A 57,440-nucleotide genomic window follows, 5' to 3' on the forward strand; every position below is an offset into this window, starting at 1 on the left:
TCGTCTCGATTCCACTTTCCATTTTGATCACCTTATTATTAATGTCGCAGTTAAATTTAACGCTTAATACGATGACACTCGGTGGTATCTTTATCGCAGTAGGTCGCGTAGTCGATGATTCCATCGTAGTTATCGAGAACATATATGCTTCACTGGAAAAAGCCCAGGAACGCAAAGAATCCGTCATCGCCTTAGCGACAAAGCAAGTTTCGATGGCTATTACGTCCTCAACATTGGCAACTGTAGGGGTCTTTGCTCCACTAGCCTTGGTAACGGGTGTTGTAGGAGGGTTCTTTAGACCTTTTGCCTTAACAATTGCATGCGCACTTCTATCTTCCTTAATAGTAGCTTTAACGGTTATTCCGATGCTGGCTAAATTGCTCGTTCTTCGCAGCAAACCGGGTAAGGGTCATCATGACGAATCAAAGCCAACCAAATTAACAGCTTTCTACGAAAAGGCTTTGACGTGGAGTTTGAAAAATCGCATAAAAACATTGCTAATTTCAGGACTTTTGCTTGTAGTCACCATTGCGGCGACAGTACCTTTCCTATCGGTTTCGTTCTTGCCTAGCTCGAAGCCTTCGACAACGATGTACTTCCAGTTAAAAATGCCGTATGCAACTTCTTTTGAGGCTACAGATGCGAAAACGAAAGAAATTGAAGCTGTATTGCTAGATACGAAAGATTCCAATGGCGAACCTGTGTTCAAATTCGTTGAAGCTTTAGTGGGTTACGCAGGCAAAGATGATGAACGGACGCCTTATGCTTCACAGATTTTTGTCCAAGTGAATGATAAGGTCAATCCGAATCAAGTGAAAGACCAAATGAAAGCTTATATTCTCTCTGAACTGCCGAGCGGATCTGAAGTAGTGCCTAAATCCATGGAAGGTGATTTCGGTGTTTCGTCGACTGACTTTGCCTATACCCTGCAAGGGGAGGATCAGCTTCAATTAGAGAAAGCGGCCGGTTTGGTTAAAGAGAAGCTAAATACTTTTACAGAGCTTAGTGAAATTGGTGATAACCTGAGTGATGCCAAAACAGAAATAGAAATTGCTGTGGATCAGAAAAAAGCGAGAGCATACGGATTAAGCTCATCGACTGTACGTGATATTGCACGTGCATGGATTCAAAAGCAAAAACTAGGAGATATGAAATTCGATAATATCGTTTATACAACAACGGTATCGTTAGATAAGTCGGACAAAGATACACTAGAAAAACTAGGTAATATCCCTTTGACCGGATCGAATGGTTCAAAGGTTTTATTGAAGGAAGTAGCTAAGGTCACTGAAACGAAAGGTGCTGCTTCACTTGCACGTGAGAAACAGCAGCAGCTTGTGAAAGTGACTGCAAAAATCAATTCAGCAGATAAAACAGGCGTCAGTGCCAAGCTTAGCGCGGCTTTGAAAGATATACAGCTGCCTGAAGGCGTTACACCCAAAATCAGTGGTGTTTCGGATGATGTGAATGATAGCTTCAAGCAGTTATTCATCGCGATGGCTGCCGCCATATTCGTGGTTTACTTGATTATGGTTTTGGCCTTTGGAAACGCAAGTGCACCATTCGCGATCTTGTTCTCTCTACCGCTTGCTGTTATTGGGGGGCTTCTCGGACTTGTTATAGCCAGAGAGCCGTTAACCGTAACCTCGATGATTGGTTTCCTCATGCTTATTGGGATCGTAGTGACGAATGCGATTGTATTAATCGATCGTGCACAACAGCTGCGCGAAGATGGATACACGGTACGCCATGCTCTAATTGAAGCAGGGAAAGTAAGACTTCGTCCTATTATTATGACAGCTGGTGCTACGATTATGGCATTGGTACCTCTTGCGCTCGGTATTTCTGGCGAAGGCGGATTAATCGGTAAAGGGCTGGGTGTAGTCGTTATCGGCGGTTTGATTACCTCTACGCTATTGACACTAGTTGTCGTACCGATTGTATATGAGTTGATTGAAAGTATAAAGAACCGGATAGGTCGAATGTTCAATCGTAAAAAAGGAAATGAAAAAACAACAATAAGTACGTTAGAGGTATAAGGAGGCACATCGATGATTAACGATAGTTCGCGGAAACGAAAATTCAAATCCCGTTCGATGGGGGTGATTGTTTTATTGACCGCAGCGGCGGTCTTGGCATCAGCCTGTTCAGCTCCAGGCGCAAAAGGGGCTGCAACGGTACAGTTAGCACCAAAGGCAATTAAAACCGATGTCATAAAGAAGCAGAAAATTAGCAATCCAATCGAACAAGTTGCTGATGTAGCGGCAGGAACGACACTTGATGTCGTATCGAAAGCGAATGGTGAAGTTACCGAGGTACTGAAAAAACGAGGAGAGTATGTTGAGAAAGGTGAAGTCCTCTTCGTTATTGATAATAAAGATGCCTTATCTTCCAAAAGGAAAAGTGAGCTTTCTGTCAGAAGTGCTCAAGAATCCTTGCAGCAAGCAAAAGATAATAAAGTTAATAACCGGAAGGATCTGGCGGACAATGTAACTAGATCGCAAACGGCACTCAAGAATGCTGAGCAAGAATACAACAAAGTTCGTAATGAATATGATGCAGGCATTGCCGTTCAGCATCAGGTAGATCAATCCAAACAAGCGTTGGATAGCGCTAAGATGAATCTAGATGCTGCACAGTCAAAGCTTTCAGCTTTTGATAACTCCGATTCGATATCGACTATTCAAACGCAGGCAGAGTCCGCAAGTCTAGCCTTAGAAGATGCGAATCGTTCTTTAGAGAACTATCAGGTTAAGGCTCCAGGCAACGGCATTCTTACCGATTTCAACGTAGTGGTTGGGCAAACCGTAGCTGCGGCGGCAGGCAAAGTCGGGCAAGTCCAACAGATTGATCCGATCAAAATCAAAACCGAGCTTACGGAAACAAATTTCCTGCTTGTAAAAGGAAAACAAGAACTTATTTACTATAATCCGGATTCGCCTGATAAAAAAGGAACAGCTAAAATTAGCTACTTGGCACCTATTATGAGTGCTGCGACAAAAACGTACACGTTAGAGCTGGAAGTTCCCAATAGCGATCATCAACTGCAGCCAGGCAGCCGATTCATGGTTCAGCTAACGACTGAAACGGAAGAACAAGTGGTTGCTGTTCCTTCCTTAAGCGTCATTCGTGAAGAGTCCGATACCTTCGTCTTTGTTCAGCAAGGTGATCAATATCAGAAACGGAAAGTGAAATTGGGACGCATTAACGGAGAGTATCAGGAAGTGATTGATGGAGTCAAAGACGGCGAGAAATTAGTTACTGCCGGGCAGAACACTCTGAAAGACGGACAAAAAGTAGACACTGCAAGTGCTAGCGTACAACCTCAAGCGACAACAACTCCAGCAGCCAAATAGACATCAGCGAAACTTCACAATAAGGAGAGTACTTACATGAAAAACAAACCATGGAAATATAGTCTAACAGCTATCATGCTTGGAGCAATGATCGTTCAAGGAGGCACGGCCGTATGGGCGGCCGACCTGGCGGCGCCAAGTGTCTCTGCACCAACTGTCAATTATGGATTGACACCTGATATACGTGCCGCGATTAAGAGTGCAGCCGTGACGCCAACCGCGTCAGGTTCACAACTTGCGGTTACGGTTCGCTTATATAACGGAGGTGCCGTGCAGAACAGAGTTCCCGAACACGAGCTTCGTGTTCAAACCGCTAGCGGCGTTTCATATACATTGAAACCAAGTGCGGGCAATAAAGAAGCTCTGCAGCCTAAAGAAATTGGCGAGCTCGTGTACATGACTTCCGTTGATAGCAAGGAAATTGGTCAAATTGAGCAATTATCCTTCGTCAATGTGGATATCTACTCCTATCCAAAGGTGGAAACTACACTGCTCGCAATGCCAACGAAAACCGTGTGGTATGGCGGTACGGGAAACACTGCTCTGCAGAACCTCGAAAACTTAGCATGGGGTCAGGCATTCACCATTCCTGGGGTTAACTCAGGGCTGACGTATTCACCCGTCGAAGTTTCTATGCAAAATACGGCGTCAGGCCGCGTGGCTGTTGTGACGGTATTAGCTAATAATCCCGGAGCGGGGCGGGAAACCGTTCCTGCTTTCCGAATAGACGCACAGTCCGAGCTGAAGAGCTATGAAGGCAAACGTTCCGAAGTGGACCCGGTGACCTTGGAAGCAGGCGAAAAGAAATACATTCATTTCGCGATTCCCGTGGAAAATGGTGTGAGTTTGTCTAATCTTCTCGTTTTATCGACGGATACGTTTGTACCCAAAGGTGGAGGTCAAGCCACCACGGTAGCAACAGGCAAACTAGCTATTGCATGGCCGAAAGAGCAAGGGAATTCGGCTGCAGCGCCTTACACAATTGGTCAACCGATCGCATTTGATGCTTTGACCAAAGTTGTTGATAAGTCAACAGAAGTGTCGCTGATGGAGCTTCATCTGCATGAGAATCCAGGTGAAGGCTATCAAACAGCGGTTGCTAAGTTCAAATTAACGAATACGAGTACAACGCCTACAGCTACTCCTGCTTTTCTATCGGAATTGGTCAACGCACAGGGTGTTACTTATCAAGGTTCCCGTCAAACGAATGTAACGACGATGCTAAACCCTGGATTAAGTTACGTGGTTAGCTACTCATACATTGTGCCGCAAACCGAAGATAGCACAAGCTTCTCGTTAAAGCTGCTTGATTCCGTTGCTGCAGCACCTTTCACAACAACGATTGCAGCTCTGCAAACGGATGTACAGAAGGGAGAAACAGATTCTACGATATCCTTGTATCCGTTTGATCTGAAGTTCAATGATGTGTCAGTGACCACTCAGACGACTGCTCAATTGATGTATACGTACAAGTTCCGACTTGATCTCGACATTAAACAGAAAGAAAATGTCGTGGTTGATAACAATTTCTCGAAATTGAAATTTGAAATTGTGGATAGCGCCGGACGTGTTGTCGGTTCTAAGGACGCTTCTTTCACAGGTGTTAATAAACTAATCAGCGGGAAACAGATGCTGGACGCCACGAATATTACAACCGATCAATTCAGCTATCCTTTCACTGTTAACGTGTATGAAACAATCGAAACGCCAAATGGAACGGCTAAGCGCTTGTTGAAAGTAATCAAATAAGGGCCAGTTGAACGAAAAAAGAGAAGGCAAGGTTATTCTTGCTTTCTCTTTTTTACGTTTTCTTTCGAATCGCTAAAGACGAGCTTTAACGGACCTGGCATAGTCGGAAGGCGGCATGCCAACCGTTTTCTTGAAATCTCTTGAGAAATAGTGAATGCTGGCGTACCCCAACATAGCTGCAATCTCTGTAAAATTATATCGGCCATCTCTAATATAAGTTTTGGCTTGTTCAATTTTGAGAGATTTGAAAGCTTCCAAAACGCCTGTCTGCATCTGGGATTGGAACAGCTCCTTCAATCGGCTTTTGCCCAAGTGAAACGTTTGGCATAAATGGTCTTGGGTAAAAGACTGTGAAAGATTGGCTTTCAAATAGTCCATGATTTGCTGAACAATTCGTTGTTCGGCTTTTTCTTTTTGAAGGGATGATTGTTTGTTTTTCATCGAATCTTGCGTGGAAGCTTGCGCTTGATTCCGAATGAGTGTGATTAACAAAAGCTCTAAGTAGGATTTGATCATTTGTTCGCTGGCAAAAGGCGCATGCGGATTTCTTTCCAAGTGATGAACGGTTGGTTTATCAAAAGGGGGCAGGAACGCCTGAAACCCTTCTTGGATAATGAGGGATAGGATATTTCTTTCCCGGTCTCCTAAAGACAGAATCTTTTTCTCGAAAATAGTCATAGCTGGAGACGTGCATTCGAAGCAGATGACGATAAGGTTTGGCGGTGTATGCTCGTGCTTCACGCTAACCGTATGGAATTCCTCGGGTTTGTGAAAGATCATATTTCCTTGATGAAGGGTATGAATGTGATCATCGGCTCGAACTTCAACTTCCCCTTTGTCCACGTAGAGGATTTCCCAGAAGTCATGCTGTTCTCCGTCAAATACAAATCCTTTGGCATACTCAAAATAATGAAAGGAATAGAGGGTTTGTATGGTAAGTGATTCCTGTAGTTGTATACTTGGGAAATCCATGCTGCTCGTCCTCTCTCAGGGTGGATCTTGTTCCAATCTCCAATTTAATTCTCCATTTTAATCTCATTTTACCATATCCGTTTTTGCAAAAGTGCAAATAAATCGGCTTTTTGGATAAATCTTATCGAACGTAGCTCTTTTATAATATAGGGAAGAGACGGAGGAGATAACAATGAAAAAAGGGATCAATATTTGGTCATTCCCAGGCTCCATGAAGGTAGAACAATGCATATCTGTTGCCAAGAAAGCCGGATTCGACGGCATTGAGCTGGTGCTAAATGAGACTGGCCAACTAAGCTTGGAGAGTCCTGAAAGCGAAATCAAGGAATACCGTAAGATTGCGGATGATCAGGGCATTGCGCTTTCGAGTTTAGCCAGTGGACTATACTGGACATATTCTTTAACAAGTGGACATGCACAAACGCGTCTAAAAGCGAAAGATATCGTCAAGAAACAATTGGAGAACGCTGCTATTTTAGGTGTAGATACGATATTGGTTGTGCCAGGTGCTGTTGGCGTTGATTTCATTCCGGATTCGGAAGTGGTTCCGTATGACCAAGCCTATGACTACGCATTGGAAGCCTTTAATGAGCTTTCCGCTGTTGCCCAATCATTGAAGGTTTCCATTGGTATAGAAAATGTATGGAACAAATTTTTACTATCGCCGCTTGAAATGAGAGACTTTATCGATAAAATCAATTCGCCATATGTGGGCGCTTACTTTGACGTAGGGAATGTCTTATATGCCGGTTATCCAGAGCATTGGATTTCCATTTTAAATAAACGAATCAAAAAAGTGCATTTCAAAGATTACCGCCGTGCCGCAGGAGGTTTGCATGGTTTTGTTGACCTGCTAGCCGGTGATGTCAATTATCCAGAGGTTATGAAAGCCCTTCAAGCAATCGGGTATGACGATTATGTCATTGCCGAAATGATTCCAGGTTATACGCATCATGGCGAACAGATTATTTATAATACATCGGGTGCTATGGACGCCATCCTAGGGAGGAAGTAATCAACATGCTAAGAATCGGGTTAATTGGGTTAGGGTTTATGGGCAGGACTCATCTGGAGAATTACGTTCGCTTGGAGTCCGAAGGAGTTCCTATTCAAGTTGTAGCTTTGTGCGATATTGACAATGAGAAGCTCGAAGGCCGCGCGGCTGCAGGCAACATCGATACGGGTTCATCCGGCATTGACTTCGGCCGCTACAATAAATATACAAGTGTGACCGAAATGCTTGAGAAGGAACAGCTTGATTACGTGGATCTTGCACTTCCTACTTTTCTACACCGTGACATAGCGGTTCAATGTTTGAATCAAGGTCTTCATGTTTTGTGTGAAAAACCGATGGCGCTGAATGCTGCGGAATGCAATGATATGATTCAGGCAGCCGAGGCGAATGGCAAGCAGCTGATGATAGGTCAATGCTTGAGATTCTGGCCAGCTTATGTATACCTGAAGCAGGTTGTTGAGGAGAAAACGTTTGGAAATGCACTAGGTGGTTATTTCTACCGCGGGGGAGCAACTCCGACTTGGGGACCATGGCTTACACAGAAGGAGAAAAGCGGCGGAGCACTCCTAGATATGCACGTTCATGATATTGACATGATACATTGGTTGTTCGGGAAGCCTGAATCCGTATCATGTTTGGCACGGAATGTCGTTCCCGGCAGTGGATATGATGTGGTTTCTGCGAACTATCTGTATGAAGATGGCAAAGTCATCAATGCGCAAGCAGATTGGACGCTTGAAGGAGATTACGGCTTCGATATGCAGTTCCGAGTTAATTTTGAAAAAGGCAATGTCGTTTTCAAAGATAATTCCCTACAAGTCAATGTGAACGATGGAAAAGGCTTCAGTCCTGAACTATCGGCGGAAATGGGCTACTATAACGAACTTAAATATTTTATTGAGACGCTGCTTTCAGGTGAAAATATTTCAATTGCGACTCCAACCAGTACGATGGGCAGCATTGAAATTGCTGAGGCTGAAATCGAATCTGCGGACAACCGTGGAGCATGGGTTAAGGTGAAGTAGCTTGCAGTGTAGAAAAAACCTTGGAAATCGGAGCCGATTTCCAAGGTTTTTTTCTAGCTTTTATTTGCCAGCATGTTTATTTGCATCATCAATGCCGTTGTTACTGTTGTTTTTATTCTTGTTGCTGTTTTTACCTTTGTTTTGTGGATTGTTTTGACTTTTTTGTTGGTTCGACATTAGCCCACGTCCTTTGGTTGTATTTTAAAACCTTCATTATTGTGAGCAGTCCAACGCTTCTTATTCATTGATTTCAAGATGGGAGTAAGTAGCATTTGACTGCAATCGCTTACGTATCCTACACTAAAATCATTTGAAATGAGAAAGTGTAGGGATCGAAGGACATGGAATCGATAGCATCTTGGAAAAAGCTTGGACTATTCGCGGTCACATGGCCGATATTCGTTGACTCCGTGCTGCGGATGATGCTGGGAACGGCAGATGTGTTTATGCTCAGTCTGATCTCGGATAAAGTGACTGGAGCCGTTGGCTTAGCCAATGAAATCATCGTTTTCTGCATTCTGATGTTTGGCTTCGTTGGGATTGGAACGAGTGTTGCAGTCGCGCAAAATCTTGGCGCTGGCAGGGCGAATGAAGCGAGCCGCATTTCAGCTCTCGCGATTACGATAAATTTGATTTTTGGAATTTTGATTAGTATTGTGTTAGTTGCCTTTGGTGAGCCGCTGATGCGGCTAATGAATTTGGCGCCCGAGCAGGTACTGATCGCCAAAAGATATTTAAATATCATTGGCGCTTTTATATGGATTGAGGCGTTATCCTATGCCATCTCATCTGTGCTTCGCTCCAATGGTCAGACTAGAGACGTCATGTTTGTTACGTTGGGTGTGAACCTGATCCATGTAGCAGGCAACAGCCTTCTTATCTTTGGAAACCTTGGTTTTCCCGAATGGGGAGTAACTGGTGCCGCGGTATCCACGGTATTAAGCCGCCTTATTGGGCTTATTGTTCTGATTGTCATCTTATATCGCCGTATTCCCGTACCGATTCGTTTGAAGGACTATGTCACATTCGATAGACGTATTGTGAAGCAAATCTTGAGTATTGGCATCCCATCAGCCGGCGAGCACTTGTCATGGCAGTCTCAACATATGATGATTGTCAGTTTTATAAATATCATCGGTCAAGCGGCTTTGAGTACGCATATCTACTTGATGAATATCACCAACTATTTCATGGCGCTAGCTATGGCAATTGGAATGGGGACGGAAATCATTGTAGGTCATATGGTGGGTGCTGGGGCATTCAAGGCTGCCTATCATAAATTAATTCGAAGCTTGCGAATTAGTCTTCTAGTGACCTTTGTCGTTGTGGGAATTGCTTCTATTTTCCGCAAGGATCTGATAGGACTTTTCACCGACAATCCAGAAATTATTGCGATGGGTTCCAGCATTTTAATACTCTCTGTTATTTTAGAGCCTGGCCGGACATTCAATCTAGTTGTCATTAACTCCCTTCGGGCTGCTGGAGATGCTAGATTCCCCGTCTTAATGGGGATTCTATCCATGTGGGGGATCGCAGTGCCGCTTGCATATTGGCTTGGCATTGTCATGAAAATGGGTCTGCTAGGCGTTTGGGTAGCATTTGCGGCGGATGAATGGGTTAGAGGTCTACTCATGTATCTACGGTGGAAGAGCCGTGTATGGCAAAGTAAGGCCCTCGTGAAGCCAACTGTAGGAACAGTCGCCAAATAAGAATGCAATAGAATGCAAAGAAGCACAGGACCCTTAAGGGTTCTGTGCTTCTTTAGATAGAGTAGTGACATGGGCGTAGCAGCTGGCGACTGGTACAATCCTAGTATATTCAGTTTCTTGTAAAAGAATTGGATGTTTAACTGATATAGTAGAAATAATGCTAGTGTCCCATTCCAAAGATTATTTCTTGAAACCTGTATAAATGTAGATGGCATCTCTCAGAAACTCGGCCGTACCGGGCTGTTTTTCATCATAGTAAGCCTTAAACCGTTCGTCATCCACATACATTTGGGCTAGACCAGCATGCGCTTCTTTACTATATTCGTTCCAATAATAGCTTAGCCACTGCTTATGCAAACCCGCGGCGGCTTGAGCCAGATCACTGGAAGGATCCCCATGTTTGAAAGCTTCCGCCAATGCAGCAATGACTTCACTCTCCAATCGTGTTACCTCGTCATGCTGTTTTTGTGTCATGTTTTTGATTTTTTGGTTGGACTTATCTACGGTATCATCGGCATACTTCTCGCGGACTTCTTTCCCGTATTTATCCTCGTTATCATCGATCATCTTTTGCTTGAAGCCTTCAAATTTCTCGCTATCTGTCATGGTTATTCTCCCTTCGGTAAAAGCAATTGTTTTTTCAACATTTGCAATCAGGACATCTAATTGTTTTCTTTTGTCAAGGAGTTGTTCATGGTGTTCTTTCAGGGCAATGGCTCCATTAAAGGAAGGGGCAGTCACAATTTCTTTAATACTATCCAGACTGACGCCTAGTTCTCTGTAGAACAGAATTTGTTGTAATCTGTCCACTTCCGCTTGACCATAGATTCGGTATCCAGACGAATTGATTCTTGCCGGCTTAAGAAGGTCAATTTCATCATAATATCGAAGCGTTCTGGTGCTGACCCCGGCCAATTTACCCAGATGCTGCACGGTGTATTCCATCTGTTCACCTCCTGACTACATAACTGTACAGCTTTACGTAGCGTGAATGTCAAATGCTTTTTTGAAATTTATTTTTGCTGGTAATACAAGCCATATTCTAGGAATAGGATGATACAGGCCTTGAAGCATGTACATACAAACCAATGAATGGGTGAGGAAAATGTATACGATTCTTAGTTTTTTTCTCTTGGGATTATCGTTGTCGGCACCTATTGGTCCCATAAATGCAGCCATGCTCGACAAAGGGATTAAGCAAGGTTTTCTTCATGCTTGGGTAGTAGGAATTGGAGCGATGATTGCTGATGCGCTGTTAATGATTCTGATTTATTTTGGACTTGTTCATTTTCTGACAACACCTTTTATGAAAACGTTCCTCTGGTTATTTGGTTGTTTCATTTTGCTCTACTCGGGTATCGAAAGTTTGATTGGTGCAAGGAAAATAAAGGGAGAGGGTTATAGGAACGTAGAGAAGCTAACGAAATCGGTTTTCTCCGGTTTTATCATGGCTATTACGAGTCCTTTATCCATCCTCTTTTGGCTTGGTATCTATGGGTCGGTTTTAGCAGAAATGATCGCGGAATTCGATAGAAATCATGTATTATTATATACGGGGGCGATGTTCTCAGGGATTTGTTTGTGGGATGCTTTTATGGCGTCGTTAGCCAGTACATTTCGAAGATTTCTCACTTCACGCTCACTTATTATCATATCCATCGCATCAGGCTTATCCCTGATCGTCTTTGGGTTGCATTTTGGGATAAAAGCCTTCGAGGCCCTCTTTGGATAACGTTAGGTCGCTCCTTCGCGATTATCAGGTTTGGGCTTTGGCAGCTTCATTGCTTTGTAAGATGCTTCGTGGTCATTCTTATTCCATTTGATTCGCATGCCCAAAGTAAGCAAGCCTATGATCCCGACAAAGAGGAGACTAATCCAGAATCCGGGTCGGCTCGTTTCATGAAAGATTGTACCCGTGATAGCTGTAAGGATTAAAACCATGCCCAGATATCGTTTGATCCTTCCCCATTTGGTTAACTGTAATAAGCGACCAGATGATAGCAGGATGAAGAGCCAGTTCAAGAGCAGCATAATCCCGGCGGCTGTTGTTACATATTCAAAGAGCTCATCTGGCAGCAAGAGTGCCATCAGCACCGCTACAGTTATACCCCCACTCGTAAAACCGATGGCGAATAGAGGTATCCGTCTTTTCCCTGTGGTTGTTCTGGCAAATATCGAGGGGGCATCGTGATCTTGGGCTAACGTAATAAGGATCGTTGTCACCGCAAATAAAGAAGCAACCATGGTAGAAAATCCAGCAATAATGAGGATCGCATTAAACGCATGCGGGACAAAAGGGAGATTGTAACTTCCCAAAGCAACCTGAAACGGGCTTTCATTTCCCTGAATGGCATTTAAGGGGATTAAGGTTAAAGCAAGAATAAGAGAAGCGATATAAATCGTTGTTAAAAGAAGGAGCATGACATTTCCTGCTTTAGGCGCCTCTTCGGGTCGCTTCAATCTTGCAGCCATTAAGCCCATGATTTCAATACCGCCAAAGGCGTAAAATGCATAAATAAAAGAAGACCAAGCACCCATTAATCCAGCTGGCAAAAAGGTTTCTTTGGCCGCCCAGAATCTCGGTTGATGAGCTCCACCCGTGATGAATCCTAAGACAGCAGCCCCTGCTATTAGGAGAAACATGACGATGGCGGATACTTTGATGATGGCAAAAATATGCTCTGTACGCTCGAATGCTTTCGTCCCAAGCAAGATAACACCCAAGCCTATCAAGGCATAGACCGTTGCAAAAATCCACATGGGTATCGTTGGAAACCAGAATCGGGTAAAGAGGGACAAAGCTGTTAATTGACTGCCCATAATTAAGAGCTCAGAGCTCCAATAGACCCATCCGCTGCTGAAGCCTGCCCAGCGTCCAAATGCTTTTTTGGCATAGGCTCTAAAAGATCCTCGCTGCGGGTCCGCTTCCGTCATTCGGGCCAAAACATCAAAGACAATATAAGTGCCAAAGGCTGCGAGAATGAACATGATGATAACGGATCCACCGCCCATGCTGATAGCTATCCCGGAGCCTAAGAAGTAACCGGTACCAATCGTACAGGCAACGCCAAGCAAGGACAGCTGCCACCACTTCATTGTTCCTGACTTGTCACTCTTTGCTTTTGTGGACATATAGCCTCCTAATGCCGTTCGTCTAGAAATAACAGCTGTTAGTATAGCTTGTCTATTGGTAAAATATACTTAGAGATTAACCCATCTGAGCTACTAGAGTGCCGTCTCTTAATATGACCTCGTAGGAGTGAAGTTTAGCGCTCGGCACATTATGGCAACGCCCCGTATGTAATTCAAACGTCCATCCATGCAGCGGACACACAAGCTCTCCATCTTCAAGGTCAACCGTGTAGCCGGCATGAGGGCAAACACTGGACATTAGGGTGTATATCCCATCCATCTCCGTAAGGAAGTACAAGCTATCTTCAACTTGGACCTCTGCCGGAAATACTGTAAATTGTTCTTTTGTTCCAATTAGGATTTCTTTCATGGTTATTCTCCTTTTCAAACAGGTTAGTTTGATTATAAGGCACGACTGTTGTTCCACCAAGTGAAAAATGACAAAGGAGGATGATATTAATGAGCAAGAACAATCCCTTATTAGAAGCGTTTAATCAAACTATTTATCCAGTAGGCGGCCATAGTAAAAGAAACATTCAGGTTTTGAAAGAGGTATTGAATGAGATAGATGGGAATCTGGACAGTGATATTTATGGTTCAGGGAAACTTATCGAAAATTTTCAAGAAGAAATGGCGACGTATCTAGGTAAAGAAACAGCCGTATTTTTCCCTAGTGGAACCATGGCGCAGCAAATTGCTTTAAGAATTTGGTGTGATAGGAAGGGCATTAAGAAAGTGGCTTATCATCCTTTGAGTCATTTGGAAATTCATGAAGAAGACGGGTTAAAAGAATTGCATCATATTGAAACGATTTTGCTTGGAGATAAAGACAGACTCATTCGACTAGAAGATGTTCTCCACATGCAAGATGATATTGCTTGTTTATTAATAGAATTACCGCAACGTGAAATTGGCGGTCAGTTGCCGGACTACGAGGAGCTTGTTGCCATCTGTACTTATTGCCGTGAAAAAGGGATTAGATTGCATCTAGACGGAGCCAGACTGTACGAGATTCTACCTTATTATCAAAAGACAGCAGCAGAAATTTGTGAGCTTTTTGATAGTGTGTATATTTCTTTTTACAAAGGAATTGGCGGGATCGCTGGAGCCATACTAGCAGGGGATGAAGCTTTTACAAAAGAGTCCAAAGTGTGGAAAAGACGACACGGAGGCGATTTAATAAGCCTTTATCCGTATATCCTCAGCGCCAGCTATTATTTTAAACAGAGATTACCTAAAATGAATCAGTATTATGAAGAAGCCAAAATGCTTGCTGGTTTCTATAATCAATGCCATGGCATTGTTACTAAACCAATAGAACCTGCGACTAACATGTTTCATGTACATGTTGATTTGCCAAAAGAGAAGCTTGAACCTATATTAATAGCCTTGTATGAGGAGACGGGGATTGGCTTAATTCACTATGTAAAAGAGAGCAGTGAGACAAGTTGTTGTTATGAAGTAAGTATCGGTGATCGCTTTGCCCATATACCCAAAGATGAGCTTAGGAAAGCATTCCAGCTGCTGGATGTGAAAATGAGAGAAGCAGCCGCTTTGAGCGAATAATACAGGATAACGCAACAAATTGATTAATTTTTACACCCCTGATAACTTCCTGCAATTATACATTGAATATGAAATCCCCTCCGTAGTATGGTGAGATACAAGGAGGGGATTTGATGTTTCGAAAATGGTTGCTGTCCTATAAATGGAGAAAACTACGCCTTCGCGTTTGGGAAAAAAGATTGCACCAGCAATTACAACTTATTTCTCGCCGGCTATCACTTACGATACACTGCTCGCTTCATGTTTCGTGGGGCCCCTTTTATGGCGGCTCGGTAATTATAGATCGGAAATATAAAAAAGCGAAGATTTTTATTCAAATTCCCTTTGATTACTCCGCTCAAAAGACAATGAACTATCAAAACCTTCATGTTGAACAATGTGCGGATGATTTCGCTTATCGGCATTATTTGGACTTATGCGAAAAGGCCGGTTAAACCGACCTCGACAATTCAAGCTTTTTCGCTTTTTCCTTAATATAATCTGCTGTTCTCAACGCGAGCGACATGACCGTATTCGTAGGATTTCCGGCGCCAGACGTAACAAAGATACTCGCATCGCAAACAAAAAGGTTGGGGATATCGTGGGTTTGACCATACGAATTAACGACAGAGGACTCAGGATCATTCCCCATGCGGCAACCCCCCATCATATGCGCGGTGTCCGGAATGACGAATTCGACTTTCCCGCCCGCCGCTTCGAGTATTGCACTCATATTACCTACCGCATGATCGATGAGTTTCCGATCATTGTCGCCATAGCTGAACGTGACTTTTGCACGCGGAAGGCCGTATTCATCTTTTTCGTCAGCCAGCGTTACCCGGTTCGTTTCGCTTGGCAGAACCTCTCCAACCAAAGTGACTCTTCCATAATAATTGTAATCCAGCAAAGCCTCTCTTAAACGTTCGCCCCAAATCGGCCCTCCCTTCGCTTGCGAAATACCGTTGGCAAAACCGACCGGCCTGACCCCGTGTGAATGCAGGGTATAACCACGGACAAAATTGTTATTCGGATCGGTACGGTAAAAATCCTGGGTAGTCGCTAATACGGGAGTCCCTTTGTACAACCTGATTTCATCATCGAATTTGGCATAGACGTCTTGGCTGCTGTGCACCATCATTGATTTTCCGACCCAGCCGCTGCTATTGGCAAGTCCATTTGAAAATTGGGCATTTGCGGAATTGAGAAGCAACCGTGGCGTTTCTACTACATAAGCTGACAGGATCACTAATTTCGCTTTCTGCTCATAGGTTTTTCCATCATGAACGAATGTGATTCCTTTTGCCCTTCCGTCCTGTCCCATTAACACTTGTGTCACCATACAATCGGCTAATACCTCAGCTCCAGCTTTAATCGCTTTGGGAATATGAACGATCAAGGTGCTGAATTTAGCGTCGGGCATGCATCCTTGATTGCAGAAGCCTCGGTTAATACACGGAGGTCGGCCTTCGAAAGGTGCGGAAAGAATAGCAAGAGGAGCAACGGAAGAGCGTATGCCTAGCTTTTCGCAACCGTTCATAAACATATATGCGTTCGGGCTAAGCGGCTCCCTTTCCGGATAAGGGTAAGGGCCATGGTAATTTCCCCAAGGAAAATGCTTTGGACCGGATACGGCAATTTCTTTCTCGATTTTTGAATAATAGGGTTCCAGATCTTCATAGCCAATCGGCCAATCGTCAGCAACGCCATCCATCGTTCTTGCTTTAAAATCCGCATCGTGGAATCGTAAGAAAACGGCCGTAAAGTGAACGGTTCCCCCGCCGATGCCCCGTCCAGAGTTGTTATGCCCCATTTGTAGCGGATCATTTCCGTCTACAATCCGGGTGTCCTGCCACCCCAAATTTTTCATGGAAAGTTCGTCACTTGCAAAATCTTTTTGCGGATCGCGAAACGGGCCTGCATCCAAAACAACAACACTCATACCAGCTTCGCTTAATTCTTTAGCCAATACGCCTCCTGCAGCCCCTGCTCCTACGATCACCGCATCCACTTCTTGATCTGCAAATCTTCGTTTTATCATTGTTCTGGCTGCGCCTCCCATGGATCCAATTGTCCTAACTCTGTACGTACGTATCCTCGCGGATAGGCCGGACCTGCATACCCGATTTCAGACCATACTTTCGGATGCGAGCAATATGATTCTGATGCTAACTTTAAAAGCTTCGTAAATAGCGCTTCTTGCGGTATATGAATCCATGAGGAACGTCAACTTTTCTCTGACCCTCCCCAGGTGATTGGTGCAAGGTTTGATCGATGTGACCTAGTACGAAATTCAACACTTCCGTTGTTTGATCATTTACCAAGAGCGAACAGATCCGTCTTAGGATCTCCGCTTCAAAGGGTGCTAGAAATTGAAAGCTATTATTCGATTTCAACCGGGAAGTTTACAATCGTTTGAGTATGATCATCCCACTCATCCTGCTCGTTCATGACATCAAAAGACGGGTAGTGGCTTTCTTTTAGCATGATATCACCACGCCTTCCAGTAAATCGCTATCAATCCAAGAACACTAAGAGCGGAAAACATTAAAGGAAGTATAATCGGCGGACCGATAAGAAAGTTTCGCAAAGCCCATCCTCCAACCCGAATACCGACTCCCCGAAAGTGGAAATAAAAGCCGATCAAACCGGATACTACGCCGAACCACATAAGTGCCATAAACAAAGTGTGCAGCCAAGGAGCGTTATACCAAGTCAGGATCAAACCTGCTATTAGGAAAATGGGGGCGGAAATGACAGGTACCCACATCGCTTTATGGATAAAATTTTGCCTGTAATGAAACATCGTCACCTGAAGACCTATCATTAGAAACGCAAGGCTGACAAACAAAATCAGAATTCGATCAATCGACCACGCAGACCAATTCATAATGGGTCCTCTTTTCCACTCACAGTTTTGTAGATTCAAATTATTTCCTTTACAGTGAAGAAATATTCCAAATTAGAGACATACTACCTGTAAATGAAACAAGGGGGTGCAATGATCTCGATGGTATACACGATGCATGAGAATGTTCCGAGTTTGTTACCTCAGAAACCTCAATTCAACACTGTAGCGCAGACGATTCTGGAGCAGCTTCGACTTTGGGGCGTTGAGCGGATTTATGGTGTCGTGGGTGATGCCGTCTTCGGACTTATGGATGCAATTGCTAATCAGGAGGAGATTTCATTTATAGCGGTCAAACACGAATCCGTCGCCGCGATGATGGCTTCTGCAGAGGCGAAAATAACCGGCCGTCTAGGTGTCTGTATCGCTCAGATGGGACCCGGACTAGCCAACCTAATCAACGGATTAGGTGACGCTTTTATGGATAAAGCCCCGGTGCTTGCGATTACCGGTCAAGCGCCGCTAAATAAAATCGGCACGTTTTACAAGCAGTACATCAATCAACAGGAGTTGGCGCATGCCATTTCTCTGTACAGTCAATTGGTCGTTCATCCGGATGCCGTGGTTGACTCGCTGAAACAGGCCATGTATACATCTGTTTTGCACCGAACCGTATCGCACTTGTCCATCCCTGCGGATGTATTTACCATGACAACGGCTGCGATGCCATATGAACAGCCAGAGTTATCCATCCCCGTGTCCGATTCGAAAGTATTGCATCAAGTCATGCATCTCTTGCATTCCGCGAAACAACCCATGATTTTGGTAGGCAGCCAAGCTCGATCAGCCCGGGAGTCAATCCAGACATTGGCGGAAAAATGGGGCAGCGGTATCTTGGTGGCCGGAAGGGTTTGTCCCTGCTTCAGTACGTGTTGTTCAAATCGCCAAACATCAGGCAGACCTCAGCATATCCGTTCCGGCGGATATCGGGTTCGTCGGAGATACCGTGAACATGATTCTGCAATTGATAGAGGGATTGAGAAATCACGAGCCCAACCAAGCTTGGGTCGATCAGATTCAGCAATGCAAACGGGCATGGTCGGCACAAAACGACATCGAGAGGAATCAAACTGCATCTCCGCTTCACCCCTCAAACATCATAAGAATAATAGAACATAACATTGCCGAAGATGCCGTTATCGCTTTAGATGAGGGGGATTCAACCCTCTGGTTTCTAAGAAATTTTCGAGCAAAATCTCAGCAGACATTGATCTCAGGCAGGTGGCGGACAATGGGATTCGGTTTGCCTGCTGCAATGTCTGCAAAACTATGCTCATCGGAGAAACAAGTGATTTGTGTGACAGGGGACGGCGGTTTAGGCATGGTTATGGCCGACTTGCTAACCGCCACGCGGTACAGCATACCGATAACGGTCATTATTTTTAATAACGGCGCTCTTCAAATGGAGCAAGACAAAATGTTGATGAAGGGGCTCCAGCCCGAAGGGACGGAACTGACAAACCCTGACTTCTCTAAGGTAGCGGAAGCTTGCGGCTGGAAGGCGTACCGAGTCGGAAATGCGGAGCAATTAAATGAAGCTTTAAAACAATCGCGGTCCAGCGGTAAGCCGGTTTTGCTCGACGTTCTTACTGCCACAATTCCACACCCCGATTTTAGATCACGATCATAAAAGGAGAGGAGCTAAACATGGCATCGACGATAACGCCAAATCCGACTGGACTTCAACTGATACCACCGTATCCGGCCCAGCATCAGAATCAGCAACCGGGTATCGAATTGCTTATGACCCCAAGACCCGTATTTGATAATCCGAACTACAAAGGCAGCGGAAAACTGAAAGATAAAGTGGCGCTCATTACAGGCGGGGACAGCGGTCAGGGGCGAGCCATTGCCGTCGCTTACGCGAAGGAAGGCGCAGATGTCGTGATCGTTTATTTGAACGAGCATGCCGATGCGGAAGACACCAAACAATTTGTGGAACAAAAAGGCCGTCAGTGCCTATCTATCGCCGGAGATATCGGAAACGAGGCGTTTTGCAAGCAAGTGGTGGAACAAACGGTTAAGCAATTCGGCAAGCTGGATATTCTAGTTAATAATGCTGCGGAACAGCATGTTCAGAACAGCCTGGGCGATATCACTTCCGAACAAATGGAGCAAACGTTTCGAACGAACTTTTTCTCCGTATTCTTTTTGTCCAAAGCAGCTTTAGCGCATATGAAACCGGGCAGCGCCATCATCAATGCGGCGTCGCTGACGGCATACGAAGGAAACGAACAATTGATCGATTATTCAGCGACCAAAGGTGCGATTGTAGCTTTCACGCGTTCCCTGTCCAAGTCTCTCCACAGCAAAGGCATTCGCGTCAACGGAGTCGTCCCCGGAACGATATGGACGCCGCTCATTCCAGCTTCCTTTCCGGCGGATCAAGTCGCGAATTGGGGCGCCAAGACTCCGAAGAAACGCGCGGGGCAACCTTATGAAATCGCCCCTGCCTATGTCTATTTTGCTTACTCCAACAATCCTAATTTCTCATATACCTTAATCGAAACAACACCATTCTGTGCCAAATGATGGTCACGTTGAAATTGTTTTACGGACGCGGTCGTATTTGAGCGAAACTTGCCGTTACATACCCCTTGGAAGTATCCGGCGCTCTTTAAACGAGATTGGATCAGTTGCACGTCTCCTCCGGCGTCGCCTTCTGCCAAACTCCTCGGTTCATGACGCAGATCCCCAAGCACATGCCCATAAATCGTTACTTTTGTTCCGATCGGAATTATTTCGAATAACTCCATGACGTCGCTGTTGCGCATGCGAATACAACCGTGACTTAGATGCTGCCCGATAGAATTCGGTTTGTTCGTACCGTGAATGCCGTAGCTTCCCCAAGGGACGTTTAATCCAAGCCAACGAGGACCAAAGGAGGGCCCCCAATCTTTCCCTTTATAAATGACTTGGTACTCTCCAACAGGGGTGGGAGTGGATGAGTTTCCAACGGCAACGGTATAAGTCTTGAATTTCTGTCCTTTTACCCTTACAACAAGTTGGTGCCGTTGCGGATACACTTCGATAGAATACGTTCCATGGTCAGCAACGATCGGCAGCGATGGATCAGCATAAGCCAGTTGTGAACAGATTTCTTCAGTCAAACTCAAAATGAGTAAAACCAATACGATAATTCGATAAGAAAGATAAGGTATTCTTCGATTCATTATTTTCTCCAAAAAACAAGTACTCCAAGCTATGGATATAGTCTATCCTCTTGCCTGATTTTCATTCTAAATGTAAACTGACGAACTGAATGAGGGAATCCAATCGATAGACCACATGGACCAATTCATGCTTCTACCTCTTAATTGATTCTATCAATTCCTGAGTAATGAGAAACTATCCCTTATACAAGGCTTAATAATAGTACTCGTAAATGACATACTAATAAAAACGAACGAACGGATCCATACGTACCTAGCGCCGCTACAAATTCGCATCCTGTGCACATATGCATTTTGAACAAAATGATGAACAATTGACTTATTTAAGTGTGCAACAATTTTCGGGGGGTATCACTCTTTGCAGATAAGTAAAATTGAAACATTTCCACTCTTCTTTGTTCTTCCCAAACCGTATGGGGATGCCAATGGCATGAAAGCGTACAGAACCTGTTATCTGATCCGGATAACGACCGATACCGGTGTGGAAGGTTGGGGCGAATGCATTGATTGGCTGCCAACCTTGCATAAAAGCTTTCAAGAGCGAATCATCCCTTTTTTGATTGGTAAATCCGTATCTGATAGAATCAACCTAGTTCGGAATTTGAAAAAATGGCATTCCTGCTCGTCTGCGGCCGTAAGTATGGCATTGACAGAGATTATGGCCAAAACATGCGGTGTATCCGTGTGTGACCTTTGGGGAGGCAAGTTTCGAGAAAAAGTACCCGTATATGCCTCGTTTCAGTCCTATTCAGAAGAAGCAAATTGGCAAAAGCATTCTCTAAGAGCAATTGAGCAGGCAATCAATAAAGGATATGATAAAATCAAAGTAAAAATTGGTGGGAAATCCATCTCCGAGGACCAACAGCATATCGTTTTGGTTCAGTCTTTGTTACAAGGAAAGATTGATTTGGCGTTGGATGCTAATCAAAGTTATGACGTAACTGCTATTTTACGCTGGCAGTCTCTTATTGATACTTGGTCTAATCTTCTATGGTTGGAAGAGCCGCTGGAGATCAGACACATTGCCGAATACGCATTGCTGAGAAACCGCTTGTCTGTTCCATTGGCCGGCGGTGAGAATATTGAAAAAGCAGCAGATTTTATCCCTTTTTTAAGTCAGCATGCTTTGGATTTTATCACTCCGGACCCTCAGCATATAACTGGGATAGATGGTTACAGGGAAACGTTAAATCTTGCCAGAAGTTTTGGCATTCGCGTAACGCCACATACCTATGACGGTGCGTTATCACGCCTATACGCCATTTTCGCTCATGCTAGCTTGGAACCTTGGGGCAAAATGGATAAAGATACAATCGAACCTCTGGAATGGGACGTAATGGATAATCCTTTTACTAAATTGATCCCGATTCATCCTTCGAACGGGGAAGTTGCCGTTCCATCTGGTCGTGGAATCGGGCTCGAAATTGATATGGAAATGCTTACCTTTTATCAATGGGATGGGAACAATTATAGATAAATCCAAATGTCCCTACTGGAATATGAGTGGTAAATGCCGTGTTGATTAGCAGCAGCTGATTTCCTCTTAGTGGTTTATATCTGTACTGAAAACCCCACAATGGTGTTAGGAGGGGATAAGTCATGCTATTTACAGAGATAAAGCCAATGATCGTCAGTATCGGTAAAGAAGCTTTTGATGACGAGAATTATATATTTGAACCCAAATGGGACGGATGGCGAATCCTCATACATAAGCAGGGGAGTCGAATTGAAGCTTTTACACGTAACGGCATGTTGGTTTCCAGCAAATTCCCGGAATTAAAGGAAGCAGCAGCGGCAATCAAGGCGCATACGGCGATTTTTGACTGTGAGGGGATCGTTTTACGCGGCGGCAGACCGGTATTCGATGATTTTTCTTATCGCGGCCGGTTGAGTGTTTCCGCAAGGATTAATCGCGCTGTAAACACACATCCCATAACATTCGTAGTATTTGATGTTCTTTACACGAATAGAGATCACTTGGATGAATCGTTGATGCAGCGAAAACAGCGGCTAGGCGACATCGTCGATTCTACTTATGTTATCATGCCTACTATGTTCATAGATGGACAAGGTAAGGCGCTATTTGAGTTAATGAAAGAACGGAATATGGAAGGTATTGTAGCGAAGCGGAAAGATTCCAAATATCAACTGGATACCAAGAGTAACGACTGGCTGAAAGTGAAATATTTTAAATCGATTGATGTAGTTATTTTGGGGTATAGAGCGAATCCCTTTGGTCTTGTAATCGGCTTGAATTTCAGAACGGTGAAGAATAAGCCGGTTGGTGTGGTTGAGTTTGGTTTTCTGCAAGAAGATAAGATCATGTTTTTAGCGTTAGCAAAGCAATTGAACACATTCATGGAAGACAAAACGCAGTGGATCGAACCCCGCTTGTGCTGCCGGATTGACTATTTGGAGCGAACTGACACGCATCAACTAAGGACTACGGTGTTTCGTGGTTTCTTACCGGATAAGAAGCCTGAGGCTTGTAAATGGGAATCTTAAAGCTTAATGCCCGCTGACAGCAGCGGGCATTATATATATTTCCTTGTAAACTTATCTCCTTCTTCATTTTCTAATAAATTTCTCACAATTCAGTTGTTGTACCTGCTGCAGCTATTCCACTAAAGTTTGCAGCTCCTAAAGTAGCATTACTTGTTGAATCAATAGTGGCCGTGTACCGTATTTGCCTTGTCCTGCTACAATTTCAGGTGGAAAATCAACTGCACTGAATCCAAATGTATATGTGGTTAGGTTAACGTTTAGAAAACTAGTCACGAGTATGGATGTTGTTAAATCTCTAAAAACTCTAATTGTCAGAGTTTCACCGCCTTCTAAACCGGAAATTTTTGCGTATCCATTTAGATTCACGCGGATGTCTCCTAAATTTTCTGGTAAAACTCCGGTAGTTTGAATTCCGATGTCTCCAAATAAAATTCCAGGAAAAGCAGGGATAACAGAAGTATTAGCATCATCTGCACTTTGACTTGAAATTCTCATATCTATAAATTGCATTGTCAAAAATATCACCTCTCTTACTACTAATCTAGTATATGCTTGGGAGTGATCAATGTTTGGATTTTTATAAAGTATGATAAAATAAGTTCAAGACCCAATTAAGAATTGTTAGGATATCACTTACAATTAACCAAAGAGGAGCGATTTTATGAACATTATTTTTCATGGACAAAGCTGTGTTGAGATTCGATTAAAGGACCATACGCTCATCATTGATCCCTTCTTGAACCATAACCCTCTAGCCACTGCAAAACCGGAGGATATTAAGGCCGATTACATACTTGTCACACATGGTCATGCCGATCATTTAGGTGATTCACTAGAGATTGCTAAACGCAACGAAGCCACGATTATTGCACCCAATGATTTGGGAAGGTACTTGTCTTTCCAAGGGGCAAAAACCCACGGAATGGGGATCGGCGGAGAATATCAGTTTCCTTTTGGTAAAGTAAAAATGACACTGGCGCTGCACGATTCTTCCTATAACCCTCCGGGAAGTAAAGAAAATATTTATACAGGGATGGCTAGTGGATTCCTCATTACAGTTGAGGGGAAAACGATTTACCATGCAGGGGACACGGGCCTTTTTGGAGATATGCAATTGCTGGGCAAATTAAATGCGATCGATCTTGCCTTCCTTCCAATTGGTGACAACTATACCATGGGCCCCCGCGACGCTGTTATCGCTGCTCAATTTTTACAAGCAAAAATGGTCGTTCCGATGCACTACAACACATTTCCTCTCATTAAGCAGGATCCGACGGCTTTTGTTGAGAGTTTGGCTGCTGAGGGAATTAAGGGTGTTGTCCTGGAACCTGGTCAAAGTCTATCATTCTAAATTAATCTTAATAGGAGGCTTTTTTAGCCATGATGTTCGAGCACCTGGTTTCGTTCAAATTTAAAGAGAATTTAGATCCACAGAAGGAAAAGGAATTGCTTGAAACCTTATGGTCTTTTAAAAATAAGATCCCAGGGATTGTCGATTTATCGGCCGGCGTCAATGTGACAGAAGAAACAGACAATGTGCAAGGATACACGTTAGGGCTTCGTGTGACTTTTGAAGATCAAGAATCTTTGCGACAATACGGACCTCATCCGTTGCACCAGCAATTCGTGAAATCATTAGAGGGAATTATAGAGAATGTCATTGTAATTGACTTCCCAATCGTAAAGTGAGTGATAAACTGGGGGGAAATCGAGTGAAATTAGCTTTTATTTCAGATATACATGGGAATTCAATCGCTCTGGAAGCTGTTCTGGAGGATATCAGGAAGAAACAGATTGACCGTGTTTATGTACTGGGTGATCTTTGTTATCGTGGACCGGATCCCAAACGATCTCTTGCATTGGTCCGTTCTTTAGACACACAGGTCATAAAAGGGAATGCAGATGAATGGGTTGTGCGCGGCGTAAATCAAGGGGAAGTCCCGGAACAGGCCGTTGAAATGATGAGGGCGGAACGGGAGTGGACGGTTGCGCAATTGGACGAGCAGGATATCGAATATTTGGCAAGTCTGCCGACTGAAATGAAACTTGAGATAGAAGGTATCTCTATTCATGCGTTCCATGCGACACCAAGCAGCTTGTTCGAAATCGTACTTCCCAGCGCTGGCGATGAGGTGCTGAAGTCTAAGCTTATGTCCGCGTCGGATGCTGATATCTTCATTTATGCTCATATCCACAAGCCATTCATCCGATATATGGAAGGTAAAATACTTCTAAACATCGGAAGTGTAGGTCTGCCATTTGACGGTATGCCTAAAGCTGCCTATGCCATTGTAGAAATCGAAAATGGACAAATTCGAACATCGATTGAACGTGTTCCATATCGGATTGAAGACGTGGTCAAGCAATATGAAGAAGTCCAGTACCCGAACGCAGAAATGATGTCAAAAATTGTTCGAAACGGCCTTGTAAAATAAGATGAATCATTGACCGTCGGATTTATTCGTCTGACGGTCTTTCCAAAATAAGACGGTCAGCATACGCTCGACCCATTCTTTATCTTCGGCCGTAAGTACAAAACCATCAAACATGAGCTCATTCTCACGGAGAAATCGTCGCAAATTGACGGGATTGCTTTGAAATTGTTGATCCGAGGGAGAAGACTCCAGATAGCCAGCGATATCCATCAGTTCGGAATAGGAAGTGTTAAGCCCTTCAGACAGCTTCATCAATACTTCCGGTGAAGGTATGCCGCGATTCCCGTTTTCTAGTTGGGAAATATAAGCTGCTGAGACTCCTGAACGGTCGGCCAGCTCACGGATGGTGAAGCCTTTTAATTTGCGCATATCTTTTAATTTATCGTAGAAATACATAGACCCGCACTCACCCTCGCTAACAAAAGTAAACATTAGTAAACGATATAATAGTAGCAGTTTACTAAAGTAATTACAATCAGAGAAACCGTAAAAATTGATCCGCATTAGGTTACTTATGTAAACAAAAATGGTTGCATAAGTAAAATTTAATGGTATAATGTTAGCAAGGGGAACAAAATGAGAACGGGGGTCTATGGCAGAATGAATATAAAGATCTTGGCGAAGACCGATGTTTTTATTAAAGCGAGAGTCATTAAAGGTTACTCCCAGCGAGAGTTGGCGAAGCACTCGGGTTTAAGTCATGCTTATATTAGTCTGCTTGAACGATCCATTAAATCAGTGGGCCCATCCACGGCTAAGAAATTGAGTGATTTGCTAGAAAAGGATTTGGAAGAGTTATTTCTGATTGAGATGTAGTTTTTCAATGAAGGCAGTAACAAGTAACAGCCATCCATGATGCGTGAAGTGCATCCTAGATGGCTGTTTATTTTATTGACTACTAGTTCACCTAATATTTGCTGGGGAGATCGGGGGACGTTGAAACTTCAGATTCAAAACGGGCAAATCCGCAACATGTTTGACGCGAGCGAAACGATCGGGGACGAATTGCTGCAGCAAGTGCTCGGCAAAGGTGCGGACTCGCAAATGAAGAGTATCGTGGCAACCATCCAGAAGGAACAAAACGCCATCATCCGCAATGACAAAAGCCGGATGCTTATCGTACAAGGGGCGGCCGGCAGCGGTAAGACTTCCGCAGCATTGCAGCGGGTGGCGTACTTGCTGTACAAACACCGCCTGACGATCAGGGCTGATCAAATCGTTCTTTTCTCACCGAATCCGATGTTTACCAGTTATATCTCCACCGTCCTTCCGGAGCTCGGTGAAGAGAATATGCAGCAGACGACTTTTCAAGAATATCTCGACTATTGGCTAGGTTCCTCGTTACAGCCGGAGGATCCCTTTGATCAGATCGAATATGTACTGACCGCACAGGGAGCGCCGGGGTATGAGGCTCGTCTTCAGGGGATCGAGTATAAAGCTTCCGAGGCTTTCCTGCAAGCTCTGCAGAACTATGGAATGTGGTTGGGACGGGAAGGCATGCGATTCAACGGTATTCGGATTCGGGACCGCGATTTGATTACCGCGGAGCGAATGAGAGCGAAATTTTACAGTTATGACCGTTCCCTGCCGTTGTTCAATCGTGTCGTTCTCTTGCAGGAATGGCTGCTGAATGAACTGGCTTCGCTGGAACGAATGGAACGGGAAGCTCCTTGGGTAGAGGAAGAGTTGAATTATCTCGACACCGAGCAGTACGTGGAAGTCTTCGGAATGCTGCATAAAGAGAAGGAATTATTAGACCTTGCGGAACATTTCGCCGTAGTTCGCGAGAAAATGAGCAACAAACGCCGGGAAGATGAAGGCGACTTTGACTTCGCCCAGAGGGAGGAAGATCTGCTCCGCCGAAGGATCGTGAAAGAAAGCTTTAAACCGTTAAGGAAAAGTGTGAAGAAATTCTCGTTTGTAGATGTCAAAGGCATATATGGCCAATTGTTTGAGGGCGGAGCCGCTTATCGGGAGAAAACGAATGGGGCCGTCATCCCCCCGCTATGGCCTGAAATATGCAGGCAAACCAAGGAAAAGCTGTTCCGGAACGAGTTGTTCCACGAGGATGCGACTCCGTATTTGTATGTAAAAGAACTGATCGAAGGCGTCCGGACGAACACGGAAATCCGGTATGTCTTCGTTGATGAGGGTCAGGATTATTCGTCGTTTCAATATGAATATCTAAAAAAACTTTTTCCCCGTGCCCGGATGACGGTGCTCGGCGATTTCGGGCAAGCGATCTTCATGCAGGCCACAAGTTTGGACGCATCGGATTCGCCGCTGCTCCGCCTTTTCGGCGAAGCCGAAACAAGCCTTGTCCGCCTGGTACGCAGTTATCGTTCAACCAGGGAGATTGTTGAATTTACGAAATCGATGCTTCCAGGCGGAGAAGAAATTGCACCGTTTGAAAGGGGAGGCCAAAAGCCCCTTCTGACGAGACTGGACGGCGGGGAGAAGCGCGATGCGCAAATTCTGGCAGACATCGCGGCGCTCAGGGCCGAGGGCTTCGATTCCATCGCCGTCATTACGAAGACCGCAGCCGAAAGCCGGGAGGCCCATGAATCATTACGGATTCATGGAGGCGAAGCTCTGCAGCTCATTACGAAGGAGACGCTCAATTTTGAAAAAGGAATGATGGTCATTCCCGTGTATCTCGCCAAGGGTGTCGAGTTCGATGCAGTCTTGGTCTATGATTCTTCGCCCGAAGCTTACGGCCGGGACAACGAACGCAAGCTTCTTTATACGGCGTGTACGCGGGCCATGCACCGGCTTCATCTTTACACGACGGGCGATTGGTCGCCGTTCGTGCAGGCGTTGCCTGCGAATTTGTATGAGAAAGCAACCTATTGACGGATCGGGGTGCCGTCGGCCGCGATAAGCAGCGCTCATGATTCAGCAAATCTTCGGGCCATCCTGTAGCCCGACCTCGACCATTAATTTCATCCATACACAGCTCGATGAGCAGAAAGCAGGGATCTATGTCAACTCCTCCGCAAACAAAAACAATGGCAGCCGGCGGGGACGACTTCTCGCTGAAAGCCATTCTGCCGCCGCTCATAGCGATTATTGTCGGCATGATCATGGTTATTCTGGACAGCACCGTCGTCAATAATGCCATTCCGAAACTCGTGGAATACTTCGACACCGACCTAAAGACGATCCAATGGAACGTCACCGGCTATACGCTGGCCTTATCCGCCGTTATCCCCCTTGCAGGCTGGATGGCTGATAAATTCGGCTCCAAGCAAATTTTCATGATTACGATCGCCCTGTTCACGATCGGCTCCGTGCTGTGCGGCATCTCGCAAACGCCGGAACAGCTGATTATTTACCGCATCATTCAAGGCTTGGGAGGCGGTATGGTAGGCCCGATCGGGATGGCCATGGTGTTCAAGCTCGCGCCTCCAGAGCGCCGCGGATCCATCATGGGCGTACTCGGCGTCCCAATGCTGATTGCACCGGCTTTCGGTCCGGTGCTATCCGGCTGGCTGGTCGATTCTGTCAGCTGGCACTGGATTTTCATTATCAATCTGCCGATTGGCATTATCGCCTTTATTCTCGGGTATAAATATTTGCCGAAAGTAGACCGCCATGCGGCGCCGCATCTGGACGTCATCGGCATGTGCCTCGCGCCAATCGCCTTCTCCATGCTGGCGTACGGGGTAAGCGAAGGCGGCACCAGCTGGTTCAGGGCTTCGACGATTACGGGCTTGACCGTCGGCAGGGACAATCCGGACCCGGCGATGATGATGGATCACTAAAAGCGGATCGGCTCCGATTCGTATGTATGCAGATAGCCTTTTTGAAATCGCGACAGATCCACCGGGATTCGCATTTGGTGATATAAGAATTTAATAAAAGGCCTTGAATTTCAACGTGAGCTGAGATTCAAGGCCTTTTTGTGAACTCACTACTATCCGTAGTCAAGGGATTGGTTAGCAATTGCTTAACCGCATATTTAGGAGCAGCCGCGAGAAAAATATAGATGAGGAAAGGTTGCAAATTAAAGGAGGTTATTCCTATTAAGAATCCCTTGTACATGTGGCTAGGCAAAAAACTTGGAGTCATCTCAGTTAAGAATAGACGTAATTAGCGATGAACATACAAAGGAACGCCTCTATCAGCATCGTTGTGCTTAAGAGGCGTTCTCTTGTTGTTACCGAATGCGAGGAAAGGTAATAAAACCAAGCAGATTGATCCGTGATTTCTTACCTTTTTCTCGAACCTGGCCTATAAATTCACCAAGAAATTTCTCCCATTTCAAGCCTACTTCTTTTTTTGTGCCATCGTTCTCAAGGACACTTCTTACACTTTGGTTTAATGCAGCTTCCAGATGAGATAAAGCTTCTCGCAAATGAAAATCTATACTTTGTTCCATGTTGCCAGTATTCACCTCATTGATCATGTCATTTCTCTTCATCGTTAAGCGATGCGATTTCTTTATCAAGCTGCTTTTTCATTCTTTCAAATTGAGCTTCAGCTACAATATCTTCCACTTCTTCCCGGGCCATTTGAAGCAGGGACCTGGCTCGTTGGATCAAACTATTACTACCCTGTACGCCTGCTGCGGCGATCGGCTGCATGGTGGATTTGGCAATCGGGAGTAAGGCAGAAGCAGCGACAGCAAGAGCGGAACCGATAATAATTTTGTCGATATTCTTTTGAATCATGCTTATACACCCTCAAAGTTTATTTGGGCATTCTCGAATTTCAAGTGCTTCGATTATTAAACCGCAGCACTTGCGTATTCACCCATGGATCGCAAAGATTTGTTGTCTTGTATGTTCTTAATGAGGGAAAGCAGCGGTTTTGATAAAATCGATACAGATCCGGCTACCCCGATAATTGGAATCCAGTGTCGGAACGAGAGGGGGGCGGTATGGAAAAATCCGGCTAAAGGCGGTATATACAAGGCAGCAAGTAAAGTCATCCAAGATATGCCAAGAGCACCAATTAAAAATCGGTCCTTCGTCCAATCGCGAACCGTTTCCTCCGAACCTTCTTGACGCCACGAAAAAGTTTGGATCAATTGTCCCGCAACTAGCGTCGCGAATGCCATGCTTTGCGCAACCGGAATAGGTGCTCCAGCCGCAATGCTAGCCGCAAATAAGCCAATTGAACCTAATCCTAGAAGGACTCCTCGGGCGATCACTTTTTGATACAATTCCTTATCAACGATATCATTTCGTTTCGTTTGTTTGGTCTTATTTCCGGGATTGACAGCCAAAATCATCGCGGGCAAAGCATCCGTCAACAAATTCATCAGCAATATCTGAATAGGAACTAAAGGAATCGGCAGACCCACCATGACAGCGGCGCTAGTTACAATGATCTCAGCTAAATTACCTGTCAATAAGCATCCGAGTGCTTTACGGATATTGCCAATGATCGTACGGCCTTCTTTAACGCCATCAACAATCGTTCCAAAATGATCTTCGGTTAAGACCATATCTGCCGTTTCTTTGGTCACTTCCGTTCCAGATCGTCCCATTGCAATCCCAACGTTGGCTTGTTTAATGGCAGGGGTATCGTTAACACCGTCGCCAGTCATGGCAACAATATGCCCATGTTTTTGAAAGGCAGTTACGATTCGAAGTTTATGTTCCGGTGTAACCCTCGCAAAAATCGTTATTTGGTCAATAATCCGATCCAGTTCATCATCCGACAAACGTTCAAGCTCATATCCTGTAATCACGTTCTGAGAACCATTATAGATGCCAAGCTGCTTTGCGATCGCAATCGCCGTAATGGGGTGATCTCCAGTGATCATAACAGGCTTCACACCTAGCTCTAAAGCTTCTTGGATATTGTCTGCCACGTCTGTTTTTGGAGGGTCCATCATCCCAGCCATACCTACATAAATCAGTTCCTTCTCGTCTAATCCCTCTTCATTCGTATGTTCATCCATAGGACGGTAAGCGAAGGCAAGTACGCGTAAGGCATCCGATGAGAGTTTGTCATTTTGCTGTAAAATGAGTTGTTTTTGCTCTTCCGATAAGGGGTAAATTTCACCATTTTTTTGATATCGGTTGCAGTGGCGAACGATGGTTTCTACGGCTCCTTTTGAAAAGAGGAAACATTCTTGCTCAGTCATCGTGTCTTTACATACAACGCTCATTTTGGCTGTGCCCGAGTCGAACGGTATTTCAAGTCCTCGATGCCAATGAGACATATTCTTTTCCCATAATCCGGTTTTGGCGGCTAGCGTTAGAAGTGCGCCTTCAGTTGGATCCCCTTTGGTTATCCATCTTCCTTCCTCCTGAATGAGTTTGCTGTTATTGCACAGCACACAGATTTGGAGAAGTCGCTTCAAGTCAGGATTGTGGTTATGATCTTGCGATTCCGATTGGACAGCTGCTGCGGATGTGGCTGCCACTTCGGGCATAACCTCTTCAAACTGACCTATCGGATCATATCCGTCGCCTGTGATTGTCCATGCCCGATCAACCGTCGAAAGGGCTTTTACTGTCATTTCATTTTTAGTTAATGTGCCTGTCTTATCCGTGCAAATGATCGTTGTTCGACCTAATGTTTCCAGGGAAGAAAGCTTTCTAATCAACGCGTTTTTCTTAGCCATACGGAAAATTCCCGCACTTAAAGCGATGGTAATCGTAACGGGCAGTCCTTCCGGAATAGCGGAAGCAGCCAACGTGATGGAAGTCGTAATCATTTGTGTAATGGGTATGCCGCGCAGCAGTCCGGTTATGAAGACAAGTCCCCCAGCTACAAGAGCGCCTTTGACAAACTTCTTGCTTATAGACGTTACCTTTTCCTGCAAAGGAGTGACTTCTTTTTCATGATTCTTCATAAGGGACATTAAATGGCCCATCTCGGTTTGCATGCCGGTATGTACAACAACACCGATCCCTTTTCCCCCGCATACATCCGTCCCCATGAAAAGCATATTTCTCCGGTCAGACAGAGGACAATCTACGGTCACTGCAGACTCGTTTTTTTCAATGGGTAACGATTCCCCCGTTAGGGCGGCCTCATTGACACGCAAGCTGCTTGAGCTAATCAAACGAATATCGGCTGGGACACGATCTCCCGCTTCAAAGCAAACGATATCGCCGGGTACCAATTCAGCTGCTGACATTTCTGCCTGCTGGCCCTCTCTTAAAGTTCGGCAGACCGGTGGTTGAAATTGGTTCAGCGTCTCGACTACCTTTTCTGCTTTTCGCTCCTGAATCGTCCCAATGGCAGCATTAGCGAGTAGGATAGTTCCCATAGCAATACCATCGAACACACCGCCTGTAAATAGGGCAAGAACAGAGGTGCCGAGCAGGATAAGGGTTGTAAATTCCTTGAATTGCCCCAAATAGGAGACGAGCCATGGGGTTGGTTGTTTGCTCTCAAGTTGGTTTGATCCATAGCGATTTCGGAGCGAAATGACCTGTTCCGTTGTCAGCCCCTGCTTGGGATCGACATGGAAATTTCCGGTGATTTGTTCACTGGAAAGGGCATGCCAAATAGGAGGAGCCTCCAGTGCAGCAGCTATTTCAGGATGATATGTGTTTGATGATGCAGCTGGAAATGATTCGCTTATTTTTTTCGATCGGGACATAAATACGAGAGATAAAGCATCCGAAGCTAAATTGACAATAGGGGCGCTTATCATTCCGAACGTCGCTAAAGCGCTTCCTAGTAAATTCCATTTTTTTGAAACAGAAACATGCTGGTTTACGGTTTGATCAATGATCTCGGCGTACGTTGCACTTTCCTGAATGCGTTTTAACTCATCGACGGAAATTGAGGCTAAGCCTGCTTCTTTGAAAAAGGTATTAATCACGTTTTCCTCTGTACTTGAGACAAATAGGACTTCCTCACCTTGCTGCTGCAAGACGGCGATTCTTTCAATCACTTCACCAGGCTCTAGTGCCAACCAGTCTACATCCATATGGTGCCGAGAGAGAATTTCATCGCTGATCTGCAAACGGTTATGAAGTAACTGGATACGCCAACCATTTTCTATAAAAGAAGCCGCTGTAATCCCTAGATGATTGATGGCGGTTTCTTGGTGTCTGACGAGTAGACCCAAACATTCACTGCTTTTGATTCCTTGTTTTCCTACAAACAGGACACTGCTGCCCTTTTTCATCAATCTTTTTGCCTTCAGCTCAAATGCTGAGCAATCAATGCCGTGTTCCTGAAAATACTTGAAACTTCCGAGCAAAATAAGGGAATCGTTGATTTTTCCTTTCATTCCTTGTTCATTTTCTTCCACATGAAATGCGGTGCGAATCGTACGACACGATTGCTTTGCCTTGTTCCATATCTCATCTTTCCAAGGATGGCTGCTTTTTGCCATCAATGACGCTGCATAACAAACTATTTTATCTGAATCTGCATCTGAATCATTCATGGTCAGACACTCGATTTCTTCAATTTCCGGAGGGTTGAATAGAAGCGATGAGTCTTCAATTAACATGGTTTTCGTTCGTGCAAGCTGAGACAGTGATCCTTTTGCAGGAACGACATAATGTCTTTCATCTGAAACAAGTTCAGCTTGATTCCAGGCACATGTAGTGGGTAAAGTCATGGACCGCGGATTTGCTGCTAGAAGAACAGCGATTGCACGCAGCGGATTTCGGGTAACCGCCCATGTGACTCCAGCGGCGATCATGCCCAATTTGCTGGCGTTTTCACTGTAAAGTTGAATATCAGGCGATAAATAATGATCTTGTTTCGTTTGTAAGACAGACTGGCTTTTCTTCCAGTTAACGAATTGTAACAGGCTTAAACCGGCTAACACGACTAAATTTTCACGGATAAGTGCGAGAGCTAGTGCACTTGTTCCTAAAATAAGATCAGAATTTATTTGTTTCTTCTGTGAGAAGTTCTGAACTCCCCGCTTTAAGAACGGATAACCCGTTACGATAGAAACGAGAGCCGACAAGTAGAAAGGTGCCGGACTTCTTGCCAATGCCGAGCGTCCCATAAACAACTGCTTCGCTCCTAGAATAGCTAGCCCGCCCATAGACAAAGCCAGAGGAAGAGGGATTTTTCCTGAGTATTGATTCGCAGTTGGGTTGTGCATATGTGGGAGAACTCTGATGTCTTCAGGTCGTTCAAGGTCAACATCTTGCGCTGCAGCAACCTCCTGCTTTACTTCTTCATTCATAGAAGCAACTTGCTCAAGAGCGCGGCCTGGGGCATTAAGAAGGCTAACCTGCTCTTCTATATTTCGGATAATCCCGAAAATATCTTGCTTTGAAATCTGCTTATCGTCGTAAAGAAGAAGTAATCTGCCTGTAAGTATGCAAGGCTCTGCTTTATGAATTCCTTTAATTGTTGAGAAGCATTTGATAAGTAGATCGGCAGTAAGCTTGCTTCCCTTCAGGCCGCAGATTTCCATGCGTATTCTCCCCGGCAAAACGTGGAGAAATCTATTCTTGTTGCTTTGCAATGAATACATCCCTTTACTCTCCTTACCCCATGTTGATATGACTTGGAAATTGATTTGGTTATTATTCACAGTCCATAATTCAAATATTCATTTGTTTATTTCAGGAAACTTAGAAATTCACTTCGTATAAAAATTCTCATTTTATGGAATTATTTAAATAAATTTCGAGGAGGTTCGCATATGAAAAGTAAATCACTATTCGGTATTATCTTAGGTGCAGCGGCACTAGTATTTGCTGTATCTCCAGAAAGCAGAAAAGCCGTACGCAAATTGGCGGTGAAAGGTACGGGAGCATGGCTCGAGATTAAGGACCAGATCAAAGAAGCTGCTTCCGATTTTCCAACAGGTCAAATGGATAGTCAGAAGGTAATAGAAGAACCGATCCTGAAAGAAATGTAAGGAGAATGTTGGATATACCCGAATTGATGATTTTTCAAAGTAATGGGGCAGACTTGTTATTGTGAGAAATATGAATTGAAGGAGAGATCACTATGTTACAAGGCGGTTCGTTATGGGCAGGACTTATCTCGGGAGGAATATCGGAAGCTCAAGATGTAAGGAATTTAACAAAGGGACAAATGGATAAAAAAGAATTTGCTGTGAAAACAACGGGAAATGTAACAGGGGCAATCGGCGTCATGGCCGGTATTGAATATGGAGCAATGCTTGGAACTACGGTTCTTCCTGGGGTTGGGACAGTCGTCGGGTCCGTTATTGGTGGAATATTGGGGAACAGCTTAGGACAAAGGCTCGGCACACAAGCCGGAAATGCAATCGTCCAGAATCCTTTAGTGAACAACCTAACAAAGACGGTATCGCAAACTGCCACTAATGTGACAGCAACGTAATTGGTGAATTATTCTTTTTAAATGGAAATGAAAATGACTAAAAACTCGCTATATATCAATGGAGCGAGTTTTCTTCATATTTTCATCTCGTTGGCCATTCATGCTCATTGCATAGTCATACATATAAGGATGGATGTACATATTAATACATAGGAATGCGGAAAGTTGATTAACTTTTCGTGAATATAAAGAAGTTCTGAGGTGTGACGAGTGCAGCAAGAAAATTGTGACATATCCCCGATGAAAGAACAGCTGAAGCAACAATTGCGCCACATTTCCGCTGAAATAGAGTGCAGCTTGGACACCTTGGATAATGATGAAAATAACTGTCTTTTAAGTCGATTTGACGAAATTCGCGAAGCGTTCAAACAAGTCGAATCGATAGCTGCTTCCTTCTATCTACAATGTTATTTATCCTCATTCACATCCCATTATTTAGACTTGTCCATTTGTATTCAGCATCTGTCGGAGCGCCGACATGGTGCTTTAATCGTGATCCAGAGGAACGATTTGCTGGATATGTTTATGCACTCTGGCATTAGGTTGGAAGCCACATTAACGTACTCGTTATTGGAAGCCATTTTTTACCCTGGCAACCCGCTTCATGATGGAGCCTTATTGATTCAATCCGATCGAATAATTTCGGCAGCAAACGTTTTGCCCGTATCGAATATTACGGTTGAAAAGAAAATGGGGACACGACACCGTGCCGCGATAGGTTTGACAGAGCGAACCGATGCTCTTGTACTCGTCGTTTCAGAGGAAACCGGACAGGCATCCTTTGCCTATAAGGGAATCCTGCACCCCATTAATTCTTTGGATCCGATGATCTAGCATTTGTAATAGCATAGCAGATTCAGATAGGCATGTTTCAGAACAGTTGCACCTAGTAACGCAGGGGAATGCAAGGAGAACCTCAGCCCACACTTTCTCGTTTCAAAATATTGTCTTGCTTGAAGCGAAAGACGTACGGATGTATTTGGATAAGCAGCTGCAATTCAGTTCATTGGATGAACGCTTTTACCACGAGGCACTCGTTCACCCGGCAATGACGATGTCGCCTAGTCGCCGTAATGTCTTAATATTAGGCGGAGGCGATGGATTCGCAGCAAGAGAAGTGCTTAAATACAAGGATGTAAAATCCGTTGATCTGGTTGAGTTGGATCCCAAAATCAATAAAATAGCCAAAAGGAAAACCATATCTAGATTGAATGATCGATCATTATACTATGTTAAATATTATCATCTTGATCAGAAAGAAGCCGTAGGGTGATAAGGAAATGAAAGGGAGCTATTTGGATAGTCCTCTTTGTTTTTTCCTACTAGGGTTGGCCTGACGACCGTTTAAACTGATAGGGGCTCAATCCCACGTGTTTCTTGAACATTTGGCAAAAATAAGAGAAATTCCCCAGACCTACAGCCTGACCGATTCCTTGTATAGAGGTATCGCTTGTTTTAAGCAATAAACATGCTTGACGAATGCGTCTAGCGGTCAAATATTCGGTAATGCTGCTGCCTACGATTTGTTTAAAGACCGCGGATATGTGATTTGGCGATAAATGAATGGCCTGTGCGAGTTGATTAAGCTCAAAAGGCTCCATGTAATGGATTTCGATCCATTCCATTACCTTCTCAGCAATGGATGAGGACTTTACTTTGGCATTCCGTTCCGTGGTTAGGGGATAGCCGGTGCTTGGGTAGGAAGTTTTCAGATGATGCATCAGGCTGGTCAAGAAGAATAATTGCTCTTCGAGCAATTGTTCTGGTTTGGCATGCTCAATTGTTTGCAGATGAGCTTGAAGCAAGTTATGCAAAGCTTCCGTGTCTAGTCCGCTTATCATTTGAATAGATAGGGGGTCTTTCCAAAGCTTTTGGAAAAATTCACGTATCGAAGGGAAAGCCGCCAAACAGCCATCCAGCAGCGCGGGTTCGAATACGAAAAAAGATCGGATGTACGCTTGATGGGCTTCCTCGTTCATCCGTATCCGATGAAGCTGGAAAGGTCTGAAGTAAAACAGCATGCCCGGAGCTAGGTCGAAAATTTGTTGTTCCACAATGACGGTACCCGTGCCTTCGTGGACGATCAGGATTTCCATCCCTTGATGTGCGTGATAGATTTCAGCGAATGCATTTGTCCGATTTCGATAAAATTGAAGATGTGCCGGGTGTTGATTCAAGTTTAAGTAATTCATTACCTTCATAGTCGGAAGGACTCCCATCTTCGCTAAACTGTTAAATCATAATATAACGACATTTTATCATAAGAGCACTACACTCTGTTCGATTGATTTTTGCTATACTGAGGGCAAGAATTTCGGTGGGAGTGAGAGACATTGTTTGGTCAACGGTTGATTCAGAATTGGGAGCATTACTGTGGGAGTCTAGGAGGCGTGTGGGAGGTATGGCGGGGTGATAAGCTCCAAAATCACTATAATGTGCCATGGAGGCAAATAGCGCTTCCGCATTCTTACAATGCTTTGGATACAATGGACCCAGACAGTAAGTACTATCAAGGACAGGGCTGGTATCGTACTAAGCTTGCCGTAAACAATCCGTATCCGAACGGTAGAACACTTCTTCATTTCGAAGGAGCGGGACAGCGTTCTAAGGTATTCGTTTATACCGAGCAGGTAGGAGAACACCTTGGAGGGTACGATGAATTCACGGTAGATATAACGGAAGCCGCCGAACGAGCGCAGGAAATGGAACGCTATGAGGGGAAAGTTCCCGTAGCCGTCATGTGCGATAACAGCCGTGAACTTGAGACGATTCCGTCAGATGCTAGTGATTTTCACCTATATGGAGGTGTGTACCGCTATCTGAATCTGGTCTATGTGCCAGCGGTATCGCTGGAGAAAGTACATATCGAGACGGACATCCCAGATTTGAAAAAGTCGATCGCTTCCGGCTCCGATTCGCTTTCTTCCTGTACGGTGAAAGTTCGCGCAACATTATATAATCCGAAGGGTTTGAACGAAAACCTGCAGCTGACGATCCAATTAACGGACCCAACGGGTTGTGTGATAGCGGTTTCAAATGTGAGTGCATCGCCGTGGGAAGGGGATAAGGAGCTAGCCATATTCGAGCTTGATACACCTAATCTCTGGTCGACGGTACAACCTGACTTGTACAGCTGTAATGTGACCCTTTCGAGCGTTCATGGAGAGACAACGGTTAACGAGAAATTCGGGGTTCGTTTCTTTGAGTTTATGAAACAAGGTCCTTTCAAGCTTAACGGTGAGCGGTTACTGCTTCGCGGTACTCATCGTCATGAGGATCATGCCGGTGTTGGACCTGCGATGACAGAAGAGATGATTCGTGAAGAAATGCAATTGATTAAGAGCATGGGTGCTAACTTTATACGGCTCGGTCATTACCAGCAATCGAGAATTGTTCTGAATCTTTGCGATGAGCTCGGCATATTGGTTTGGGAGGAAATTCCTTGGTGCCGTGGTGGGTTAGGGGGCGAAGCTTACCGACAGCAGTGTCGCGATATGCTTAAGGCGATGATCTCGCAGCATTACAATCATCCGTCCGTGATTCTTTGGGGGCTCGGCAATGAAAATGATTGGGAATGCGATTTTGATTATTTTGACCAAGAAGAAATCCGTGGCTTTATGAAAGAACTTCATGACCTGTCACACCAGTTGGATGCAGGGCGTCTGACCGCGATACGGCGATGTGAGTTTTGCAAAGATATTATTGATGTTTACTCCCCTTCGATTTGGGCAGGGTGGTATCGAGGCATATACACAGATTACGAGAAAAGCTGCAGGATGGCCTTTGAGCAGGTAGACTCCTTTTTCCATATGGAATGGGGGGCAGATAATTTGCCAACTCGGCATGTGGAGAAAACGTACACGGGTTTTGAGTTTATTCCTAACGGAGATGGAGCAACAGAGGAGCGAGATGGGGATTATTTGCTGACTGGAGGCGAAACGCGTGTCTCTCGGGATGGAGACTGGTCGGAGACGTACTTCTGTGAAATGATCGATTGGTATTTAAAATGCCAAGAGGGGATGGATTGGCTAACTGGCGCGGCACAATGGTCCTTCAAGGATTTCGCCACGCCAGTCCGTCCGGATTCACCGATTCCGTATCTGAATATGAAGGGAATCGTTGAACGTGATTTGACGAAGAAAGAAGCCTTTTATGTCTTTCAATCCTATTGGTCTAAGGAACCTATGGTTCGCATTTACGGTCACACGATGCCAGTCCGTTGGGGTGCTAAGGATGAGCAGAAGTGCCTAAAGGTTTATTCCAACTGCTCTAAGGCGGAGCTATTTCTTAACGGGGTTAGTTTGGGCGTGAAACATCGAGATTCCAAAGACTTTCCATCTGCGGGTCTGCGTTGGAATACAGTTTTCAATCCTGGCATGAACCATGTGCAGGTCATCGCTGAGAAGGATGGCATCATTGTGAAGGATGAGCTGACCATTGGCTACCAGACCGAGTCATGGGGGGAGCCGACGGAGCTTCGGCTTACGTCAGTGAAGCAGGATGATGGCCGTATCTTTGTGGAAGCGCGTATGTTTGATGCGAAGGGAGTTTTTTGCCCTGATGCTTCTCATTTCATTCGTTTTGGACTTAGCGGTGATGGCAAGCTGCTTGATGGTCTTGGCACGATCCATGGCTCGAGGCTAGTACAGCTGGCGACTGGACGTGCAGGGATTTATATCGATCCGCTGGGTGGATGTGCTGCTGTCATCGGTGAGACCGCATTCGTATCTGCGGGGGGACCTGCCATGGCTGCGGTCAAAGCGGGCAAGGCAACTCATCAACCGGTCTCGGTAGTCAGCGCGAAGTGTGAAGGATTGGCTACTGCTTTTATCACGTTACATTAAAATCAAAGGAGCGAATCGAATGGAGAACAAGACAACGATTCAAGCGGACAAGTGGAAGAACGCCGCAAGCATGAAGGAAGCACTGTCCCACGTTTGGGAGGCTCTGCAGGTTAAAGTTGATCGAATGATTGAACAGCTCGGGGATAAATCTCCGCATGTGGCTAAGGAAGACGGTATCTACGATGACATGCGGCACGATTGGTGGACTTCCGGTTTCTGGCCAGGCATCCTGTGGATTATGCACGAAATGACCGGCAAGGAGCATTACAAAAAAGCGGCGTGGAGCTGGGACGAGAAGTTTGAAAAGAAGATGATCGAGGCTAACAACTATCACCACGATGTAGGCTTTCAATTCCTGCCGACTGCGGTTATCAAATACAAGCTGACAGGCGATCAGGACGGTAAGCGCCGGGGGCTGTTTGCAGCTAACTTCTTAACTGGACGCTTCAATCTGGCTGGTCAATTCCTGAGAGCGTGGAATCAAGAAAAAATCGGTTGGTCCATCGTAGATTCGTCTATGAATTTGTCTATTTTGTTTTGGGCTGCTCAAGAGTCGGCTGATCCGCGGTTTGAACATGTAGGCAAGGCGCATGCGGATACGGTGGTGGAGCATTTTATCCGAGAAGACGGATCTGTGAATCACATTCTGAGCTTTGATCCTAGGTCGGGCGAGCTTATCGAGTCTCTTGGCGGGCAAGGGGCAGGACCTCATTCTTCCTGGAGCCGTGGGCAAGCATGGGCGCTGCATGGTATGGCCAACACTTACCGCTACACTGGGGATGCCAAATATCTCCATGCAGCTAGACGCGTAGCGCACTATTTTCTAGCTTGCTTACCGGAGGATTATGTAGCGCATTGGGATTTCCGCGCAAATGAATCCTTGGAAGGCCTTCCGCGCGACACGTCTGCGGCAACCTGCGCAGCGTCTGGTTTGCTTGAACTGGCTGATGCACTTCCAGCCGTTGAGGGTGCACTTTATCGACGGGCAGCGGAACGGATTTTGCTTTCCTTGACCCAGAACTATGCAACATGGGATCAACCGGAGCATGAGGCAATCCTGCTTGGCGGAACAGGCAATTTCCCCGCTGGGCAGAACGTTGACGTTTCCTTGATCTATGGTGACTATTATTACGTTGAAGCCATTGCGAAGCTGTTGGGCTGGAAAAATCGTATTTTCTAGCAATACTGGCCTGGACCTGCTATTTCATTATGGAATTAGCAGGTCACAGGTCAATTTCTTTTACTTGAATTGCCGGTGGAAGATTAGTAATTGGCAGGGGAGGAGCATGAGGATGGGAATCATGAAGTTACACAAGGAACAATGGAAAGATTACTTTGATATGGACAGAATTATCCATGATGCGGAGGAATCGCTTCACGCCCCGATGATACATATAACAGATCATATGGCTCATGGAAGCCCTGGGGGCTTGTATGATTATTATTCGAATGGAGACTACTGGTGGCCGAATCCGGATACAGAGGATGGACTGCCGTATATTCGTCGCGATGGGGAAAGTAACCCCGGCAATTTCGATCATCACCGGAGCACGCTGCGGCTTATGAGGACGCATGTGGTCAGGTTGGCTTCAGCCTATCGGATCACGGAGGACGAACGATATGCGGCAAAAGCGATGCAGCTTTTGAAGGCGTTTTTCTTGGATGAACAGACCCGAATGAATCCGCATCTGTTGTATGCCCAAGCGATTCCTGGCGTATGTGAGGGAAGGGGAATCGGGATTATCGATACGCTTCACTTGATAGACGTTACGGTCGCCTTTGAAGCTTTGCAAAAGGCATTGCGTAAGGAGGAAACTTCAAGGCAGGGCCTCGTGGAGTGGTTCTCCAGTTATTTGAATTGGATGAGTACACACCCCCAAGGCATTGAGGAAAGGGACGCGACCAATAATCATGGGATCTGCTGGTTCGTGCAAGCAGCTGCATTTGGACGGATGACCGGAAATGAACAAATGCTTGCCTATTGCCGGGAACAATTCAAGACCCGTTTGCTGGCTGAGCAAATGGATCAGAACGGCAGCTTGCCGAGGGAATTAGCGCGAACTAAGCCTTACGCCTATTCCATCTTCGCTTTGGATAATCTGGTCACCCTCTGCCATATCCTATCCACTCCGAACGATAATCTATGGGATTATCAATTACCCGATGGAAGAGGAATCCGGAAGGGAATTGATTTTCTGACACCTTATTTGATGAATAAAGCTGCATGGCCTTACAGGCATGATGTAGAGTGCTTTGAAGATTGGCCTGTCGGGATATCGTTGCTACTATTCGCGGGGCTTGCTTACGAATCTGATGATTTGTTGAAGCTGTGGCACGAGCTGGATAAAAGCCCATCAAGTTCAGAGGTGCGTCGAAATATGGCTATCCGACAGCCGCTTCTTTGGTTGTGAAAATGTGAAAAGCAACGCCCTGAAGGGATGTCTGGTAACTCTGACACTCCCTTTTTTACGTTTACATCCATATTTGAATAGCTAGATTAGCTAATGAGGGTGTGTAGTTTCGATTTTAAAGATCAATTTACGATTATGAAGATTTATTATCTTGATGATTTATTTAAAATTGAGGGAGAGTGCGCACTCGACGACTATGAAAGGAGTTCAAAAGTTAGAAAGGATTGGTTGATTTGAAAATGAAATCAAGATTAGAGGAGGATTTCTTAATGGGAAAAGGAAAAAAAGCAGGCATTGTTCTGTTACTCGTTAGTTTGTTTCTTGCCATGATCCCTTTTTCAGGTTATGCAGCCGACGCTAAATTGTCGATCGCGCCATCTGGTGTGACGGCAAGTGCGGATGATGGGAACGTACCTGCAAATACCGTCGATGGTAGCTTAACGACCCGTTGGTCTGCTAGTGGTGACGGGCAATGGATCAAGTTCGATTTGGGTACCGTTAAAAAAGTATCTTTCATTAAAATTGCATTTTTAAACGGGGATACGCGAACATCGAATTTTGATATACAAATATCTACGGATAATGTAAATTTTACGACGGTTCAGGCTAACGTGACGAGCAGTTTGAATACAAGCCTGCAGATTTTTGATTTTCCGGATGTAGATCCCGTCCGTTATGTGCGGATTGTTGGACATGGCAACTCCGTGAACGCATGGAACAGTTACACCGAGGCGGAAATTTACGGAGACACTTCTGCAAGCGCTTCCGCGGACTCCAAGTTCTCCGTCCCAGGTGCTTCTGTGACTGCTAGCGCTGATGATGGGAATGTGCCTGCTAATACGGTGGATGGAAGCTTAACTACTCGCTGGTCTGCTAACGGCAATGGGCAATGGATCAAGTACGATTTGGGATCGAATGTCAAAGTTTCCTTTATTAAGATTGCATTTTTAAGCGGGGATACAAGAACCTCCAGTTGCGATATTCAAACCTCCACGGATAACGTGAATTTTACAACGGTTCAGGCCAACGTAACGAGCAGTTTGAATACAAGCTTGCAGACTTTTGACTTCCCTGATGTAACGTCTGTCCGTTATGTGCGAATTGTTGGACATGGCAACTCCCTGAACACATGGAACAGCTATACGGAGGTAGAAATTTATGGGGTTGTTCCAGTTACTCCTGGTGTACCTGTCTCCACATCCGCTGAGCTAACAACGGCTTTGAGCAATGCCAGTGCCGGTACCACAATCGTACTCGCGAATGGGAGTTACACACAAACAGGCCCTTTCGTCTTGAGTAACAAAAACGGCACAGCGAGCAGCCCCATTACGATCAAGGCGGCTAATCAAGGACAAGCGATTATTTCTGGCGGAGCGTCCTTACAAATTCAAAACTCGTCCAATGTCGTTATCGAGGGACTTAAATTTACAAACTTAGGAAATACTGCCCTACTCCTAGATGGGTCTAATAACATTAGAGTTACTCGAAATCTATTCGCGCTGCAAGCGACCGGAAGCACTCTAATCTGGCTTCAGGTTAGTGGAGTCAATAGTCATCATAATCGAATCGATCATAATGACTTCGGTAACAAGAGCGACACGGATCCTCTAATTGCCTATCAAGGAGATGGTAACGGGAACATCTCTCAGTATGACGTCATCGAATATAATTACTTTCATGATGTAGGGCCATGGGTAGCTAATGGCAAAGAAACAATACGCCTTGGATTATCGGGAATCTCCTTGTCCAATGGGTTTAATACCATTCAGTACAATTTATTTGAGAACTGCGATGGCGAACCCGAAATCGTGTCTGTGAAGAGCAGTAATAACACGGTTCGCTACAATACCTTCAAGACCTCCAAAGGAGGGCTCACCTCAAGGCATGGTCATTTCAACTCATTTTACGGCAACTTTTTCCTTGGCGATGGGGTAGAAACGGAAGAAGCGGGAATCCGTATTTATGGCAACGACCATAAGATATACAACAATTACATGGAGAATCTTACGGCTAACGCCATTATTCTTGACAATGGCAATTATGATGGAGGTACAAGTGGGTATCCTTCCAATCCAACGGCTGATGACTCGAGAGCGCAGTGGAAAATTTACAGAGCGCAAGTTGTCAACAATACGATTGTTAACAGCACGACGGGAATTATTGTTGGTTCCAGTAAAGCGTTTGCCACTCAGGACAGCAGAATAGCTAATAATATCGTGAGAAATTCCACGGGTACTCTTTATGATGAAGTTGTGACTACCAACAACGTATTCGAAGGGAATATGGGGTTCGGCAGTACAGTAAGCAATAATAGTTCGAGAACGACTGCCCAAATTTGGGGAGTAAATCCGCTGCTTACAACTGTAAACGGCTTGCAGAAATTGTCTTCCGGCAGTCCGGCGATCAACGCTGCATTGGGAACCTACACCTTTGTGACAGAGGATATGGATGGAGAAACACGCGCCACCACGGATATTGGAGCTGATGAACGATCTTCAAGCACATCCTTTGGGAAACATCCATTGGTGGTAACTGAGGTAGGACCGAACGCGCCTTAAGTAAGGAGTAGATGGTTTACGGATATGGTTTAAAAGAAGATCGCAACAGCTTTGGCTGTGCGGTCTTTTTTTTGCATAAAAAAGTATAAGTTATCGGTTCGCGAAAACCGGATTCTTATGTGGTCACTCACCACCGAACCCATCCCCTAACCGTAAGCCGCTCAACCGTCCAATTCGTGTCGATGCTCCCATATAGCCGCTCCTTTGCAAGCGAAACAATTCATGTTCACCCCCCTGTTAACATATTCTTGATTATCTTCCTGCTCTATGCACTCAACTATCTTATGAAACTTGATAATGTTGGAAAATCCAAGTAGAGTTTAGGGGTAGGAGATGAAAGTAGGGGGTTGTTAGATTTGAAAAAACTGGGTATTGCGCTGCTGATCGTCTCTGGGATTGCACTTTTATCGGCATTTACCATTCCATTCTTCGTTCAACTGGAAGTGAGATCGCTGGTTGGATCGCTGGTCTTCTTATCGTTAGCGAGATTGCGTTCTGGACAGGCGGCATCATTCTTGGTAAAGAAGTGGCGAGAAAATATAGACGGTACTTAAATCCTAGAAACTGGTCGCGAAAACAGAATAGGTCGAGTAACGATGGAGAATAAATGAAAAGATACATTCCCGAAAGTTTAGCTTTTTTCGTATTTTCAGGTATACTATAACCTGCAGATGAAAAAGGGGTGGTTCAATGTTTACAATGACAAGTTACACCGTGGAATTAGTGAAAGATCCATTTGGGATTTTGACGGGGCAGCGATATGAATTTCTCATTGATATTGAGGTTGAGGAAGATGACGAATTATACTCGGAAAGCGGCTTATATATCAGAGCGATCTATAGCGTGGAAGAGGAAAAGTCTGGAATTATGAAATACGAGCTTTACGAGAAAACGACGCAGCTCTATTTGGATTTTGATTTAGAGGATGATGAAGTTGCCGCAGTTGAAGCGTTTTGTAAAGAGCATTTTCATGAAGGAAATGAATAAGTAAGTGAACAGCCATTCGAGATGCGTTCATCCTGGATGGCTTTTTTTCAACCCAACGAATCTAGTATCCTCGCTATGTATTTATTCAAATCAAACGGATGCCGAAGCAGTAAACTCATCCTGAGACCTGCCCCAAGTGCGGTTAGCCCAATAAAATATTCATATTCCCCTAATTAACAAGCTATTTACTCGTTCTCTACACCTAATAAGTCATTATAAATACTATAAGCTGACACGCAATACTTATCATGTATACTTTATTCGAATGAATAATCCGAAAGCATCGGGACTGTCACTCCATTGGGAGGGCTGTCCTTTTTTGTTTGGATCTAAGAACGACGAACGTCTCTTTAAGTTTTCACATCTAATTTAATTGAGCACAAAGTGCGGAAGAATGCAGGGATATTTTGGGATTTATTGAATTGAATAAAGGGGCGGTCCACTATTGATTTATATTACTCAAATTAATAATCTCTTCATTATTAAATCAAATGGTTACCAAGCAGATGTTGTTTTAAAAATCCGCAAGATTCCTTGTCGCGTATGGGTTATAGCGAAGTTAGAATGGACAGTCCCAGATAATGAAGCAACGGTCCAGCTACTACATGAATTATTTGAGGGAGAGCATGTTCATTTCGAAACTTCGTTGCGATTGGAAGAACATCTTATTCAAAAATGGTTTCCTTACGACGCTGCAACAGCTAAGGCCATACGTGAATATTCGGTTAAGTTTACAAATCTGATGACTCTTAAAGGATTCAGCCCTAAAACGAAAAAAGCATACGAAGGTCATATCCGAAGATTTTGCCTAACTCATTCAGAAGTGTTTTTACAATTAAATGTCAAGAATGTACATTCTTATATACTGGGCATATTTGGGCAAGAACGCTCACATTCTTATATTAATCAGGCCATGAGTGCGTTAAAGCTTTTTTTTGGAAAGGTATTTGGACGTCCCGAATTCATTATGAATCTCCCACGCTTACCTATTCTTCCGGTTTGCGAGTTGGAGAAGTTGTCCGTCTTAAGCTACATGACCTTGATAATGAGCGTTTCGTAGTTCATATACGGCAAGGCAAAGGCAGAAAAGAGCGATTAACCTTATTGTCGCGATCGGCTTATGAAATGATTTGTATCTATTTGGAGAAGGAAAGTCCTCATACTTGGCTTTTTCCTGGAGTTGACCGTGATCGCCCAATCACAGAAAGGAGTATTCAACGAGTATTTGATCGTGCACGTGATGTAGCAGGAATCCGAAAACCGGCAACCATTCATACGCTCCGTCATTCCTTCGCAACGCATTTGCTTGAAGGTGGCACCGATTTACGCTACATTCAAGAACTTCTCGGTCATGAAAATATCAAAACTACGCAAATTTATACCCATGTAAGTGTGAAAGACGCACGCCGCGTAATGAGCCCTTTAGATCGAATATTTCCGAGTAGTGGAAATATAATTAACACAGATTCCTCTCATGAAGGATGATAAAACGACATATGTCGCAGATTTTACGTTACACGACAGGCGAAGGAAAATACGGGGAACGATCTGGAAAGTCAGTGATAGCATTCTATTGATACGTATGAGGAATCAGTAAGAGCATGCCACGGAAGATGATTCAATGAAGATAGTGCCGATGGCACTAAGGAACAAGACCACCAACAAGATCGAAAGGAATAAATATCCAATTACTTTCGAGTGATCAAGGCGTGTTCTTGATATTGTAGCGAATTGAGCAAGTGCATGCCACGGAAGGAAGTTCAGGGAAGCAATCGCCGATGGCACTAGAGATAGAAGAAGAGCAAGAGAAACAACCATGAAAGACAGGCAGATCTGAAACCCAGATGAATGCAATTTCGGAGAAGAATGTGGGTAACTCAAATACCAGTCGTGTAACAACGTTTTCCCACTGCGGGGCGTACGCCCCTTGGTCCGACCGAAGGATTTCGGGGATGAAGTTTCAGTCGGACACATCCACCTTCGGTGGACATCGGGAACACAAACACGTTATAAGAAATCAGCGCAAACCGAAAAAAACAATGACAATTTCTTTTTAGACTATAAAGAACGGGCAAATTACTTCAAATAGGTACGAAGAAAGGACAATACTAACATGGAAAACGTATCAAATTTAGATAAGTGGGAATCAATAAAATCTTTGCAATCGACAATTAGTAAGCTTCAGAATGCCTTATCCCAAATGACACATAATGGCGCAAATACTACTCTAGTAAAGAAAAGACTCAAAGCTGTTTACATAGGCTTAGCTATACTAGAAAACGTTTGGAATCAAAGCCCCCATCATTATACCCTGGAAGATTTAACAGAAGCTCGAAATGTTATTACTGGTTTATTACCATCAATTGAGAACAGTTATGCTAAGTCAAAGACTGGTAGTCCCCAAAGAACACTTTTAGAAAGAAGAATTAAAGCGCTGGAACTATCTATTCAAGCGATTGACGAACTTTCCACTAAATAACTCGTAATGTAAACGAAGAACCACTTAACTAACGAACAGGATACGATAATTGATATGTGTAGGTATTTCGAAGAAGGCGCTGACATCTTATAACACCGCATTCACGCTGCGGGTCGCTATCGCGCCCCTTGGTCCGCCAGAGGAATTCCGAGGAAGTTGAACCAGGCGGACAACCCTACACTGCCAAACCGCATCGCGGCCGTTCCCTTCGGTCACTTAAGGCAGTGAGGGTTCGTGAATGCCTGAACGTTATGCGTAATTACTGGAAACCAATTTTATAAAGTAGGTGTCAACTGTGGGGGCTTTTCAGGCAATCTTAGCATTATTACTTTTGTTATTATTAATGTTCATTTTCTATAAATTGGAATCCTTAATCTCAGCAAAGGCTTTAGTTTTTACCCCTATAACAATTCCAATATTATTTTATTTAGCTAACCTTGCTAGCTTTGGCTCAGTAATGGACATATTTGGAGATAATAAAACTGAAATCTTTATTTGTCTATTTCTTTTCAGTTTCATGATTAAAGGATTTTATATTTTATACATTTTTGAAAGAATCGCTCAATCCTCAGTAGATAACAATATAACAGGAGCACTATTTAGGATCGGATATGCCGCTATATCATCCTGTATATATTTTGCCCTAATTTATACAACAGTATATCGAGTATCAGGAAACACCGCTTTTCAAGGTAATGTGGGGGAAGGAATAGTTAGTCAATTCATTTCATTTTTGTATTTAAGCACTATTATCTTTACTGTAGGCTTCAGTGATATCAGCCCAGTAGGGAACTTTCCACGATTAATAGTTTTATTGGAAGTTGTGCTCGGATTTATAACTGTTATTTACGCTATATCTTCGTTCACATATTTTAAAGATAAATTCAAGGTGAAATCTTCATTTTTAATTAATAAACATAGGCGAAAGTTAAAACAAAGAATAATAAGGAAACGAGGGCATACTCGAAGAAGCCAGTAACTACGCAAAACACCGTATTCACGCGGCGGGCCTTACGGCCCTTGGTCTGCAGAGATTTTCGAGGAAGCGGATTCAACAGACAACCCTGCACCGACTAAGCGCATCGCGCCCGGCCTAACGGCCTTAAGTCAGTGAGGGTTCGTGAATACCAGAACGTTAAGCGAAATGACCGGAATGATTAGAAAGAAGGTGAAACATTGAAATATCTAGTGAAATTTATTCTACCTGCAATATGTATCATTGTGGTTGTAACGGCTTTCTGGATTTATCCAAATTTCGGTCCAGGGGAAAAAGAATATTCAACCATTATATTGCAACAAGATGAATTATCGAAGATAACCACTAATTTGCAAACTGAACTTAATAATCTAAGAAGTGAAAATCAAAACCAAAGGGATACAATAACAGAATTAACAGTAAAACTACGCACATTTGATACAGTATTTATGACGCAATCTGATAACGAAAAGAGTATACAAATATTAAATCGTGTTATTGAAAGATTGCCTGGGATTAAAAAGAAGTTGGCATTTATCAAAGAACTCAAGAAAGAAAAAGACAAATATTATTTGATACTAGACTATGTCGACTGGTTCTCAGGAGATGAAGCAATAATGGCAGCTAAAGAGGATCATAATCCAAGTGATACTCCCAATGGTTTTTATATAAGGAATAAACAAATAGATTATGACAAGGTGTTACTAGAGGAGAATACGTTAATATATGTTTTGGAGGGAGCTCTAACTAAAAACATAGAATTTAATAAGTTTATATCCGAGGTATCTAATCAAAATCAAGAACGATTATTTAATATCTTGATAACTGATGGAAACGTAACATTACTTGAAGAACAATATAGACCCTAGTAGGTTATTCAGGATGCCAGTCACTTCGCTTAACACCGTATTCACGCTGCGGGGCTGTCGCCCCTTGGTCTGCCAGAGGGGATTTCGAAGAAGCGGATGCATGCAGACAACCCTGCGAGGCTAAGTCTTCGATCCGGCGCTACCGCGCCTTAAGCCTCTCGGGTTCGTGAATACAACAACGTTATGTGAAAGAAAAGCAAATATATAAAAAAAGGAGATAAATTATGACTATCAAAGCATCTAGTAGATATGATTTTTTAATTAATTCATTAACAAATCTAGCACAAAAGGCTTTTATGGATGAGAAGAAATATAAGAAAAGAATGGATAGCTTAAAGATCATTAATATCATATTATCATTTTCCGTGACAGTATTATTGGGATTAAAACTAGGTTGGTTCTCTAATATGGCATTAGTATTAAGCGCAGCTCTTACTGCCTTTAATACATGGGAAGGATATGCAAATTACAAAGAATTATGGATAAGGAAAACTGAATTAAGAATAAAACTAACTCAATTAATGGGAGATCTTATGATGCACTTAACTAAACCAGAAAATCACGAAGATATGGAGAAATATAAGGAATTCTATAGGAGATATGAAGAGTTAACAGAGTATCATTCTAAAGATGTCATAGCCATTTATCAGAGGGAGAATGAAAGCCATATTAATTCGTAAAGATCGTATTAAAGACCGCCCCCTTTTTAAAACTTAATTTGCTAGCAATTCAAAGAAGGCGCTTCCATCACATAACACCGTATTCAAGCTGCGGTCGCTACGCTCCCTTGGTCTGCCGGAAGGATTTCGGGGAAGAAGAATCGGGCAGACAACCCTGCGAGGCTAAGTGGCGGAGCCACCCGGCGATACGCGCCTTAAGCCTCGCAGGGTTCGTGAATACAACAACGTTACACGACAGGCGAAGGAAAATACGGTGAACAACCTGGAAAAACAGTGATAGCATTCTAATGATATGTATGAGGAATCAGTAAGAGCATGCCACGGAAGAAGATTCAATGAAGATATCGCCGATGGCACTAAAGAATTAGATCAACAGCAAGATCGAAAGAGATAAATATCCAGTTACTTTCGAGTGATCAGCCATAGGCGTGTTCTTGATAATGTAGCGAATTGAGCAAGTGCATGCCACGGAAGGAAGTTCAGGGAAGCAATCGCCGATGGCACTAGAGATAGAAGAAGACCAAGAGAAATAACCCATGAAAGACAGGCAGATCAGAAACCCAAATGAATGCAATTTCGGAGAAGAATGTGGGTAACTCAAAGACCAGTCGATTAACAACGTTTTCCCACAGCGGGGCATACGCCCATTGGTCCGTCCGAGGGATCTTGAGGAAGATAATTCAGACGGACACATCCACCTTCGGCGGACGTCGGGAACATAAAACGTTACACGACAGGCGAAGGAAAATACGGGGAACAACCTGAAAAGTCAGAGATAGCATTTTAATGATAAGTATGAGGAATCAGTAAGAGCATGCCACGGAAGAAGATTCAATGAAGATATCGCCGATGGCACTAAGGAACACGACCAAAAGCAAGATCGGAAAAATAAATTTCCAATTACTTTCGAGTGATTAACCATAGGCGTGCTCTTGATACTGTTGCTAATTGAGCAAGAGCATGCCACGGAAGGATGTTCAGGGAAGCAATCGCCGATGGCACTATTTGAAGCAGACAAGAGAAACAGCTATGAAAGACAGGCAGATCAGAAACCCAAATGAATGCAATTTCGGAGAAGAATGTGGGTATCTCAAAGACCCGTCGTGTAACAACGTTTTCCCACTGCGGGGCTTGCGCCCCTTGGTCCGACCGAAGGAATTCGAGGAAGATTATTCAGTCGGACACATCCACCTACGGTGGACGTCGGGAACACAAGAACGTTATAAGAAAGCTGGGCAAATCTATTAAAAACTATAAAAAATGAACCCCTAATATAGAAGAACACAGCTCGAAAAAATATTGAGATGAGAGTGATGTTTTGTTGAATCGAGTGCGAAGTGATTTAAAATATTATCTTACAGAACATCAGAACAAGTACAATAGAATATTACATTATTTTGCTTTTTTGTCCGCTTTCATTGCATGGATATATTTGTTTATTGATCTCAGAGTGACAATAACTTGCAATGATACATTATTTGTTATCCTGGATCGGGCACTTTTATTTTGAAGGAAATAAACCAGCCTCCTTCCGTTATCCACTTGTGGGATTTTACGCCGGATTCACTTGGTTTTTTATAAAGACGATTGAAATATTAACAAATAAAGAAATATTGAATAAATGGATAAACAAAGATAACAAGGAAATCTAATTAAAGAAAACTTTAGAATAGAGTAGAAATTATTTTGTAAGTATCTCAAGAAGGCCCAGCCATCTTATAACACCGTATTCACGTTGCGGGGCTGACGCCCCTTGGTCAGCCCGAAGGATTTCGGGGAAGTGATTTCAGGCAGACAACCCTGCAAGGCTAAGTGGCGGAGCCACCTAGTCGCTGACGCTCCTTTAAGCCTTTCGGGTTCGTGAATACAACAACGTTATAAGAAATGTCCGAAATACTATAAAATCAAAAAAACATTTAAAAAAGAAGAGGAAAATAATGAATACTTCTTATGATGAGCAAGCAAAGAAGATATTGGATTCGAATGAAATAAGCAATTCAGAAATTAAAGAGCTTCTAATTCTATCTGCTCATTCATCGAAGAAAGCAGAAGAGTATTTTAAAGCGAATATCCAGTTAAACAACAAAAATTATTAAATTCTTTAATTGAGATCTCAGGTGATTTTGATGATTTTGGTGACTCTGCTCTCGAAGCTTCATACGTTATTAAAGAATTTTCAAATAATTTATTAAAAGACCATGAAGACTCTTTGATAAATATATTTTTAAACGATGAAAGAGGTGCCAGGACATTTCTTGCAATGGCATTAGGGAAGATCAAGAGTAAGAATATTAAAGACTATATTTATGAATTAAGTAAAGATAAAGAACTACAAGGAAATTGGATTATACAGAAAGCTATTGAATATTATGAAGACACAAATTAAAGAACAATTGTGAATGTAATTCAAAGAAGGCGGCCACATCTTATAACACCGTTTTCCCGCTGCGGGGCTTACGTCCCTTGGTCCGCCAGAGGAATTCCGAGGAAGTTGAACCAGGCGGACAACCCTACACTGCCAAACCGCATCGCGGCCGTTCCCTTCGGTCACTTAAGGCAGTGAGGGTTCGTGAATGCCTGAACGTTAGACGAAACTCTTGATAATACAATTAGACCAGCTACAACCATTTTCGTATTTTCAGGAGGGTAAACTTGAAAACACCTTTTGTTATAGCAATCTCAGCGGTTTCAGGTGGTGGAAAGACTACAGCAATACAACTTTTAAACAAGCGATTGACTAATTCTACTGCATTATTTTTCGATGAATATGATTTTGAAGGACCAGAAAATTTAATAGAGTGGGTTAGACGTGGAGGGAACTATAATGAATGGAAATTACAACCTCTGATAAATGATTTAACTACGATATTGGATAACAAAGACCATTGTAATGAATATATATTGCTAGATTACCCATTTGCTTACTTGAATCACGAAATGAAAGAATATGTAGATTTAGCAATATTTATTGATACCCCATTAGATGTGGCAATGGCAAGACGAATATTGAGAAATCAAATAACAACTAAAGAGATTAGAATTGACATGGAATCATATTTGTCTGGTGCGAGAGAAGCATACGTCACTATGTTAAATACTGTAAAACCAAACTTAGATATAGTTATTGATGGACTTGTAGGCAAGGATATTTTGGTAGAAGAGATTATTAAGACCGTAAAGAAGCATTTGAAAATTATTCGATGAGGTCAAGAGCTTCGTCTAACACCGTTTTCCCGCGGCGGGGCTGCGCCCCTTGGTCTGCGAGAGACATTTCGAGGAAGCTGAGTCAAGCAGACAACCCTGCAAGGCTAAGTGGCGGAGCCACCCAGTCGCTAACGCTCCTTTAAGCCTTTCGGGTTCGTGAATACAACAACGTTAAGTGAAAGTCAGGTAAACCCGGATAAAACCATATTTTAAATCATTATATTTGGGGGATTTCAAGATGTATGAAATAAGAGAAATGACTATTAATGATTATGAGATGTCAATAGAATTATGGCAACGTACAGAGGGCATGGCGTTAAGTGAAGCTGATTCTAAAGAATCAATTAATTACTATTTAAACAGAAACAATGGTATGAGTTGTGTATGTGTAGATAAGGAGCGCGTAATAGGGACGATATTGTGTGGACATGATGGTAGGCGGGGATATATTTACCATGTAGCAGTTGATCCAGAATATCGAGGCAAAGCACTGGGCAAGAAATTAGTGGTAAGTAGTTTAAAGAAATTAAAATTAGAAGGTATATGTAAGTGTCATATCATGGTGATTGCAGTTAATGAAATTGGAAATAAATTTTGGGGAAGAACAGGTTGGATTCGAAGAGACGGGATATTACTATATTCAAGCAATACATAACAAGAAACTATAAATAATGAAATTTAACACCATATAGAAGAGCATTTTGCAAGTAATATCGAAGATGACCTGACCATCACCTAACACCGTATTCCCGCTGCGGGGCTGTCGCCCCTTGATCTGCCCGAGGAGATTTCGAAGAAGCGGACTCAGGCAGACAACCCTGCAAGGCTAAGTGGCGGAGCCACCCAGTCGCTGACGCTCCCTTAAGCCTTTCGAGTTCGTGAATACAACAACGTTATCGGAAATTGAAGGCAAATATTAATATTACAGGATGCGATTCAATGAAGAAGATAAAAATAGAAAAATCACCAATACCTATTATCTGGCTAGACACCCTTGCAATAATTGAGATATATAAGACAAAAATAGGAAAATCATCCGATAATAGAGTTCAGAAACTATACGATTTGATTAAAATGAAAGTCGTGGAGAGAAAGCTAATTTGTCCATTAGGTGATCATGAAGAAGAAATAGAGGAAGATCTAAAGGACGTAATTAACAATATATTGGGTTTGACACTTGGTATCAGGTTTAAGGCTAACGAAGATATACAACAGACGCAAGTATTTAAAGCAATCAAATTGTATGAAACGAACGAGATACCTATACTCACATATAAAGATGCTATTTATAAGGATCCGTTAGAAGAGATTAAAACTACTAGTCCATTTATCATATCCGTTGTTGTTAATTCAACCTCAGAAGAGATTAGTAGAAGAAAACACACAAAAAAACTAAATTTGGATGAATTACAAAGTGCTAAAGAAAACTATTATATAGATAAAGATTTTCACAAGCAGTTAGAGGATGAGTTGATGGGCCACTATAGCGCAACTAGATATGTATATGAAACACTAATGTATAAATCAAGAAATAAGGTGCCATTTACTGAAAGAGAATTTAATCAAATCAATAATATGCTCGCACTTCCCCTAACTTATTGGAAGAGGTATAAATCAAATGGGTTAACTGGTTATCTTGAGTTTCTTAAATCAGTTGAATATAAGAATCTTCCATTTGTAGATATTAATGCAAGGATGACCGCTGATTTATTTATTTCAAAAAGGAAATTGATTGATAGTGGAGATCCGACTGATATATCTAATATTTCAACATTGCTGCCATTTTGTAATTATGTTTTAACTGATAAAGACCAAATGAACAGAATTAAACGGCTAAATATAGATAAGAAGTACGATACTTATGTTTATTCTATGTCCAATATTGATGAGTTATTTGATAAGTTAGAAACCCTTTAATTCAAATGATTTTGAAAGTAACTCATAGTAGGCCTCAACATCCGATAACACCGTTTTCCCGCTACGGGGCTACGCCACTTGGTCTGCCCGAGGCATTTCGAGGAAGTGGAATCGGGCAGACAACCCTGCACCACCTAACCGCATCGCGGCCAGTCGCTACGCTCCTTTAAGGTGGTGAGGGTTCGGGAACACAACAACGTTATACGCAATTTCTGCATAATCAAAAACAAAGCTCTGAAGCCCCCTAATTAGATTGGAGTCATCAATATGCAATAAGGTACAATATTGGTGAGGGGGAATGAGACGTATGAAAAGCAATATCCTATATGATGAGCAACGAATCAAGGTAGCTCAAGAGGCACTTAGTGGAACGAAGTTATCTTATGTGTTTTGTCAAGTGAAATTCCCTGGTTTTATCAACAGCTTTTCCCTGGTATAATCATCGGTTTTTCCCTGGTTTTATCATCAGGAATTCCCTGGTTTTATCATGAAATTCCCTGTGGAATTTCCAGTTAATCGGTCACTTTTGACGCATTAATGCGTGCTTAAGGCGGTAACTTTCTCCTTCAAAAACAATGAGCTGTCCGTGATGAGCAAGACGGTCAATCATCGCCGCAGCCATCTGGTCGTCGGTGAAGATGCCTCCCCACTTGGAGAATTCGAGATTGGTCGTAATGATGAGGCTTCGTCGTTCGTAACTTGCAGCAATCACTTGAAAGAGCAGTTGGGCTTCTTCT

56 protein-coding genes and 1 pseudogene (1 of these 57 cut by a window edge) are annotated in these 57,440 nt (G+C 43.7%); 43 read left to right on the forward strand and 14 right to left on the reverse strand.

Annotated elements, in window-relative coordinates; all coding sequences use genetic code 11:
• The 3 genes in view from G519_RS0103435 to G519_RS0103445 are tightly spaced (at most 36 nt apart) and all read left to right on the forward strand, a layout consistent with a single transcriptional unit that may run on beyond the window.
• Positions 1-2,039, forward strand: the 3' portion of a protein-coding gene (locus G519_RS0103435) for an efflux RND transporter permease subunit (RefSeq protein WP_029193494.1). The gene continues 1,075 nt to the left of window position 1, outside the view; the window shows 2,039 of its 3,114 coding nt (coding positions 1,076-3,114); its start codon lies off the left edge, out of view; the stop codon is at positions 2,037-2,039.
• Between the two features lie 12 nt (positions 2,040-2,051).
• Positions 2,052-3,356, forward strand: a complete 1,305-nt coding sequence (locus G519_RS0103440) for an efflux RND transporter periplasmic adaptor subunit (protein ID WP_029193495.1) — start codon at positions 2,052-2,054, stop codon at positions 3,354-3,356.
• Between the two features lie 36 nt (positions 3,357-3,392).
• A complete protein-coding gene (locus G519_RS0103445; RefSeq protein ID WP_029193496.1) occupies positions 3,393-5,105 on the forward strand; it encodes a hypothetical protein in 1,713 nt (570 codons plus the stop codon).
• Positions 5,106-5,177: 72 nt separating this feature from the next.
• On the opposite strand, the gene G519_RS0103450 is transcribed toward G519_RS0103445, so the two are convergent.
• Complete coding sequence (locus G519_RS0103450; RefSeq protein WP_029193497.1) at positions 5,178-6,077, reverse strand: AraC family transcriptional regulator; 900 nt, start codon at positions 6,075-6,077, stop codon at positions 5,178-5,180.
• A 172-nt stretch (positions 6,078-6,249) separates the two neighbouring features.
• Between G519_RS0103450 and G519_RS0103455 the strand changes: the two genes are divergently transcribed.
• From G519_RS0103455 to G519_RS0103470, 3 genes are all read left to right on the forward strand, one after another.
• Positions 6,250-7,092 carry a sugar phosphate isomerase/epimerase family protein gene (locus G519_RS0103455; protein ID WP_029193498.1) on the forward strand — a complete coding sequence of 281 codons (843 nt, stop codon included), beginning with the start codon at positions 6,250-6,252 and terminating at the stop codon, positions 7,090-7,092.
• A gap of 5 nt (positions 7,093-7,097) precedes the next feature.
• The gene (locus G519_RS0103460; protein ID WP_029193499.1) at positions 7,098-8,117 is read left to right on the forward strand and encodes a Gfo/Idh/MocA family protein; all 1,020 of its coding nucleotides are present in this window, start codon (positions 7,098-7,100) and stop codon (positions 8,115-8,117) included.
• Between the two features lie 341 nt (positions 8,118-8,458).
• Positions 8,459-9,826 (forward strand): MATE family efflux transporter, encoded by a 1,368-nt coding sequence (locus G519_RS0103470; protein ID WP_029193500.1) that lies wholly within the window; start codon positions 8,459-8,461, stop codon positions 9,824-9,826.
• 180 nt (positions 9,827-10,006) lie between these two features.
• Here the strand turns inward: G519_RS0103470 and G519_RS0103475 are convergent, their stop codons facing one another.
• Positions 10,007-10,771, reverse strand: a complete 765-nt coding sequence (locus G519_RS0103475; RefSeq protein WP_029193501.1) for a MerR family transcriptional regulator — start codon at positions 10,769-10,771, stop codon at positions 10,007-10,009.
• A 160-nt stretch (positions 10,772-10,931) separates the two neighbouring features.
• Between G519_RS0103475 and G519_RS0103480 the strand changes: the two genes are divergently transcribed.
• The gene (locus tag G519_RS0103480; RefSeq protein ID WP_029193502.1) at positions 10,932-11,558 is read left to right on the forward strand and encodes a LysE family transporter; all 627 of its coding nucleotides are present in this window, start codon (positions 10,932-10,934) and stop codon (positions 11,556-11,558) included.
• 2 nt (positions 11,559-11,560) lie between these two features.
• Here G519_RS0103480 and G519_RS0103485 read toward each other — a convergent pair whose 3' ends face one another.
• Both G519_RS0103485 and G519_RS0103490 read right to left on the reverse strand, forming a co-directional pair.
• Positions 11,561-12,958 carry an amino acid permease gene (locus G519_RS0103485; RefSeq protein WP_029193503.1) on the reverse strand — a complete coding sequence of 466 codons (1,398 nt, stop codon included), beginning with the start codon at positions 12,956-12,958 and terminating at the stop codon, positions 11,561-11,563.
• A gap of 76 nt (positions 12,959-13,034) precedes the next feature.
• Complete coding sequence (locus G519_RS0103490; RefSeq protein ID WP_029193504.1) at positions 13,035-13,328, reverse strand: Rieske (2Fe-2S) protein; 294 nt, start codon at positions 13,326-13,328, stop codon at positions 13,035-13,037.
• A gap of 89 nt (positions 13,329-13,417) precedes the next feature.
• Here G519_RS0103490 and G519_RS0103495 point away from each other — a divergent pair, with 89 nt between their 5' ends.
• Positions 13,418-14,524 (forward strand): threonine aldolase family protein, encoded by a 1,107-nt coding sequence (locus tag G519_RS0103495; RefSeq protein ID WP_029193505.1) that lies wholly within the window; start codon positions 13,418-13,420, stop codon positions 14,522-14,524.
• A gap of 113 nt (positions 14,525-14,637) precedes the next feature.
• Complete coding sequence (locus tag G519_RS0103500; RefSeq protein WP_029193506.1) at positions 14,638-14,958, forward strand: hypothetical protein; 321 nt, start codon at positions 14,638-14,640, stop codon at positions 14,956-14,958.
• Here G519_RS0103500 and G519_RS0103505 read toward each other — a convergent pair.
• Both G519_RS0103505 and G519_RS0103515 read right to left on the reverse strand, forming a co-directional pair.
• Positions 14,955-16,541 carry a GMC family oxidoreductase gene (locus G519_RS0103505; RefSeq protein ID WP_029193507.1) on the reverse strand — a complete coding sequence of 529 codons (1,587 nt, stop codon included), beginning with the start codon at positions 16,539-16,541 and terminating at the stop codon, positions 14,955-14,957. The two genes, G519_RS0103500 and G519_RS0103505, sit on opposite strands and share 4 nt — an antisense overlap.
• Before the next feature lie 450 nt (positions 16,542-16,991).
• On the reverse strand, positions 16,992-17,390 hold the full coding sequence (locus G519_RS0103515; RefSeq protein ID WP_029193508.1) for a hypothetical protein: 399 nt from the start codon (positions 17,388-17,390) through the stop codon (positions 16,992-16,994).
• A 111-nt stretch (positions 17,391-17,501) separates the two neighbouring features.
• Here G519_RS0103515 and G519_RS41560 point away from each other — a divergent pair, with 111 nt between their 5' ends.
• The 3 genes from G519_RS41560 (at position 17,502) to G519_RS41565 (ending at position 19,940) form a co-directional block, all read left to right on the forward strand.
• Complete coding sequence (locus tag G519_RS41560) at positions 17,502-18,527, forward strand: thiamine pyrophosphate-binding protein (protein WP_051253034.1); 1,026 nt, start codon at positions 17,502-17,504, stop codon at positions 18,525-18,527.
• Positions 18,528-18,615: 88 nt separating this feature from the next.
• Positions 18,616-19,038 carry a thiamine pyrophosphate-dependent enzyme gene (locus G519_RS51940; protein WP_244279993.1) on the forward strand — a complete coding sequence of 141 codons (423 nt, stop codon included), beginning with the start codon at positions 18,616-18,618 and terminating at the stop codon, positions 19,036-19,038.
• Positions 19,039-19,055: 17 nt separating this feature from the next.
• Positions 19,056-19,940 (forward strand): SDR family oxidoreductase, encoded by an 885-nt coding sequence (locus tag G519_RS41565; protein ID WP_051253036.1) that lies wholly within the window; start codon positions 19,056-19,058, stop codon positions 19,938-19,940.
• Here G519_RS41565 and G519_RS0103530 read toward each other — a convergent pair.
• The gene (locus G519_RS0103530) at positions 19,877-20,581 is read right to left on the reverse strand and encodes a L,D-transpeptidase family protein (RefSeq protein WP_084159999.1); all 705 of its coding nucleotides are present in this window, start codon (positions 20,579-20,581) and stop codon (positions 19,877-19,879) included. The genes G519_RS41565 and G519_RS0103530 overlap by 64 nt on opposite strands.
• A 358-nt stretch (positions 20,582-20,939) precedes the next feature.
• On the opposite strand from G519_RS0103530, the gene G519_RS0103535 reads away from it, so the two are divergent.
• Positions 20,940-22,058: a mandelate racemase/muconate lactonizing enzyme family protein gene (locus G519_RS0103535; RefSeq protein WP_029193510.1), complete on the forward strand. Its 1,119-nt coding sequence runs from the start codon at positions 20,940-20,942 to the stop codon at positions 22,056-22,058.
• Between the two features lie 122 nt (positions 22,059-22,180).
• On the forward strand, positions 22,181-23,086 hold the full coding sequence (locus tag G519_RS0103540; protein WP_029193511.1) for an ATP-dependent DNA ligase: 906 nt from the start codon (positions 22,181-22,183) through the stop codon (positions 23,084-23,086).
• 135 nt (positions 23,087-23,221) lie between these two features.
• Here the strand turns inward: G519_RS0103540 and G519_RS0103545 are convergent, their stop codons facing one another.
• Positions 23,222-23,602 (reverse strand): hypothetical protein, encoded by a 381-nt coding sequence (locus G519_RS0103545; RefSeq protein ID WP_127527725.1) that lies wholly within the window; start codon positions 23,600-23,602, stop codon positions 23,222-23,224.
• Positions 23,603-23,747: 145 nt separating this feature from the next.
• On the opposite strand from G519_RS0103545, the gene G519_RS0103550 reads away from it, so the two are divergent.
• The 3 genes from G519_RS0103550 to G519_RS0103560 are packed head-to-tail and all read left to right on the forward strand — an operon-like array spanning position 23,748 to position 25,521.
• Positions 23,748-24,437, forward strand: a complete 690-nt coding sequence (locus tag G519_RS0103550) for a metal-dependent hydrolase (RefSeq protein ID WP_029193513.1) — start codon at positions 23,748-23,750, stop codon at positions 24,435-24,437.
• A 29-nt stretch (positions 24,438-24,466) separates the two neighbouring features.
• The gene (locus G519_RS0103555; RefSeq protein WP_244279994.1) at positions 24,467-24,775 is read left to right on the forward strand and encodes a Dabb family protein; all 309 of its coding nucleotides are present in this window, start codon (positions 24,467-24,469) and stop codon (positions 24,773-24,775) included.
• A gap of 23 nt (positions 24,776-24,798) precedes the next feature.
• The gene (locus G519_RS0103560) at positions 24,799-25,521 is read left to right on the forward strand and encodes a metallophosphoesterase family protein (RefSeq protein WP_029193515.1); all 723 of its coding nucleotides are present in this window, start codon (positions 24,799-24,801) and stop codon (positions 25,519-25,521) included.
• A 6-nt stretch (positions 25,522-25,527) separates the two neighbouring features.
• Here the strand turns inward: G519_RS0103560 and G519_RS0103565 are convergent, their stop codons facing one another.
• Entirely contained in the window at positions 25,528-25,917 is a 390-nt protein-coding gene (locus G519_RS0103565) for a helix-turn-helix domain-containing protein (protein ID WP_029193516.1), read from the reverse strand.
• A 204-nt stretch (positions 25,918-26,121) separates the two neighbouring features.
• Between G519_RS0103565 and G519_RS0103570 the strand changes: the two genes are divergently transcribed.
• The 3 genes and pseudogenes from G519_RS0103570 to G519_RS41575 all read left to right on the forward strand — a co-directional run.
• Complete coding sequence (locus G519_RS0103570; RefSeq protein ID WP_217282792.1) at positions 26,122-26,337, forward strand: helix-turn-helix domain-containing protein; 216 nt, start codon at positions 26,122-26,124, stop codon at positions 26,335-26,337.
• 120 nt (positions 26,338-26,457) lie between these two features.
• Positions 26,458-28,374 (forward strand): RNA polymerase recycling motor HelD, encoded by a 1,917-nt coding sequence (helD, locus tag G519_RS41570; protein WP_409371981.1) that lies wholly within the window; start codon positions 26,458-26,460, stop codon positions 28,372-28,374.
• A 128-nt stretch (positions 28,375-28,502) separates the two neighbouring features.
• Positions 28,503-29,246, forward strand: a pseudogene (locus G519_RS41575) (DHA2 family efflux MFS transporter permease subunit); the annotation flags it as partial.
• Between the two features lie 434 nt (positions 29,247-29,680).
• On the opposite strand, the gene G519_RS0103585 reads toward G519_RS41575, so the two are convergent.
• Genes G519_RS0103585 through G519_RS0103595 form a run of 3 tightly spaced genes read right to left on the reverse strand, consistent with a single transcriptional unit; the run spans position 29,681 to position 34,939 of the window.
• Positions 29,681-29,902 (reverse strand): hypothetical protein, encoded by a 222-nt coding sequence (locus G519_RS0103585; RefSeq protein ID WP_029193518.1) that lies wholly within the window; start codon positions 29,900-29,902, stop codon positions 29,681-29,683.
• 28 nt (positions 29,903-29,930) lie between these two features.
• Positions 29,931-30,194 carry a DUF5132 domain-containing protein gene (locus G519_RS0103590; RefSeq protein ID WP_029193519.1) on the reverse strand — a complete coding sequence of 88 codons (264 nt, stop codon included), beginning with the start codon at positions 30,192-30,194 and terminating at the stop codon, positions 29,931-29,933.
• A gap of 56 nt (positions 30,195-30,250) precedes the next feature.
• Positions 30,251-34,939: a cation-translocating P-type ATPase gene (locus tag G519_RS0103595; RefSeq protein WP_029193520.1), complete on the reverse strand. Its 4,689-nt coding sequence runs from the start codon at positions 34,937-34,939 to the stop codon at positions 30,251-30,253.
• A 171-nt stretch (positions 34,940-35,110) separates the two neighbouring features.
• Between G519_RS0103595 and G519_RS51225 the strand changes: the two genes are divergently transcribed.
• The 4 genes from G519_RS51225 to G519_RS0103615 all read left to right on the forward strand — a co-directional run bounded on the left by G519_RS51225 (position 35,111) and on the right by G519_RS0103615 (position 37,051).
• Positions 35,111-35,329, forward strand: a complete 219-nt coding sequence (locus tag G519_RS51225; RefSeq protein WP_029193521.1) for a hypothetical protein — start codon at positions 35,111-35,113, stop codon at positions 35,327-35,329.
• 92 nt (positions 35,330-35,421) lie between these two features.
• Positions 35,422-35,778: a hypothetical protein gene (locus G519_RS41580; RefSeq protein WP_051253037.1), complete on the forward strand. Its 357-nt coding sequence runs from the start codon at positions 35,422-35,424 to the stop codon at positions 35,776-35,778.
• Positions 35,779-35,988: 210 nt separating this feature from the next.
• Positions 35,989-36,612, forward strand: coding sequence for a sporulation-specific diadenylate cyclase CdaS (gene cdaS, locus G519_RS0103610; RefSeq protein ID WP_029193522.1), 624 nt, complete (start codon positions 35,989-35,991; stop codon positions 36,610-36,612).
• 139 nt (positions 36,613-36,751) lie between these two features.
• Positions 36,752-37,051 (forward strand): spermine/spermidine synthase domain-containing protein, encoded by a 300-nt coding sequence (locus G519_RS0103615; RefSeq protein ID WP_029193523.1) that lies wholly within the window; start codon positions 36,752-36,754, stop codon positions 37,049-37,051.
• A gap of 49 nt (positions 37,052-37,100) precedes the next feature.
• Here the strand turns inward: G519_RS0103615 and G519_RS0103620 are convergent, their stop codons facing one another.
• On the reverse strand, positions 37,101-37,979 hold the full coding sequence (locus G519_RS0103620) for an AraC family transcriptional regulator (RefSeq protein WP_029193524.1): 879 nt from the start codon (positions 37,977-37,979) through the stop codon (positions 37,101-37,103).
• Between the two features lie 132 nt (positions 37,980-38,111).
• Here G519_RS0103620 and G519_RS0103625 point away from each other — a divergent pair, with 132 nt between their 5' ends.
• The 19 genes from G519_RS0103625 to G519_RS52880 all read left to right on the forward strand — a co-directional run bounded on the left by G519_RS0103625 (position 38,112) and on the right by G519_RS52880 (position 57,142).
• Positions 38,112-40,622, forward strand: a complete 2,511-nt coding sequence (locus tag G519_RS0103625; protein ID WP_029193525.1) for a glycoside hydrolase family 2 TIM barrel-domain containing protein — start codon at positions 38,112-38,114, stop codon at positions 40,620-40,622.
• A gap of 70 nt (positions 40,623-40,692) precedes the next feature.
• A complete protein-coding gene (locus tag G519_RS0103630) occupies positions 40,693-41,802 on the forward strand; it encodes a glycoside hydrolase family 88 protein (protein ID WP_029193526.1) in 1,110 nt (369 codons plus the stop codon).
• A gap of 112 nt (positions 41,803-41,914) precedes the next feature.
• Positions 41,915-43,033, forward strand: a complete 1,119-nt coding sequence (locus G519_RS0103635; protein ID WP_244279995.1) for an alginate lyase family protein — start codon at positions 41,915-41,917, stop codon at positions 43,031-43,033.
• 269 nt (positions 43,034-43,302) lie between these two features.
• Entirely contained in the window at positions 43,303-45,591 is a 2,289-nt protein-coding gene (locus G519_RS41585) for a chondroitinase-B domain-containing protein (protein WP_161632900.1), read from the forward strand.
• Positions 45,592-45,947: 356 nt separating this feature from the next.
• Complete coding sequence (locus G519_RS0103645) at positions 45,948-46,145, forward strand: hypothetical protein (protein ID WP_029193528.1); 198 nt, start codon at positions 45,948-45,950, stop codon at positions 46,143-46,145.
• A gap of 136 nt (positions 46,146-46,281) precedes the next feature.
• The gene (locus G519_RS0103650) at positions 46,282-46,578 is read left to right on the forward strand and encodes a DUF6509 family protein (protein ID WP_029193529.1); all 297 of its coding nucleotides are present in this window, start codon (positions 46,282-46,284) and stop codon (positions 46,576-46,578) included.
• Between the two features lie 445 nt (positions 46,579-47,023).
• On the forward strand, positions 47,024-47,638 hold the full coding sequence (locus tag G519_RS41590; RefSeq protein WP_036631962.1) for a phage integrase N-terminal SAM-like domain-containing protein: 615 nt from the start codon (positions 47,024-47,026) through the stop codon (positions 47,636-47,638).
• The gene (locus tag G519_RS41595) at positions 47,578-48,063 is read left to right on the forward strand and encodes a tyrosine-type recombinase/integrase (protein WP_051253038.1); all 486 of its coding nucleotides are present in this window, start codon (positions 47,578-47,580) and stop codon (positions 48,061-48,063) included. Before G519_RS41590 ends, G519_RS41595 begins: the two co-directional genes overlap by 61 nt.
• 628 nt (positions 48,064-48,691) lie before the next feature.
• Positions 48,692-49,057, forward strand: coding sequence for a hypothetical protein (locus tag G519_RS0103660; RefSeq protein ID WP_029193530.1), 366 nt, complete (start codon positions 48,692-48,694; stop codon positions 49,055-49,057).
• A 295-nt stretch (positions 49,058-49,352) separates the two neighbouring features.
• Positions 49,353-50,036, forward strand: coding sequence for a hypothetical protein (locus G519_RS0103665; protein WP_029193531.1), 684 nt, complete (start codon positions 49,353-49,355; stop codon positions 50,034-50,036).
• 197 nt (positions 50,037-50,233) lie between these two features.
• Positions 50,234-50,902 carry a hypothetical protein gene (locus G519_RS0103670; protein WP_029193532.1) on the forward strand — a complete coding sequence of 223 codons (669 nt, stop codon included), beginning with the start codon at positions 50,234-50,236 and terminating at the stop codon, positions 50,900-50,902.
• Between the two features lie 224 nt (positions 50,903-51,126).
• Entirely contained in the window at positions 51,127-51,582 is a 456-nt protein-coding gene (locus G519_RS0103675; protein ID WP_029193533.1) for an SLATT domain-containing protein, read from the forward strand.
• Between the two features lie 1,330 nt (positions 51,583-52,912).
• Entirely contained in the window at positions 52,913-53,092 is a 180-nt protein-coding gene (locus tag G519_RS52870) for an Mpo1-like protein (RefSeq protein WP_268633507.1), read from the forward strand.
• Complete coding sequence (locus G519_RS52875; protein WP_268633506.1) at positions 53,049-53,234, forward strand: Mpo1-like protein; 186 nt, start codon at positions 53,049-53,051, stop codon at positions 53,232-53,234. Before G519_RS52870 ends, G519_RS52875 begins: the two co-directional genes overlap by 44 nt.
• Positions 53,235-53,519: 285 nt before the next feature.
• Positions 53,520-53,678 carry a hypothetical protein gene (locus G519_RS49880; protein ID WP_154669529.1) on the forward strand — a complete coding sequence of 53 codons (159 nt, stop codon included), beginning with the start codon at positions 53,520-53,522 and terminating at the stop codon, positions 53,676-53,678.
• Between the two features lie 556 nt (positions 53,679-54,234).
• Positions 54,235-54,786: a nucleoside/nucleotide kinase family protein gene (locus tag G519_RS0103690; protein WP_244279996.1), complete on the forward strand. Its 552-nt coding sequence runs from the start codon at positions 54,235-54,237 to the stop codon at positions 54,784-54,786.
• 238 nt (positions 54,787-55,024) lie between these two features.
• Entirely contained in the window at positions 55,025-55,441 is a 417-nt protein-coding gene (locus G519_RS0103695; protein ID WP_029193535.1) for a GNAT family N-acetyltransferase, read from the forward strand.
• A 284-nt stretch (positions 55,442-55,725) separates the two neighbouring features.
• Positions 55,726-56,703, forward strand: coding sequence for a hypothetical protein (locus G519_RS0103700; RefSeq protein ID WP_029193536.1), 978 nt, complete (start codon positions 55,726-55,728; stop codon positions 56,701-56,703).
• Between the two features lie 307 nt (positions 56,704-57,010).
• Positions 57,011-57,142, forward strand: coding sequence for a hypothetical protein (locus G519_RS52880; RefSeq protein WP_279626865.1), 132 nt, complete (start codon positions 57,011-57,013; stop codon positions 57,140-57,142).
• 81 nt (positions 57,143-57,223) lie between these two features.
• Here G519_RS52880 and G519_RS0103710 read toward each other — a convergent pair whose 3' ends face one another.
• Positions 57,224-57,427 (reverse strand): ATP-binding protein, encoded by a 204-nt coding sequence (locus G519_RS0103710; protein WP_409371982.1) that lies wholly within the window; start codon positions 57,425-57,427, stop codon positions 57,224-57,226.
• Positions 57,428-57,440: the final 13 nt, after the last annotated feature.

It is taken from the genome of Paenibacillus alginolyticus DSM 5050 = NBRC 15375 (genome assembly GCF_000422905.1).
In the GTDB taxonomy this organism is placed as follows: Bacteria; Bacillota; Bacilli; order Paenibacillales; family NBRC-103111; genus Paenibacillus_E; species Paenibacillus_E alginolyticus.

Excerpts from the sequence above, each read along its gene's own strand:
- G519_RS0103440 (WP_029193495.1), top strand. The coding sequence starts at position 2,052 with ATGATTAACGATAGTTCGCGGAAACGAAAATTCAAATCCCGTTCGATG.
- G519_RS0103445 (WP_029193496.1), top strand. The coding sequence starts at position 3,393 with ATGAAAAACAAACCATGGAAATATAGTCTAACAGCTATCATGCTTGGA.
- G519_RS0103450 (WP_029193497.1), bottom strand. The coding sequence starts at position 6,077 with ATGGATTTCCCAAGTATACAACTACAGGAATCACTTACCATACAAACC.
- G519_RS0103455 (WP_029193498.1), top strand. The coding sequence starts at position 6,250 with ATGAAAAAAGGGATCAATATTTGGTCATTCCCAGGCTCCATGAAGGTA.
- G519_RS0103460 (WP_029193499.1), top strand. The coding sequence starts at position 7,098 with ATGCTAAGAATCGGGTTAATTGGGTTAGGGTTTATGGGCAGGACTCAT.
- G519_RS0103470 (WP_029193500.1), top strand. The coding sequence starts at position 8,459 with ATGGAATCGATAGCATCTTGGAAAAAGCTTGGACTATTCGCGGTCACA.
- G519_RS0103475 (WP_029193501.1), bottom strand. The coding sequence starts at position 10,771 with ATGGAATACACCGTGCAGCATCTGGGTAAATTGGCCGGGGTCAGCACC.
- G519_RS0103480 (WP_029193502.1), top strand. The coding sequence starts at position 10,932 with ATGTATACGATTCTTAGTTTTTTTCTCTTGGGATTATCGTTGTCGGCA.
- G519_RS0103485 (WP_029193503.1), bottom strand. The coding sequence starts at position 12,958 with ATGTCCACAAAAGCAAAGAGTGACAAGTCAGGAACAATGAAGTGGTGG.
- G519_RS0103490 (WP_029193504.1), bottom strand. The coding sequence starts at position 13,328 with ATGAAAGAAATCCTAATTGGAACAAAAGAACAATTTACAGTATTTCCG.
- G519_RS0103495 (WP_029193505.1), top strand. The coding sequence starts at position 13,418 with ATGAGCAAGAACAATCCCTTATTAGAAGCGTTTAATCAAACTATTTAT.
- G519_RS0103500 (WP_029193506.1), top strand. The coding sequence starts at position 14,638 with ATGTTTCGAAAATGGTTGCTGTCCTATAAATGGAGAAAACTACGCCTT.
- G519_RS0103505 (WP_029193507.1), bottom strand. The coding sequence starts at position 16,541 with ATGATAAAACGAAGATTTGCAGATCAAGAAGTGGATGCGGTGATCGTA.
- G519_RS0103515 (WP_029193508.1), bottom strand. The coding sequence starts at position 17,390 with ATGAATTGGTCTGCGTGGTCGATTGATCGAATTCTGATTTTGTTTGTC.
- G519_RS41560 (WP_051253034.1), top strand. The coding sequence starts at position 17,502 with ATGATCTCGATGGTATACACGATGCATGAGAATGTTCCGAGTTTGTTA.
- G519_RS41565 (WP_051253036.1), top strand. The coding sequence starts at position 19,056 with ATGGCATCGACGATAACGCCAAATCCGACTGGACTTCAACTGATACCA.
- G519_RS0103530 (WP_084159999.1), bottom strand. The coding sequence starts at position 20,581 with ATGAATCGAAGAATACCTTATCTTTCTTATCGAATTATCGTATTGGTT.
- G519_RS0103540 (WP_029193511.1), top strand. The coding sequence starts at position 22,181 with ATGCTATTTACAGAGATAAAGCCAATGATCGTCAGTATCGGTAAAGAA.
- G519_RS0103550 (WP_029193513.1), top strand. The coding sequence starts at position 23,748 with ATGAACATTATTTTTCATGGACAAAGCTGTGTTGAGATTCGATTAAAG.
- G519_RS0103555 (WP_244279994.1), top strand. The coding sequence starts at position 24,467 with ATGATGTTCGAGCACCTGGTTTCGTTCAAATTTAAAGAGAATTTAGAT.
- G519_RS0103565 (WP_029193516.1), bottom strand. The coding sequence starts at position 25,917 with ATGTATTTCTACGATAAATTAAAAGATATGCGCAAATTAAAAGGCTTC.
- G519_RS0103570 (WP_217282792.1), top strand. The coding sequence starts at position 26,122 with ATGAATATAAAGATCTTGGCGAAGACCGATGTTTTTATTAAAGCGAGA.
- G519_RS0103585 (WP_029193518.1), bottom strand. The coding sequence starts at position 29,902 with ATGGAACAAAGTATAGATTTTCATTTGCGAGAAGCTTTATCTCATCTG.
- G519_RS0103590 (WP_029193519.1), bottom strand. The coding sequence starts at position 30,194 with ATGATTCAAAAGAATATCGACAAAATTATTATCGGTTCCGCTCTTGCT.
- G519_RS0103595 (WP_029193520.1), bottom strand. The coding sequence starts at position 34,939 with ATGTATTCATTGCAAAGCAACAAGAATAGATTTCTCCACGTTTTGCCG.
- G519_RS51225 (WP_029193521.1), top strand. The coding sequence starts at position 35,111 with ATGAAAAGTAAATCACTATTCGGTATTATCTTAGGTGCAGCGGCACTA.
- G519_RS41580 (WP_051253037.1), top strand. The coding sequence starts at position 35,422 with ATGTTACAAGGCGGTTCGTTATGGGCAGGACTTATCTCGGGAGGAATA.
- G519_RS0103615 (WP_029193523.1), top strand. The coding sequence starts at position 36,752 with ATGTATTTGGATAAGCAGCTGCAATTCAGTTCATTGGATGAACGCTTT.
- G519_RS0103620 (WP_029193524.1), bottom strand. The coding sequence starts at position 37,979 with ATGAAGGTAATGAATTACTTAAACTTGAATCAACACCCGGCACATCTT.
- G519_RS0103630 (WP_029193526.1), top strand. The coding sequence starts at position 40,693 with ATGAAGGAAGCACTGTCCCACGTTTGGGAGGCTCTGCAGGTTAAAGTT.
- G519_RS0103635 (WP_244279995.1), top strand. The coding sequence starts at position 41,915 with ATGGGAATCATGAAGTTACACAAGGAACAATGGAAAGATTACTTTGAT.
- G519_RS41585 (WP_161632900.1), top strand. The coding sequence starts at position 43,303 with ATGGGAAAAGGAAAAAAAGCAGGCATTGTTCTGTTACTCGTTAGTTTG.
- G519_RS0103650 (WP_029193529.1), top strand. The coding sequence starts at position 46,282 with ATGTTTACAATGACAAGTTACACCGTGGAATTAGTGAAAGATCCATTT.
- G519_RS0103660 (WP_029193530.1), top strand. The coding sequence starts at position 48,692 with ATGGAAAACGTATCAAATTTAGATAAGTGGGAATCAATAAAATCTTTG.
- G519_RS0103675 (WP_029193533.1), top strand. The coding sequence starts at position 51,127 with ATGACTATCAAAGCATCTAGTAGATATGATTTTTTAATTAATTCATTA.
- G519_RS52875 (WP_268633506.1), top strand. The coding sequence starts at position 53,049 with ATGATACATTATTTGTTATCCTGGATCGGGCACTTTTATTTTGAAGGA.
- G519_RS49880 (WP_154669529.1), top strand. The coding sequence starts at position 53,520 with ATGAATACTTCTTATGATGAGCAAGCAAAGAAGATATTGGATTCGAAT.
- G519_RS0103695 (WP_029193535.1), top strand. The coding sequence starts at position 55,025 with ATGTATGAAATAAGAGAAATGACTATTAATGATTATGAGATGTCAATA.
- G519_RS0103700 (WP_029193536.1), top strand. The coding sequence starts at position 55,726 with ATGAAGAAGATAAAAATAGAAAAATCACCAATACCTATTATCTGGCTA.
- G519_RS52880 (WP_279626865.1), top strand. The coding sequence starts at position 57,011 with ATGAAAAGCAATATCCTATATGATGAGCAACGAATCAAGGTAGCTCAA.